The sequence below is a fragment of the Pseudomonas sp. NPDC088885 genome, from assembly GCF_044750025.1.
Classification (GTDB): domain Bacteria; phylum Pseudomonadota; class Gammaproteobacteria; order Pseudomonadales; family Pseudomonadaceae; genus Aquipseudomonas; species Aquipseudomonas rustica.
On the sequence record NZ_JBIVJB010000029.1, the window covers coordinates 1 to 56,650 of the forward strand.

52 protein-coding genes are annotated in these 56,650 nt (G+C 60.1%); 23 read left to right on the plus strand and 29 right to left on the minus strand.

Going from position 1 to position 56,650, the window contains the following annotated elements; genetic code table 11:
* Both ACIP1X_RS14205 and ACIP1X_RS14210 read left to right on the plus strand, forming a co-directional pair.
* Positions 1–750: Tim44 domain-containing protein (locus ACIP1X_RS14205; protein ID WP_400752924.1), on the plus strand; the 750-nt coding region annotated here is incomplete at its 5' end.
* A 139-nt stretch (positions 751–889) separates the two neighbouring features.
* Positions 890–1,297 carry an SMI1/KNR4 family protein gene (locus tag ACIP1X_RS14210; protein ID WP_008078852.1) on the plus strand — a complete coding sequence of 136 codons (408 nt, stop codon included), beginning with the start codon at positions 890–892 and terminating at the stop codon, positions 1,295–1,297.
* Positions 1,298–1,318: 21 nt separating this feature from the next.
* Here the strand turns inward: ACIP1X_RS14210 and ACIP1X_RS14215 are convergent, their stop codons facing one another.
* Positions 1,319–3,082, minus strand: a complete 1,764-nt coding sequence (locus tag ACIP1X_RS14215) for a cation:proton antiporter (RefSeq protein WP_053125192.1) — start codon at positions 3,080–3,082, stop codon at positions 1,319–1,321.
* A gap of 279 nt (positions 3,083–3,361) precedes the next feature.
* Here ACIP1X_RS14215 and ACIP1X_RS14220 point away from each other — a divergent pair, with 279 nt between their 5' ends.
* Positions 3,362–3,844, plus strand: coding sequence for an acyl-CoA thioesterase (locus ACIP1X_RS14220; RefSeq protein WP_003229693.1), 483 nt, complete (start codon positions 3,362–3,364; stop codon positions 3,842–3,844).
* 126 nt (positions 3,845–3,970) lie between these two features.
* On the opposite strand, the gene pdxY is transcribed toward ACIP1X_RS14220, so the two are convergent.
* Positions 3,971–4,843 carry a pyridoxal kinase PdxY gene (gene pdxY, locus ACIP1X_RS14225; protein ID WP_400752927.1) on the minus strand — a complete coding sequence of 291 codons (873 nt, stop codon included), beginning with the start codon at positions 4,841–4,843 and terminating at the stop codon, positions 3,971–3,973.
* A 117-nt stretch (positions 4,844–4,960) separates the two neighbouring features.
* On the opposite strand from pdxY, the gene ACIP1X_RS14230 reads away from it, so the two are divergent.
* Positions 4,961–5,374, plus strand: a complete 414-nt coding sequence (locus ACIP1X_RS14230) for a DUF3301 domain-containing protein (RefSeq protein ID WP_159813311.1) — start codon at positions 4,961–4,963, stop codon at positions 5,372–5,374.
* A gap of 86 nt (positions 5,375–5,460) precedes the next feature.
* Here ACIP1X_RS14230 and ACIP1X_RS14235 read toward each other — a convergent pair whose 3' ends face one another.
* A complete protein-coding gene (locus ACIP1X_RS14235) occupies positions 5,461–6,426 on the minus strand; it encodes a CobW family GTP-binding protein (protein WP_400752930.1) in 966 nt (321 codons plus the stop codon).
* A 29-nt stretch (positions 6,427–6,455) separates the two neighbouring features.
* On the opposite strand from ACIP1X_RS14235, the gene ACIP1X_RS14240 reads away from it, so the two are divergent.
* Entirely contained in the window at positions 6,456–6,812 is a 357-nt protein-coding gene (locus ACIP1X_RS14240) for an NADH:ubiquinone oxidoreductase (protein WP_400752933.1), read from the plus strand.
* Here the strand turns inward: ACIP1X_RS14240 and ACIP1X_RS14245 are convergent.
* Positions 6,809–7,453, minus strand: coding sequence for a DUF1826 domain-containing protein (locus ACIP1X_RS14245; RefSeq protein ID WP_400752936.1), 645 nt, complete (start codon positions 7,451–7,453; stop codon positions 6,809–6,811). The two genes, ACIP1X_RS14240 and ACIP1X_RS14245, sit on opposite strands and share 4 nt — an antisense overlap.
* Positions 7,453–8,658 carry a zinc metallochaperone GTPase ZigA gene (gene zigA / locus ACIP1X_RS14250; protein WP_400752939.1) on the minus strand — a complete coding sequence of 402 codons (1,206 nt, stop codon included), beginning with the start codon at positions 8,656–8,658 and terminating at the stop codon, positions 7,453–7,455. Before zigA ends, ACIP1X_RS14245 begins: the two co-directional genes overlap by 1 nt.
* A 222-nt stretch (positions 8,659–8,880) precedes the next feature.
* Between zigA and ACIP1X_RS14255 the strand changes: the two genes are divergently transcribed.
* Positions 8,881–9,258: a glutamine synthetase gene (locus tag ACIP1X_RS14255; protein WP_400752942.1), complete on the plus strand. Its 378-nt coding sequence runs from the start codon at positions 8,881–8,883 to the stop codon at positions 9,256–9,258.
* Here ACIP1X_RS14255 and ACIP1X_RS14260 read toward each other — a convergent pair.
* Positions 9,255–10,457: an N-acetylmuramoyl-L-alanine amidase gene (locus ACIP1X_RS14260; RefSeq protein WP_400752944.1), complete on the minus strand. Its 1,203-nt coding sequence runs from the start codon at positions 10,455–10,457 to the stop codon at positions 9,255–9,257. The two genes, ACIP1X_RS14255 and ACIP1X_RS14260, sit on opposite strands and share 4 nt — an antisense overlap.
* Positions 10,458–10,541: 84 nt before the next feature.
* Here ACIP1X_RS14260 and folE2 point away from each other — a divergent pair, with 84 nt between their 5' ends.
* From folE2 to ACIP1X_RS14290, 6 genes are read left to right on the plus strand one after another with little or no spacing between them, the layout of a single operon-like run.
* Positions 10,542–11,438, plus strand: coding sequence for a GTP cyclohydrolase FolE2 (folE2, locus tag ACIP1X_RS14265; RefSeq protein ID WP_159813213.1), 897 nt, complete (start codon positions 10,542–10,544; stop codon positions 11,436–11,438).
* Positions 11,435–12,103 carry a metal ABC transporter ATP-binding protein gene (locus ACIP1X_RS14270; protein ID WP_400752947.1) on the plus strand — a complete coding sequence of 223 codons (669 nt, stop codon included), beginning with the start codon at positions 11,435–11,437 and terminating at the stop codon, positions 12,101–12,103. Before folE2 ends, ACIP1X_RS14270 begins: the two co-directional genes overlap by 4 nt.
* The gene (locus ACIP1X_RS14275) at positions 12,103–12,969 is read left to right on the plus strand and encodes a metal ABC transporter permease (RefSeq protein ID WP_400752950.1); all 867 of its coding nucleotides are present in this window, start codon (positions 12,103–12,105) and stop codon (positions 12,967–12,969) included. Before ACIP1X_RS14270 ends, ACIP1X_RS14275 begins: the two co-directional genes overlap by 1 nt.
* Before the next feature lie 11 nt (positions 12,970–12,980).
* Positions 12,981–13,856 (plus strand): metal ABC transporter substrate-binding protein, encoded by an 876-nt coding sequence (locus ACIP1X_RS14280; RefSeq protein WP_400752953.1) that lies wholly within the window; start codon positions 12,981–12,983, stop codon positions 13,854–13,856.
* Positions 13,853–14,413 carry a carbonate dehydratase gene (locus ACIP1X_RS14285; RefSeq protein ID WP_400752956.1) on the plus strand — a complete coding sequence of 187 codons (561 nt, stop codon included), beginning with the start codon at positions 13,853–13,855 and terminating at the stop codon, positions 14,411–14,413. Before ACIP1X_RS14280 ends, ACIP1X_RS14285 begins: the two co-directional genes overlap by 4 nt.
* Before the next feature lie 4 nt (positions 14,414–14,417).
* A complete protein-coding gene (locus ACIP1X_RS14290) occupies positions 14,418–15,749 on the plus strand; it encodes a dihydroorotase (protein WP_400752958.1) in 1,332 nt (443 codons plus the stop codon).
* Between the two features lie 82 nt (positions 15,750–15,831).
* On the opposite strand, the gene ACIP1X_RS14295 is transcribed toward ACIP1X_RS14290, so the two are convergent.
* The gene (locus ACIP1X_RS14295) at positions 15,832–16,350 is read right to left on the minus strand and encodes a DUF3617 domain-containing protein (RefSeq protein WP_034152149.1); all 519 of its coding nucleotides are present in this window, start codon (positions 16,348–16,350) and stop codon (positions 15,832–15,834) included.
* 131 nt (positions 16,351–16,481) lie between these two features.
* Here ACIP1X_RS14295 and cls point away from each other — a divergent pair, with 131 nt between their 5' ends.
* The gene (cls, locus tag ACIP1X_RS14300) at positions 16,482–17,921 is read left to right on the plus strand and encodes a cardiolipin synthase (RefSeq protein WP_053125224.1); all 1,440 of its coding nucleotides are present in this window, start codon (positions 16,482–16,484) and stop codon (positions 17,919–17,921) included.
* A 30-nt stretch (positions 17,922–17,951) separates the two neighbouring features.
* On the opposite strand, the gene cfaB is transcribed toward cls, so the two are convergent.
* The 8 genes from cfaB to hflK (ACIP1X_RS14340) form a co-directional block, all read right to left on the minus strand.
* Positions 17,952–19,139, minus strand: coding sequence for a C17 cyclopropane fatty acid synthase CfaB (cfaB, locus tag ACIP1X_RS14305; protein WP_159813225.1), 1,188 nt, complete (start codon positions 19,137–19,139; stop codon positions 17,952–17,954).
* Positions 19,140–19,224: 85 nt separating this feature from the next.
* Entirely contained in the window at positions 19,225–20,010 is a 786-nt protein-coding gene (locus ACIP1X_RS14310) for a putative DNA-binding domain-containing protein (RefSeq protein ID WP_400752962.1), read from the minus strand.
* Entirely contained in the window at positions 20,001–20,846 is an 846-nt protein-coding gene (locus ACIP1X_RS14315; RefSeq protein WP_400752965.1) for a DUF692 domain-containing protein, read from the minus strand. The genes ACIP1X_RS14310 and ACIP1X_RS14315 overlap by 10 nt, the downstream gene beginning before the upstream one ends.
* A gap of 62 nt (positions 20,847–20,908) precedes the next feature.
* Positions 20,909–21,160, minus strand: a complete 252-nt coding sequence (locus ACIP1X_RS14320) for a hypothetical protein (RefSeq protein WP_397482488.1) — start codon at positions 21,158–21,160, stop codon at positions 20,909–20,911.
* A gap of 111 nt (positions 21,161–21,271) precedes the next feature.
* Complete coding sequence (locus ACIP1X_RS14325) at positions 21,272–23,179, minus strand: heavy metal translocating P-type ATPase (protein WP_400752968.1); 1,908 nt, start codon at positions 23,177–23,179, stop codon at positions 21,272–21,274.
* Entirely contained in the window at positions 23,176–24,225 is a 1,050-nt protein-coding gene (gene hflK / locus ACIP1X_RS14330; protein WP_400752971.1) for a protease modulator HflK, read from the minus strand. Before hflK (ACIP1X_RS14330) ends, ACIP1X_RS14325 begins: the two co-directional genes overlap by 4 nt.
* A complete protein-coding gene (gene hflC / locus ACIP1X_RS14335) occupies positions 24,222–25,262 on the minus strand; it encodes a protease modulator HflC (RefSeq protein ID WP_400752974.1) in 1,041 nt (346 codons plus the stop codon). Before hflC ends, hflK (ACIP1X_RS14330) begins: the two co-directional genes overlap by 4 nt.
* The gene (gene hflK, locus ACIP1X_RS14340; RefSeq protein ID WP_400752977.1) at positions 25,259–27,220 is read right to left on the minus strand and encodes a protease modulator HflK; all 1,962 of its coding nucleotides are present in this window, start codon (positions 27,218–27,220) and stop codon (positions 25,259–25,261) included. Before hflK (ACIP1X_RS14340) ends, hflC begins: the two co-directional genes overlap by 4 nt.
* Before the next feature lie 211 nt (positions 27,221–27,431).
* Here hflK (ACIP1X_RS14340) and lpdA point away from each other — a divergent pair, with 211 nt between their 5' ends.
* The gene (gene lpdA / locus ACIP1X_RS14345; protein WP_400752979.1) at positions 27,432–28,832 is read left to right on the plus strand and encodes a dihydrolipoyl dehydrogenase; all 1,401 of its coding nucleotides are present in this window, start codon (positions 27,432–27,434) and stop codon (positions 28,830–28,832) included.
* Positions 28,833–28,963: 131 nt separating this feature from the next.
* Here the strand turns inward: lpdA and ACIP1X_RS14350 are convergent, their stop codons facing one another.
* Positions 28,964–29,437, minus strand: a complete 474-nt coding sequence (locus ACIP1X_RS14350) for an Lrp/AsnC family transcriptional regulator (RefSeq protein ID WP_400752982.1) — start codon at positions 29,435–29,437, stop codon at positions 28,964–28,966.
* A 144-nt stretch (positions 29,438–29,581) separates the two neighbouring features.
* On the opposite strand from ACIP1X_RS14350, the gene ACIP1X_RS14355 reads away from it, so the two are divergent.
* On the plus strand, positions 29,582–30,211 hold the full coding sequence (locus tag ACIP1X_RS14355; protein WP_400752984.1) for a LysE family translocator: 630 nt from the start codon (positions 29,582–29,584) through the stop codon (positions 30,209–30,211).
* On the opposite strand, the gene ACIP1X_RS14360 is transcribed toward ACIP1X_RS14355, so the two are convergent.
* The 6 genes from ACIP1X_RS14360 to ACIP1X_RS14385 all read right to left on the minus strand — a co-directional run bounded on the left by ACIP1X_RS14360 (position 30,208) and on the right by ACIP1X_RS14385 (position 38,535).
* On the minus strand, positions 30,208–32,346 hold the full coding sequence (locus tag ACIP1X_RS14360; protein ID WP_400752987.1) for a hypothetical protein: 2,139 nt from the start codon (positions 32,344–32,346) through the stop codon (positions 30,208–30,210). The two genes, ACIP1X_RS14355 and ACIP1X_RS14360, sit on opposite strands and share 4 nt — an antisense overlap.
* The gene (locus tag ACIP1X_RS14365) at positions 32,333–33,517 is read right to left on the minus strand and encodes a DUF3142 domain-containing protein (protein WP_400752989.1); all 1,185 of its coding nucleotides are present in this window, start codon (positions 33,515–33,517) and stop codon (positions 32,333–32,335) included. Before ACIP1X_RS14365 ends, ACIP1X_RS14360 begins: the two co-directional genes overlap by 14 nt.
* 149 nt (positions 33,518–33,666) lie before the next feature.
* Positions 33,667–34,494 carry a class I SAM-dependent methyltransferase gene (locus ACIP1X_RS14370; protein ID WP_400752992.1) on the minus strand — a complete coding sequence of 276 codons (828 nt, stop codon included), beginning with the start codon at positions 34,492–34,494 and terminating at the stop codon, positions 33,667–33,669.
* Positions 34,488–35,642: an acyltransferase family protein gene (locus ACIP1X_RS14375; RefSeq protein WP_400752993.1), complete on the minus strand. Its 1,155-nt coding sequence runs from the start codon at positions 35,640–35,642 to the stop codon at positions 34,488–34,490. The genes ACIP1X_RS14370 and ACIP1X_RS14375 overlap by 7 nt, the downstream gene beginning before the upstream one ends.
* Positions 35,639–36,940, minus strand: a complete 1,302-nt coding sequence (locus tag ACIP1X_RS14380) for a glycosyltransferase (RefSeq protein ID WP_400752996.1) — start codon at positions 36,938–36,940, stop codon at positions 35,639–35,641. The genes ACIP1X_RS14375 and ACIP1X_RS14380 overlap by 4 nt, the downstream gene beginning before the upstream one ends.
* Complete coding sequence (locus ACIP1X_RS14385; protein WP_400752998.1) at positions 36,934–38,535, minus strand: glycosyltransferase; 1,602 nt, start codon at positions 38,533–38,535, stop codon at positions 36,934–36,936. The genes ACIP1X_RS14380 and ACIP1X_RS14385 overlap by 7 nt, the downstream gene beginning before the upstream one ends.
* A 402-nt stretch (positions 38,536–38,937) precedes the next feature.
* Between ACIP1X_RS14385 and ACIP1X_RS14390 the strand changes: the two genes are divergently transcribed.
* From ACIP1X_RS14390 to ACIP1X_RS14425, 8 genes are read left to right on the plus strand one after another with little or no spacing between them, the layout of a single operon-like run.
* A complete protein-coding gene (locus ACIP1X_RS14390; RefSeq protein ID WP_400753001.1) occupies positions 38,938–39,852 on the plus strand; it encodes a GDP-mannose 4,6-dehydratase in 915 nt (304 codons plus the stop codon).
* A complete protein-coding gene (gene gmd / locus ACIP1X_RS14395) occupies positions 39,849–40,820 on the plus strand; it encodes a GDP-mannose 4,6-dehydratase (protein WP_011336673.1) in 972 nt (323 codons plus the stop codon). Before ACIP1X_RS14390 ends, gmd begins: the two co-directional genes overlap by 4 nt.
* Before the next feature lie 3 nt (positions 40,821–40,823).
* On the plus strand, positions 40,824–42,266 hold the full coding sequence (locus tag ACIP1X_RS14400; protein ID WP_400753003.1) for a mannose-1-phosphate guanylyltransferase/mannose-6-phosphate isomerase: 1,443 nt from the start codon (positions 40,824–40,826) through the stop codon (positions 42,264–42,266).
* Positions 42,267–43,064 carry an ABC transporter permease gene (locus ACIP1X_RS14405; RefSeq protein ID WP_400753006.1) on the plus strand — a complete coding sequence of 266 codons (798 nt, stop codon included), beginning with the start codon at positions 42,267–42,269 and terminating at the stop codon, positions 43,062–43,064.
* Positions 43,064–44,317 (plus strand): ABC transporter ATP-binding protein, encoded by a 1,254-nt coding sequence (locus ACIP1X_RS14410; protein ID WP_400753009.1) that lies wholly within the window; start codon positions 43,064–43,066, stop codon positions 44,315–44,317. Before ACIP1X_RS14405 ends, ACIP1X_RS14410 begins: the two co-directional genes overlap by 1 nt.
* Positions 44,314–45,681, plus strand: a complete 1,368-nt coding sequence (locus tag ACIP1X_RS14415; protein ID WP_400753012.1) for a glycosyltransferase family 4 protein — start codon at positions 44,314–44,316, stop codon at positions 45,679–45,681. Before ACIP1X_RS14410 ends, ACIP1X_RS14415 begins: the two co-directional genes overlap by 4 nt.
* Positions 45,665–46,795 (plus strand): glycosyltransferase family 4 protein, encoded by a 1,131-nt coding sequence (locus tag ACIP1X_RS14420; RefSeq protein WP_400753015.1) that lies wholly within the window; start codon positions 45,665–45,667, stop codon positions 46,793–46,795. The genes ACIP1X_RS14415 and ACIP1X_RS14420 overlap by 17 nt, the downstream gene beginning before the upstream one ends.
* Before the next feature lies 1 nt (position 46,796).
* Positions 46,797–47,927 (plus strand): glycosyltransferase family 4 protein, encoded by a 1,131-nt coding sequence (locus tag ACIP1X_RS14425; RefSeq protein WP_400753018.1) that lies wholly within the window; start codon positions 46,797–46,799, stop codon positions 47,925–47,927.
* A gap of 137 nt (positions 47,928–48,064) precedes the next feature.
* Here ACIP1X_RS14425 and ACIP1X_RS14430 read toward each other — a convergent pair whose 3' ends face one another.
* The 7 genes from ACIP1X_RS14430 to atpC all read right to left on the minus strand — a co-directional run.
* Entirely contained in the window at positions 48,065–50,095 is a 2,031-nt protein-coding gene (locus tag ACIP1X_RS14430) for a pyridoxamine 5'-phosphate oxidase family protein (protein ID WP_400753021.1), read from the minus strand.
* A 45-nt stretch (positions 50,096–50,140) separates the two neighbouring features.
* On the minus strand, positions 50,141–50,767 hold the full coding sequence (locus tag ACIP1X_RS14435) for a glutathione S-transferase family protein (RefSeq protein ID WP_212550286.1): 627 nt from the start codon (positions 50,765–50,767) through the stop codon (positions 50,141–50,143).
* Between the two features lie 104 nt (positions 50,768–50,871).
* A complete protein-coding gene (locus ACIP1X_RS14440) occupies positions 50,872–51,798 on the minus strand; it encodes a LysR family transcriptional regulator (protein ID WP_400753024.1) in 927 nt (308 codons plus the stop codon).
* Between the two features lie 285 nt (positions 51,799–52,083).
* Complete coding sequence (gene glmS, locus ACIP1X_RS14445; protein WP_400753027.1) at positions 52,084–53,916, minus strand: glutamine--fructose-6-phosphate transaminase (isomerizing); 1,833 nt, start codon at positions 53,914–53,916, stop codon at positions 52,084–52,086.
* 2 nt (positions 53,917–53,918) lie between these two features.
* Positions 53,919–54,695 (minus strand): DeoR/GlpR family DNA-binding transcription regulator, encoded by a 777-nt coding sequence (locus tag ACIP1X_RS14450; protein ID WP_400753030.1) that lies wholly within the window; start codon positions 54,693–54,695, stop codon positions 53,919–53,921.
* A gap of 228 nt (positions 54,696–54,923) precedes the next feature.
* A complete protein-coding gene (gene glmU / locus ACIP1X_RS14455) occupies positions 54,924–56,291 on the minus strand; it encodes a bifunctional UDP-N-acetylglucosamine diphosphorylase/glucosamine-1-phosphate N-acetyltransferase GlmU (RefSeq protein ID WP_400753032.1) in 1,368 nt (455 codons plus the stop codon).
* A gap of 116 nt (positions 56,292–56,407) precedes the next feature.
* Positions 56,408–56,650 (minus strand): ATP synthase F1 subunit epsilon (atpC, locus tag ACIP1X_RS14460; protein ID WP_400753035.1); only part of this gene is annotated, 243 nt, incomplete at its 5' end.

Sequence of the window (56,650 nt, forward strand, 5' to 3'; positions counted from 1 at the left end):
ATGGCTCCTTCTTCTCCAGGCATGGGCGGCGCTGCGGCGACCGCTGGTGCTGCCGGTGCCGCAGGCGCTGCGGCCAAGGCCGGCGGTGCTTCGAAATGGCTCGGCCCACTGGCCGGTATCGCTGCCGGTGGTCTGCTCGCTTCCATGTTCATGGGCGGCGGCTTCCAGGGCATGCAGATCTTCGACATCCTGATCATGGCCGTGATCGCGTTCGTGATCTTCCGCTTCATCGCCGCACGTCGACGCAAGCAGCAGGAGCACCTGGCTCCGGCCGGCGCACCAATGCAGCGTGAAGTGTTCGAGCAGAAGCCTGCCGGCATGGGTTCGATCTTCGGTGGTTCGGCTGCACCTGCTGCCGCCCGTCCGGTGATCAACGCGCCAGCCTGGTTCAACGAGCAGAACTTCCTTGAAGCTGCACGCAGCCACTTCCAGTCGCTGCAGCAGCACTGGGACGCCAACGAAATGGACAAGATCGCCGAGTTCGTAACCCCGCAAATGCTTGAATTCCTCAAGCGTGAGCGTGCGGATCTGGGCGACGCGTTCCAGTCGACCTACATCGACAACCTCCAGGTTCAACTGGATGGCGTGGATGACCGTGCCGACAAGACCATCGCCACCCTGACCTTCAACGGTGTGTCGAAGTCCTCGCGATTCGATCAGGGCGAAGTGTTCAGCGAAAGCTGGAACATGGAACGTCCGCAGGGCGAGAACCAGCCTTGGCTGGTCGCCGGTATCCGCCAGAACGGCTGATCCCCTCGCGCGGTTCACTTGCTGTAATAAAAAACCCCAGCCTCGGCTGGGGTTTTCTATTTCGCGGTTGCATCTATAGCGAGCTACTGTATAAACCGGCCCATATAAACCGCGCCATTCAAGCAAGAGGATCCCGGACGTGGAAGAAATCATCGAACAACTGCGCGAAGCCAACGAACCCGTACCGGTTCCATTGGAGTTGCCTGACGAAGACCAACTGGTGGAAGTCGAAGAAGAACTCTTCATCAACATCCCGTTTGTTTTCAAAGAATTTTTGCTGACCGTCAGCGATGTGGTCTACGGCAGCCTGGAACCGGTAACCGTCACCGACCCGCAGTCGCACACCTATTTGCCGGATGTTGCGGCCAATGCGTGGGACATCGGCGTACCGCGTGACCTCATCCCGATCTGCCAGGACGGTGAGAACTACTACTGCGTCGAAGAAGACGGCACCGTGGTGCTGTGGTCGGGCGAAGAAGAGCTGATCACCGAAGAGTCCTGGGAATCGGTGTGGCACTGGGCGCGGGACGTCTGGCTGGAAAGCTGATCGGCCAGCCGCCCCGGCCGGTCAATGCCCCGACGACTCTTTGTGGTTGTCGAGGGTTTCCAGCAGCGCCACCTGCATCCGCGTGTGCACGCGGATGAACCAGCGCCAGAGCAGCGCCGCCACGGCGGCCGCGACCACGGCGATGAGCATCAGCAACTTGTTGGTCGGCAAAATACTGGCCGACAAGGCTGACAACAGCAGGAAAATCACCAGCAGCGAGAGAATCGGGATCACTTCGGCGATCACCCGGCGCACTCGCTGTGTGTGACGCCCGGCCATCTCGGGTTTCACGCCCATCTCCGCCAGCAGCATCGACAGCGCCTTGAGCTTGCGATACGCGGCGATCAAGAACGGCAACGACACCAGCAGCGCCCCACCCCAGATCAACGCCTTCTGCCAGCTCGGATCGGCGATCCAGTCCTGCAGCCAGGTTGAAAGACGTTCAGCGAAGAATGCGCCGGTAAAGAAAATCGCGATCACCAGCGCCAGATTGACCCCGACTTGCAGCAGGATCTTGCGAATGATCGACGCCAGCATCGCGCCCTCGCCTTGCGGCTGAATGCTGCGCAGCCATTCACCATACATCCCCAGTACGCGTCCAAGACGCTTGGGCATCGCGCTCGACAGCTTGATCGACAGCGGATCCGCCGCGCGAATCAGGTATGGCGTCAGCAGCGTGGTGATCACCGAAACGGCCACGGCCACTGGATAGAGGAAGTTGCTGGTGACCTGCAAGGTCATGCCCAGCGCGGCGATGATGAAGGAAAATTCGCCAATCTGTGAAAGACCCATGCCCACGCGCAGTGAGGTGCGTCCATCATTGCCAGCGATAAAAGCGCCGAGGCCGCAGGACAACATCTTGCCGAGCACCACGGCGACAGTGATCACCGCGATCGGCCACGCGTATTGCAGCAGAATCATCGGATCAAGCATCAGGCCGATGGCGACGAAGAAGATTGCGCTGAACAGGTCGCGAACCGGCTCGATCAACCGTTCGATTTTCAGCAATTGCCGCGATTCAGCCATGATCGCGCCGATCAAGAAGGCGCCGAGCACCATGCTGTATTCGAGTTTGACCACCAGCAGGCAGAAGCCGAAACACAGGCCGAGCACGGTGATCAGCAGCATTTCATTGCTTTCGAACTTGGCCACATAAGCCAACAGGCGCGGCACCAGCAGAATGCCGATGACCAGCGCGACGATCATGAACAGCGACAGTTTGCCGACCGTGGAGAACACTTCGCCGGAGCTGACTGTGCCGCTGACGGCGATGCTCGACAGCAGCGCGATGATGCCAATGCCGAGAATGTCTTCGACGATCAGCACGCCGAAGATCAACTGCGCAAAGCGCTCGTTCTTCATCTTCAGATCATTGAGCGCCTTGACGATGATGGTGGTCGACGAGATCGCCAGAATCGCGCCGAGGAACAGCGAGTCCATGGTGTTCCAGTCGAACCAGCGGCCGATTTCGTAACCGATCCAGATCATCAGGACAATTTCGAGGAACGCCGCAATAAACGCGGTGGCGCCGACCTTGAACAACTTGCGCAGGCTGAACTCCAGCCCGAGGCAGAACATCAGGAAAATCACCCCCAGCTCGGCGAGGGTCTTGATGGTTTCTTCGTCGTGGATCAGGCCGAACGGCGGCGTGTGCGGGCCGATGATGAAACCGGCGACGATATAGCCGAGCACCACCGGTTGCTTGAAGCGGTGGAACAACACGGTCACCACACCCGCGACCAACATGATCACTGCCAGATCCTGAATAAAACTGATGGCATGCATGGCGTGGGCTCCTTGAAGGACGAGGCTCGCAGTCAGACGTCAGAAAAGTCTGAGCGAGCGAAGTAAAAATCCGCTTTTCGTGTGGGAATTGCCCTTGAGAGGGGCTTTTGCAGGTTAACACCGCGACTTGCGGCTGGAAGGCGGTGCAATATATGGAAACAGATCGATCCCGGCGTGACGGCGGCCCGTCGCCCGGCGTCCCGATAACGGTGCTTTTGAAAAGCGACCAGGCACCCGCAGAGGTGCTTCCAGAATTCAGCCTTGATCCGTGAGAACGTTATGGAACCCGGAAACGCCCAGCTGTCGATGACGGTACTGATGACCCCCGACATGGCCAACTTCTCTGGCAATGTCCACGGCGGCACCCTGCTCAAATACCTCGACGAAGTGGCCTACGCCTGCGCGAGCCGTTATGCCGGCCGTTACGTGGTGACGCTGTCGGTGGATCAGGTGATTTTCCGCGAGCCGATCCATGTCGGCGAACTGGTGACCTTCCTCGCCTCGGTCAACTACACCGGCAATACCTCGATGGAAGTCGGCATCAAAGTGGTGACCGAAAACATCCGCGAACGCTCGGTGCGCCACACCAACAGCTGCTTTTTCACCATGGTCGCGGTCGATGACCAGCGCAAGCCGGCCGCCGTGCCGCCGCTGCAACCGCAGAACAGTGAAGACAAGCGTCGGTATATGCAGGCGCAGCAGCGTCGGCAGATTCGTCAGGAGCTGGAGAAGCGCTATCAGGAGATCAAGGGCGACGCTTGATCAGCCTTTGGATTGATGTTGTTGGGTCTGTCGCTTTCGCGAGCAAGCCCGCTCCCACATTGGTTTTGTGTACGCCACAGATCCAATGTGGGAGCGGGCTTGCTCGCGAATGGGGGCAACGCGGTCTTACAAACTGATCGCCGTCGCCTCGAATTTCACCCGCGGATGCGCGATCCGATCCTGCGCCCGCACCAGCTGCAGCTCGTAACTGGCACACGCCTGGGTCTCCAGCAACACTTCATGCACCGCCGCCGCCGTGAATTCAAACGCCGCCACCAGGCTACCACCCAACAGCACCCGCGCCAGAAACAGGCCGGACGTCAGATCGCCCACGCCCACCGGCTGACGCGGAAACGCCAGCAGCGGACGACGCAGATGCCAGCTGCCTTCAGCCGTCACCAGCAACATCTCGAAGCCATCCGCCGGTTTGCCCGGATAATCCAGATGTTTGACCAGCACGGCCTTCGGCCCACGCGCCAGCAGTGCCCGTGCCATGGCCAGGCAATCAAACAGCGACTGCGGTTTACGCCCGGAAAAGCTGTCCAGCTCCAACTGGTTCGGGCACATGATGTCGGCCACGGCCGCCGCTTCTTCCAACAGGAAGTCGCTGACCTCGGTCGGCACGCTGCAACCCTTCTCGGGATGGCCCATCACTGGATCACACAGATACAGAGCCTTCGGGTTGACCGACTTGATGCGCTCTACGCCGCTGAGAATCGCCCGGCCCTGCGCCGCGCTGCCGAGATAACCGGACAGCACCGCATCGCAGTTGCCCAACTCGCCAATCGCGGCAATGCCTTCGACCAGCTCGGGAATCTGCTGCGGCGCCAGCACTTCACCAGTCCACTGGCCATACTGAGTGTGGTTGGAAAACTGCACCGTGTTCAGCGGCCAGACGTTGACGCCGACCCGCTGCATCGGAAAAACCGCAGCGCTGTTGCCGGCGTGGCCGAACACCACGTGGGACTGAATGGCGAGCAGATGAGGCGTACGTTTCATTCGGGGCATTCCGTAAAACGATTGAAATTCAAGCCGCGCAGTATGCGACGAAACGCAGCCTGTACGACAGACCGGCGACGCAGTTAAGCTGACGCTATCTTTTGGAGTTTGATGTTGATGCTGACCCTCGAAAACATCTTCGTGCTGATGCTGTTCGCCGTGGCCGGCGCGTGGCTGTGGCACAACCACGGCTTGCGCGAGCGCGCGCTGGCGCGGGTCAAACAGCATTGCATCAACGTCGGCGTCGAGCTGCTGGACGGTAACGTCGCGCTGAAAAAGATCGGTTTGATCAAGGACGCCAACGGTCGCCGACGGCTGGCGCGGGTCTACAACTTCGAATTCACCGTGACTGGCGAATCCCGGCATAACGGCACGATTACCCAGTTTGGTGCGCACAGTGCGCAGATTGAGCTGGCGCCCTACCCGGCACCGTTCGACGATACGCCGCCGGTGGTTGAGGTACAGCGGCCGCGGGCGGAAGTTATCGAGCTGAGCCAGTGGAGGCAGGAACATACCAAGTGGAAGCCTTAAAGATCAAAAGATCGCAGCCTTCGGCAGCTCCTACATGGGATTTATGTACACCTTGTAGGAGCTGCCGAAGGCTGCGATCTTTTGATCTAACCCTCCCGACACCCCGATAACCCCCGCTGCAACGCCTCAACATCCAGCACCTCACCGAAGATCAGCTCGATCCGCGAATCCCTCCGCCACTCACTGACCTGCCAATTCAACTCGGCATTATCCAAAGCATTCGCAGACAACCAGCCCTCCGCGCTGTGGATAACCAGTTTCGCCCGCTGCCAATTGAGGCTGGCCAGCCAGTCAGCAATGCGCTGCTTGTTGAATATCTGCCCCGGATGCCAACGCCAGCCAATGCTCCAGCCGCCCTCCTGCGCCTGACTCAGGCAAATCGGCAGCGTCGGATCGCTCCAGACGGCCGGCATCTGCCCTAATCCCTTGGGTACGACCAAGTTATCCACACCCTTGACCGCTTGCGCGCCCATACCCGGCAATTCGCTGAGCGATAGCTGCGCTTGTTGCGTCCAGATCAGCTTGATCGGCGGCAACTGACTGGCGATTCGCGCCCTTGCCGCGTCATCCAGGTTTTCAGCCTTGTTCAACAGCAACAGGCCTGCGCTCTCCAACGCTTCCCGCTGCGCTGCCGGCAACGCTTTCCCCGCGTGGAGCGCCTGAGCATCCAGCACCAACACACAGGGCTGCACCGCCAACACACCCAGCCATGGCGCCTCATTTAACTGTTTGAGCAACTGCGCCGGGTGCCCCAGTCCAGACGGTTCGATAAACAATCGATCGGGTTTGGCCTTACGCAACAAACGCCCGAGGCCGATCTGAAACGGCGCGCCATTGACGCAACACAAGCAGCCCCCGGCCACTTCGCCCAGTGCGATACCATCGGTGTGGCTGGTCAGCAGCGCGGCGTCGAGGCCGATCTGGCCGAATTCATTGATCAGCACTGCCCAACGCTCGCCCTCTGGCCGCTGGGCCATGAGCTGGCGAATCAGGCTGGTCTTGCCGGCGCCCAAAGGGCCAGCAATGACATGGGTAGGAATGTTCTGCAACATGGCCGGGAGTTTTCTTGGGAGATTCGAAGATGCGTTGGATGGGATGGTCGTTGCTGTTGGCGCTGCTGTCGAGCGAAGCGTGGGCTCAGGCCTGCGTGGTGCACAGTCAGGGCGAGCGGCTCGACGTCAAAGTCTGTCAGCAGAACCGCAACATTCCGCAGAAACTGTTCAACGATGGCTTCTGCCAACCGACGCTGGCCGGGCAGAAAGTCGAGGTGCAGTACGTCGATCAGTGCCCGAGCGGTGCCTTCGGTGTGTGCAGCAACGCGCAAGTCACCAATATGCCTTATCACCAGGACATCCACTATTACGGCGTCGCCACCGATGCCGCATATTTAAAGCCGTATTGCGAAGGCCAGAGCCAAGGGTCGTGGCTCAAGCCTTAACCGAGCCAGTCGAGGGTCAGTATCAAACGACGCTCGCCGGCGGCCAATTGCGGCGAGCGATGAATCAGACCAAAACCTTCATTGCCGTGCCATTTCTCGCCTTTCAATAGCGCAACGTCGCCGCTGTTGAGTTGCTGGATTTGCGCTTGGGGTTCGGCGTTGGCCTGCCCCAGTTGCTGGCGATCCATCGTGCCTTCCTTCAGCCATTGGCTGCCGACGCCGGCGTAGGTGGTGATCAGCCGCACCGGCACGTGATCAACGTGGAATCGCGGGCACATGGCTTTATCGAGCACCCGCAGGCGCAGGCCGATGCGCTTGGCGCCCAGCAAACAGGCGAAGGCGCTGACCAGCCATTTCAGGTCAGCGATAAAGCCTTCGTAACCTTCCAGATCACGGAAGCCTGAGGCCAACCCGGTCAGGTCAGGCTCGGCATCCTCTTTCGCCAGCTCCAGGCATAACGATTCCGCCAAGGGTTCGTTGAGCGATAGCAGTAACTGAGCGAAATCGCTGATGTGCAACGGCAATTGCCGCTGCCACACGGCGAGGTTGGTGTCGTCCTGGAGGATTTTCGTCAGCGTTTCAGGTGTCGGCCCTTGGTGTTGATGGCGCGTACGGTTTTGCATGAGTTTGAGGGCGAGCATCAGGCAGCCTCTTCATGCCAAGGGCCGAACGGATCCGCCAGCAATCGCCAGCCTTCTACACCGAGGGCCATTTCTTCATCGGTGAGCAGGCAGTCGTCCAATTCGTCGGAGAGCTGTAGGAAATCGATGTTCTGACCGATGAACACCAATTCCTGGCGGCAATCTCCTACGCTCGGTATCCAGTTTTCCATGATCGCGGCGGTACTTTCCTGATCCTGCGGCCACTGGTTTTTCGGCACGAAACGCCACCAGCGCCCGGCAAAACCGTAGCGCATCAAGCCGCCGGCCTGCGACCAGCTACCGGCGTCTGTGGGTTTGCTCGCCAGCCAGAAGAAACCTTTGGAGCGCAGCAGTTTGCCGTTCAGCCATGGGCGATCGATGAAGCTGAAGAAGCGTTGCGGGTGAAAGGGTCTGCGCGCGCGATAGGCTGTGGAAGCGATGCCGTATTCATCGGTTTCCGGAACGTGCTCACCGCGTAATTCCTGCAGCCAGCCCGGTGCTTGCGCGGCTCTGTCGAAATCGAAGCGACCGGTGTTGAGGATCTTCTCCAACGGCACTTCGCCCATGACCATCGGAATGATTTCGGCTTGGGCGTTGAGGCGTTTGAGGATGGCGATCAATTCCTCACGCTCGGGCTGGCTGATCAAGTCGATCTTGCTGATCAACAGCACGTCGGCGAACTCGATCTGTTCGATCAACAGGTCGGTGATCGAGCGCTCGTCTTCCTCGCCGAGAATTTCGCCACGGGAGGCGAGGCTTTCCGCCGCCTGGTAGTCCGTCAGGAAATTCACACCGTCGACTACAGTGACCATGGTGTCGAGACGCGCGATGTCGGAGAGGCTTTGCCCGTGTTCATCGCGGAAGGTGAAGGTTTCAGCGACCGGTAACGGCTCGGAGATGCCGGTGGATTCAATCAGCAAATAGTCGAAGCGCCCTTCCCGGGCGAGTTTGCTGACTTCTTCGAGCAAGTCTTCGCGTAACGTACAGCAGATACAGCCGTTGCTCATTTCGACTATTTTTTCTTCTGCGCGGTTTAAGCTGACATCACGCTGGACTTCGCTGCCATCAATGTTGATCTCGCTCATATCATTGACGATGACTGCGACGCGAAGGCCCTTTCGATTACGTAGTACGTAATTCAAAAGTGTACTTTTTCCTGCGCCCAAGAATCCTGAAAGTACGGTGACGGGCAATTCGGCTGACATTGGATAATCCTCATAGGAAGGCAGCCGATTGACGCTTTTACTAGCGCTTGGCGTTTTGAAGCTTCATACGAGGGTTTCGTTGAAGCTAAACGCTTGAAATCGGCCTGCTCAGGCTCAGTTATTATTTATGTTATAGTATAACAACACAAATAAACCAGCCTTGCTCTTGTCCTGAGCGATAAACAGCAGGAAGGTGAGCCCATCCCACACCCGGAATTGGTAATGAAAACTGCGCTGAAATGCTCGTTGTTGAGCCTTGGATTGCTGATTGCTGGCAATGCGTCGGCGCAGTCGCCGACGCTGGCCAGCTGCACACGTAGCGCTAATCTGCTGGCGTGCATCGATGCCGAGGGCAATGCGTATAGCGTCAACACTGTCGGCAATACGCTTTACCTGCGTGGATTTGAAAAGATTGGGCAGCGTTATTGGGCGCAAACCAACAGTCGCTTTGGCCAACTGACATTCTTCACCGGTGTCGCCTCTGATGGCGAAGCGTGGGTTGGCTACACCCGCCGCGTCGGCTGGACGACCATTAATCGCTTCTCCAGCTCGGGCGGCAGCAGTGCGAAATTCACTTGCAGCCGAATCGTCGGCTGCTAAACCTGCGCTTTATGCTGCTCCTGTCGCCAGGCGAGATAGCTGTCGATCGGTGGATTTTTCTCAAAGTAGCGCTGTAATCCCTCAAACAAACCATCCGCCACGGCCTGTTGATGCCGCGCCGTGACCAGTCGCTGACTGTCGCGCACGTTGGAAATGAAGCCGGTTTCCACCAGAATCGACGGCACATCGGGCGACTTCAACACGGCAAATCCAGCCTGTTCCACGCGCTTCTGATGCAGCGTAGTGATACCGGCCAGACTGCCCAGCACGGTGTTGCCCAGTTGCAGACTGGCGGCGATCGTCGCGTTCATCGACATATCAAGAATCACCCCGGCGAGCATTGGATCTTTGTCCTTGAGATTGAGCAGGCTGGTAGCGCCAAGTAGATCCGCGCCGTTCTCCCGCTGCGCCATAAAGCGCGCCGTCGCCGATGTCGCACCACCTTCAGACAAGCAATACACAGAGGCGCCGGAGGCTGTCAGCCGTGGCGCCGCATCGGCATGCACCGAGATAAACATGTCGGCTTTATGCTGACGGGCAATCTCCACGCGCTTTCGTAAAGGCACGAAGAAGTCGTCATTGCGCACCAGTTTTACGTCGAATCCTTTTTCCTTTTTAAGGCGTTTGGCGAGTAGCTGAGCGATGGAAAGCACCACATCTTTCTCCCGCTCACCTTTCGCGCCGACCGCTCCGGGGTCCTTTCCGCCGTGTCCTGGATCGACGACTACGATGATGTCGCGCTTGGGATGAGCGCCGATCTTGGGTGTTTCACGTGGAACCATTGTGGTCACTGGCGACGTTTTCGCAGTGACTAAATCCAGAACCAACCGATGACTTTGGCCATCCTGCGGCGCCAAAAGGAAGCTGTTCAGCAGCACTGGATTGCTCAGATCGAGAACTATCCGCGTGTCTCCCTGACCAAAAGGCCCGGATCGAATCGACCGGATCACCGTGCCATTCAACGCCAACTCGCTGAAATCCCCGCTCAGATTTGCGCCGGACACATCGATGATTAGCCGTTCTGGAGCACTGAGCGTGAAGGTCTTGTAGCGCACAGGCCCGCTCAAATCGAAGACCAATCGCAGCTTTTCATCAGAACGCCACAGCCGCGCGTTGCGAATTTGCGCGGCCGAAACACTGAACGGAATGGCGAAGGCAGCGCTCGCAAGAATCAAATTGAGCAGATGGCGTCTGTGCATATGAAAACCTGTTCATGAAAAAGGCATCGTGGATTGCATTGTTATAATGTAACATCCAATTCATTCAACACGATGGTTCCGAACATGAATTCGCTGACACTTCCGGATATCGCCGCGCAGTCCGCTCGCCAAGCCTTGCCCCTCGAATGGGTGGGCATGCACGGCATCGCATTACCTGTTTTATTGGAAGGCCAACGCTTGAGTGCGAAGGCTGATGCGGGAGTGAGTCTGGATGACGGAGAGGCTCGCGGGATTCACATGTCACGCCTCTATCTGGCGCTGGAAGCGCTGGAACAGCAGAGCCTTTCCCCCGCTCTGCTACACCAGGTGCTCAAACGTTTTCTGGATAGCCACGAAGGTTTATCCAACTGCGCCTACTTGAATATCCACACCGATTTACTGCTGAAACGCCCTGCGTTGATTAGCCCATTAGCCGGATGGAAATCCTATCCAGCGACCATTTCAGCCAGTCTGAAAAACAAGATGTTCCACGTGGAACTCAAAATAGAAGTGCCCTACTCCTCAACCTGCCCGTGTTCAGCAGCCTTGGCTCGACAGTTAATCCAGCAACAATTCGTCGATGACTTCGCCAATAAAGCCCTTCAGCACGCAGACATTCTGGCCTGGCTCGGCTCGACCCAAGGCATCATCGCCACACCTCACAGCCAACGCAGCACCGCACAACTGCATGTGCACCTCGACGAATTCATCGACGAGTTACCGCTGAGCGCGATCATCAACGATGCCGAAGCCGCCCTAGGCACCGCCGTACAAACCGCCGTAAAACGCGCCGACGAGCAAGCCTTCGCCCTCGCCAACGGGCAGAACCTGATGTTCTGCGAAGACGCCGCCCGCCGATTGAATCTCGCCCTTCGCCGGACACCGGGCGTTAACCAATTCCATCTGCGAGTGATCCACGCAGAAAGTCTTCACGCCCACGACGCCGTCGCCGAAAGCCACTGGCAGCGTGAGCAAGCATGATCCGCTGCCAATCCCTGAGCTGGGGCGCACCCGGTCAACCGCTGACCACCCCCCTGAATCTAGAGCTGGAAAGCGGCACTCTCACAGCCATCATCGGTGCCAACGGCTGTGGCAAAAGCAGCCTTCTGAAAGTCATCGCCGGCCTGCAAAAACCTTTGGCAGGCAAAGTCAGCCTGAGTGTTCCACGTCAAAGCGGCTTGTCGTTCCTGCCCCAACAACAGCACCTTGACCGCCAATTCCCCATCAGCCTCGAGGAACTGATCGCCGCTGGTTTCTGGGGACGCCGACTCTCAACCCAACTGCGCGCACAACGCCTGAAAGACGCACTGGAAAACTGGCACCTCAGCGGACTCGAACAGCGTCCGCTCATGGCCCTCTCCGGCGGCGAATTACAACGCGCCCTGCTCGCTCGTTTGAGCCTGACCGATGCCCCGGTTCTGCTCCTCGACGAACCCCACGCCGCCCTCGATGAACTCGGCCAACAATTGCTCTGGCAACACATCCATGCCTGGCATAACCAAGGTCGAACCATCGTCGTGGTCTGCCACGACCTCGCCGCCGTACGCCAACACATTCCGCACACCTTGCTGATCAAAAACCGCGAATGCGTATTCGGCGCCAGCGTCGAACTGATCCAGCAAACCCCTCACACGCAGGTGGCCTGATGCTCGCCGTCGCCCACTTATGGCAACCCTTCAACGAGTTCGTGTTCATGCGCCGCGCCCTGCTCGGCGGCCTGGTCTTGGCGTGCAGCACGGCACCCCTCGGCGTGTTTTTGATCCTGCGACGAATGAGCCTGATCGGTGACGCCGTCGCCCACGGCATCCTCCCCGGCGCCGCGCTGGGATTCTGGTTCGCCGGCCTGAGCCTGCCCGCGCTCACACTCGGAGGTCTGGGCGCCGGTCTGAGCATGGCCGGACTCGCCGCATGGATCACCCGCCGCACCGGTCTGCGCGAAGACGCCAGCCTCGCCGCGATCTACCCGATCTCCCTCGCCAGCGGTGTGCTGATTCTCGGCATCGCCGGCAAACGCCTCGACCTGCTTCATCTGCTGTTCGGCTCAGCATTGGCCGTCGACGGCCCGACCCTCACCGGCATGTTGTGGGTCTCGGGATTCAGCCTGATCGCCATGGCGTTGATCTACAAACCGCTGCTGCTCGACACCCTCGACCCGCTGTTCCTGAGAACCGTCAGCCGCCTCGGCCCACTCGCCCACGGCGTGTTCCTGACGCTGGTGGTGCTCAATCTGGTGATCGGTTTCCAGGCCATCGGCGCGCTGATGGTCGTCGGACTGATGATGCTTCCCGCCGCTGCCTCGCGATTCTGGAGCCGCCGTTTACCGATCCTGATCGCCATCGCCGCCTTCATCGGTTGCCTCTCGGTGTGGTTCGGTTTGCTCCTGTCGTTCTACTACTCGCTGCCAAGCGGCCCGGCCATCGTGCTGGTCGCAGGCGTCGGCTATCTGCTGTCGGTGGTGTTCGGGCCGGTTCACGGTCTGCTGCGCCGCCCGCCCTTGCTCACATCCCAATGAGGTGTTTCCCGATGCGCGCTCTACTCGTGTTGTTCAGTCTGCTGCTGTCGATGTCATTGTCGGCGGCAGAAAAATTACCGGTGGTGACCAGCTTCAGCATTCTCGGCGACATGGTGCATCAGGTCGGCGGCGAGCATATCCAGATCACCAACATGGTCGGCCCGGACGCCGACGCGCACACTTACGAGCCGACGCCGGACGATGCCAAAGCGTTGCTCGGCGCCAAACTGATCATCAAGAACGGCCTCGGTTTCGAGCCGTGGCTGGATCGACTGGTCACCAGCACCGAGACCAAAGCCACGGTCATCAGTGCCAGCCATGGCGTGATTCCACGCTCGCTGGATGAGGACGGCGAAACCGTTCCCGACCCGCACGCCTGGCACAATCTGGCGAACACCGAGTTGTACATTGCCAACATCACCAAGGCGCTGATCGCTGCCGACCCGGCGAACAAGGCCGACTACCAACGCAACAGCCAAGCCTATCTGAAGCAGATCTACGCCCTGCTCGCCGAAGCCAAAAGCAAACTCGGTTCGCTGCCGCCGGGCAATCGCAAGATCGTCACCAGCCACGATGCCTTCGGTTATCTCGGTCAGGCCTATGGCATCGACTTTATGGCGCCACAGGGTTTGTCCACCGAGCGTGAACCCTCGGCCGCTGAAGTCGCTGCGCTGATCACCCAGATTCGTCAGGCCAAGGTCAAAGCGGTGTTCATGGAAAACATCAAGGACGCTCGCTTGCTCAAGCAGATCGCTGATGAAAGCGGCGCGCACATCGGCGGCACGTTGTACTCCGACGCCCTCGCCGCCAGCGGCCCGGCCAGCACCTTCACCGGCCTGTTCGAATACAACCTCAACACCCTTTACGACGCGCTGAGCAAACCATGATCCGCAAGAATCCTTCAGGTGATTTACCGCAAATCGCCGAGTCGGCTTACGTCGATAAAACCGCGATCATCTGCGGCAAAGTTGTGATTGGCGAGAACGTCTTCGTCGGCCCCTACGCGGTGATCCGCGCCGACGAAGTGGACGCCTCGGGCGAGATGGAGCCGATCACCATCGGCGCCAATTCGAACATTCAGGACGGCGTGGTGATTCACTCAAAATCCGGTGCGTCGGTGACCATCGGCGAGTTCAGTTCCATCGCCCACCGCTCGATCGTGCATGGCCCATGCGTGGTCGGCGACCGCGTGTTCATCGGTTTCAACAGCGTGCTGTTCAACTGCATCGTCGGCAACGGTTGCGTGGTACGGCACAACTCGGTGGTCGATGGTCGCGATTTGCCGGACGCGTTCTACGTGCCCTCCACCACCCGCATCGGCCCGAACACCGACCTCTCCTTATTCCCACCGGTGAGCGTCAGCGCTTCGGAGTTTTCCGAAGACGTGGCGCGCACCAATGTCGATCTGGTGCGCGGCTACAAAGCCTTGCAGAACGAGTTCTGAAACCATGAGCAGCGTGCTGATTCGCAACGCCAGGCTGGTCAACGAAGGACGCGAGTTTGACGGCGATCTGTTGGTCAGCAACGGGCGCATCGTCAAAATTGCGCGAAGCATTGAAGGTGAAAACGCCTCAGTGGAAATCGACGCCAATGGCCAATGGTTACTGCCGGGGATGATCGATGATCAGGTGCATTTCCGTGAACCGGGTGCGCCGGCCAAGGGCAGCATTCACACCGAGTCGCGCGCGGCGGTCGCCGGTGGCATCACCAGCTTCATGGACATGCCCAACACCAACCCGGCCACCCTCACCCTCGAAGCACTGGCGGATAAAAAGCGTCGGGCGGCGATCAACTCGGTGGCCAATTACGGATTTCACTTTGGCGTGAGCCGGGACAATCTCGATACGGTGGCTGCGCTCAATCCGTGTGAAGTGGCCGGGGTGAAAGTGTTCATGGGCGCGTCGACCGGCAACATGCTGGTGGATGATCCGCAGATCCTTGAGCGACTGTTCGCCGAAGTGCCGACCATCCTGCTGGCGCATTGCGAACACACGCCGAGCATCGACGCTAACGCGGCCAATCTGCGCGAGCTGTTCGGCGATCGTATTCCGCCTGCCGCTCACCCGCTCATTCGTAATGCCGAGGCGTGTCATCGATCCTCATCACTGGCGGTGGAGCTGGCGAAACGTCACGGCACACGCCTGCACGTTTTGCACCTGACCACCGCGCGAGAGTTGGCGTTGTTTGAGGACAAACCGTTGGCGCAGAAACGCATCACCGCTGAAGTGTGTCTGCATCATTTGTTGTTCGATGACCGCGACTATCCAAGGCTCGGCAACCTGATCAAGTGCAACCCGGCGATCAAAACCCAAGCGGATCGCGACGCACTGCGCGAAGCGTTGAACAGCAATCGGCTGGACGTTATTGGCAGCGATCATGCACCGCATACCTGGGAAGAAAAGCAGCGGCCTTACGCACAGGCGCCGTCGGGATTGCCACTGGTGCAGCATGCGTTGCCAGCGCTGATGGAGTTGGTGGCAGATGGGGTTTTGCCGGTCACGACGTTAGTGGCGAAGACCAGCCATCGCGTCGCGGATCTGTTTGCGATTCCGGATCGTGGCTATTTGCGTGAAGGGTATTGGGCGGATCTGGTGTTGGTTGAAGCGCAGAGGCTGGAGGTCGATCGGCAGCCGATTCTGTCGCAGTGCGGATGGACGCCGTTTGCCGGGCGCAGTTTTCGGCATCGGGTGAATGCGACGATTGTGTCGGGGCAGATTGCGTGGCGGGAGGGACGGGTGAATGAGGGGTGTCGCGGGCTAGCGCTGAGGTTTATGCGCTGACTGTTAGGACGCCTTCGCGAGCAAGCCCGCTCCCACACTTGGAATGCATTCCAATGTGGGAGTGGGCTTGCTCACGAAGCTTTTAAGCTCTTGGTTTCACAGCGCCGCAATCCTGGCCGAGCCAAACCGCACGGGTTTCCAGACTGCCCTTCTGGTTGATCCCGATCGCATTGAACGTGCCGTTCGCCACCGTGGTGAATTCACGATCACTGAGGAACGTCGCCACGCCGGTGCCCTGTGCTTTCGGGCAGCTGAAGCGGAATTTCCACTGGTTGCCGGTGCGATCGGTGATCTGCTGTTTGCAGCCCGACTGCGGGTCGGCCAATGGAATATCGTTGGTCGCCACCTGCTCTGGCGTCAGGCAGGCGCGGATGCCTTTGCCGCCGATATTGATGCCGTTTTTCTCCAGCGCCGCGCGCTGTTGCGGGGTCATCTGCCCTTGCAGTTGACCGAGGATCGATTGCACATCCATAGGCTGGTCATCGACCTTGACGTTGCTCGATGTCATTTCCCACAGACCCGGCTGCAGCATCTGCGCCTGAGCAACCACCGGCAAAGCCAAACCCAGACCCAGCGCCAAACCCAGCAGACGAACGTTCATCGAAAAACTCCTGATCAGTAGTGGCCGTTAGACGTCGGCCGATTGCTTCGGTTCATGCACCAATTAAATAGCGACAATCGCGACAGAACATGGTCTGTTAAGCATTGAATCTTCCGGAGCAAGGCTGCCCCATGGATTATTTTGGACCGCACATTTTCGGTTACCTGATCGCCCTGATACACACCCTCGGCTTGATCGCCGCCCTTCACGCGGTGCTCACCGTGCGCACGGCTCAAGGCTCGATCGCCTGGGCATTGTCGCTGATCTTTATTCCCTACCTCACGCTAATTCCGTACCTGGTGTTCGGCCGCAGCACGTTTGATGGTTACATCAAGGCACGGCGCCAGGCCAACGAACAAATGCGTCAGGCCATTTCCGAGCTGAACTGGCGCCCTTGGGTGGAAGAAGCCCTGACTGCGCGCGCCTCGAATGCCTACGCCTCACTGCGGGCGATGCCCAAGCTTGGGCGCATGCCGTGTCTGGCGAACAACGAAGTGCAGCTGCTGATCAACGGCACCGCGACGTTCGAGTCGATTTTCCACGCCATCGAGCAGGCGAAGGAAGCGGTGCTGATCCAGTTTTTCATCATCCACGATGACCGCCTCGGCCAGCGCCTGCGTGATCTGCTGCTGAAGAAGGCTGCCGATGGCGTGACCATTCACCTGCTCTACGACCGCATCGGCAGCCATGCCCTGCCCCACAGTTACGTGCAGGCGCTGCGTGATGGCGGTGTCGAGGTCAAAGCTTTCGCCACGCGCAGCGGCTGGCTCAACCGCTTTCAGGTCAACTTCCGTAACCACCGCAAGATCGTCGTGGTCGATGGCGTGGTCGGTTTCGTCGGTGGGCACAACGTCGGCGATGAATACATGGGCGAAAAACCACCGCTGGCACCGTGGCGCGATACCCACGTCAAAGTCCGCGGCCCGGTAGTGGCATGCATGCAGGAGTCGTTTGCCGAAGACTGGTTCTGGGCCGCACGCACCCTGCCGCCGCTGATCCTGCCGGATGAATACCCCGAAGACGGCGTGCTCTGCCAATTGCTCGCCAGCGGCCCGGCCGATGCGTACGAAACCTGCTCGCTGTTTTTCGTCGAAGCGATCCATGCGGCGACAGAACGGGTGTGGATCACCAGCCCGTATTTCATCCCCGATGAAGCGGTTTTCGCCGCGTTAAGACTGGCGGTGCTGCGCGGTGTCGATGTGCGTTTGCTGCTGCCTTCGCGCCCCGACCACCGCATCGTCTACGCCGCTTCCAGCCTTTATGCCTTCGAAGCGGTGCGCGCCGGCGTGCGGGTGTTCCGTTACCGTCCCGGGTTTCTGCATCAGAAAGTGGTGTTGATCGACAGCGAAATCAGCGCGATCGGCAGCGCCAATCTGGACAACCGTTCGTTCCGGCTGAATTTCGAAGTGATGTTGCTGACGGTCGACAGTGCGTTCGCCGCCGACGTGGAACAGATGCTCAACGACGACTTCGCGCAGTCTGATGAAGTCGCCAAAGAAGAAAGCCGGGAGATCCACCGCCTGCAACAACTCGGCATGCGGATCGCCCGGCTTATTTCACCGATCCTTTAAAAGTCCCTCTCCCTAAGGAGAGGGAAAGATTCAGGGGTTATAGATGTCGTCGCGTGTCCATGGCAGTTCGTGGCTGCCATCCGGATGTGCTTTCACCGCGAGGATCTGGTGCAGATTGATCCAGCCGCGCGCGAAGGCGTAAGCACAGCCGGCCAGGTACAAACGCCAGATGCGCAACGCCTGATCCGGCACCAGTTTGCCCGCAGCTTCGAGATTGTCCTCGAGCCGTTCGCTCCAGTGATCCAGTGTGCGCGCGTAGTGCAGGCGCAGGCTTTCGACGTCGACAATCTCCAGCCCCGCTTCGCTGATCTCCGCCGAGATCATCGACAGGTGCGGCAGCTCGCCGTTGGGGAATACGTATTTCTCGATAAAGTCGCCGGCGCCGCGTCCCACCGGACGGCCATCCGTGTGTTTGGCGGTGATGCCGTGGTTCATCACCAGACCGCCCTCCTTCACCGCGCCGAACAGGGTTTTGCAGTACTCGGCGAGATTGGCGTGGCCGACATGCTCGAACATGCCGACGCTGACCACCTTATCGAAACGGCCATCCTGCGGCAGGTCGCGATAGTCGAGCAGTTGCAGTTCGACCTGGTCTTCGAGGCCCTCGGCTTTTACTCGCTCGCGCGCCAGTTCCAGTTGTTCTTTGCTCAAGGTGATGCCGAAGACTTTCGCGCCGAATTCGCGTGCGGCAAAACGTGCCAGCCCACCCCAGCCGCAGCCGACATCCAGCAAGTATTCGCCCGGCTGCAAACGTAGCTTGCGGCATAAATGGCGGAATTTGGCTTGCTGCGCCTGCTCCAGAGTTTCGCTGCCCGTTTCGAAATACGCGCAGGAATACGCCATGTCGCTGTCCAGCCAGAGCTGGTAAAACGCGTTGGACAGGTCGTAGTGGTAGGAAATGGCTTTGGCGTCGGTTTCCTTGTCGTGCAAGGCCCGCACCGGCTGATTATCGTCATCGTCACCAAGCAATGCGTTGCTCAATTCGTCGCAAACCCGGATGACCTCGCTGATCGAGCCCTCCAGTTCGAGCTTGCCTTCAACGAATGCCGCTCCGAGCGCATCGAGGCTTGGATGAGTGAACTGGGTGACCATCTGCGGGTCCTTGACCACGATGGTGACGCTGGGCGCCGGCCCCAAATTGAACTCATGGCCGTCCCAGAGTCGCAAGCGAAGCGGTAGCTGCAGATTCTGTAAGGCCGGTGGAAGTTGCGCGAGCATGGAAAATCCCCCTTGTTTCAGACCGTCAGATCTGAGGGTAGACCATCCTTGAAAAATAGCAGGCTATCGATTTAATTAGCCAAAACTATCGTTGCAGACGCTCCAGCAAGCCATCCTGAACCCACTGTTTCAACCACGTAACAGCTTGCAGCGGCGCGCCCTCACCATAGATGACTGCTAACGCTTCGCACAGTTCGGAGAAACTCCAGCCTTCGTTCAACAACCCGTTCAATGCATTCGCTTCAGCGCTATCCAGACTGCGATAGTTGCAGACCAAGTCGTGACGCCAGATCACGCAGACCTGGGGTGTTTCGAGTGCAACGCTGTGCGGGAAATCCGCTTCATCCTTTACCGAGCGCCAAATCGCGACGCTATTGAATTCACACGCCAGCCATTGCAGCGAAGGCGTCGGTTTGAACCGCAAGGTCGGCCACTCTTCCGGCGCCAGTGTCGCCATCGCATTGATCGTCAGCGGCGCGCCGGCCGGGGAATCGAACGCCAGGGTGAACGCCCATTCGAGTGCGGCCAGTTCCGCCAGCGGCGCGCTTTGCTCGGGCACCAGATGCTCGCGGATAAACGCTTCAAAACCTTTACCCAGCCAACGCAGACTGTAATGCGCCGACGGATAGTGGCGAATGTACGCGGTGGCGAGCAGATCGAATTCTTCATCGCCCATCCAATAATGAATGGCCGGGAAATCGTGGGTCAGCACTTCCAGCAAACGCGCCGCGTAAGCGTTGTGATAAATCGCCAAACCAGTACCGACATCGAGCGTCGGCCCACCGATCAGGCTGTCGGCCAAGGCCTGATCGGCCGGCGCGGCATCCAGCAGAAACGCTTCGAACGCCAGTTGCCATTCCTTCAAGCGCATTGCTGTCTCCCGGCCAGAACCGTGTCACCCAACTCGCGGGCCTTGTGCAGCTCGGCGAGCAGCTCTTCGAACGGCGGGAAATGATCGTCGCGTTCCAGCAACGTCGCCACCGGGCCGATGTGTTCCAGCGTGCGTTGATACAGCGCCCAGACCGGATCGCTCACCGGATGGTCGTGGGTGTCGATGACGTAATCACCGTAATCGTTGTGCCCGGCCAGATGCAGTTGACGTACTTTTTCTGCCGGCAAACCTTGAATGAACGCCCAAGGATCGAAGCCGTGATTGCGCGAACTGACGTAGACATTATTAACGTCGAGCAATAACTCGCAGCCGCTCTCCCGGCTCAGGTTCGCGAGAAATTCCCATTCGCTGAACTCGTCCGACGCGGCGCGCACATAGCTGGAGACCTTCTCCAGCACCAGCGGCCGCTGCAAGACATCTTGCACCTGCGCCACACGGCCGGCGATGTATTCGAGGCTTTCTGCGGTATAGGGAAGCGGCAACAAGTCGTGCAACTGATGGGCGTTGCCACGACTCCAGCACAGGTGATCGGAGACCCATGCCGGTTTGACCCGGTCGGCCAGTTGCTTGAGTTGTTTCAGATAGTCCGGATCGAGGGCATGCGGCCCACCGATGGACAGGGACACGCCATGCATCACCAGCGGATAGCGCTCGGCGATGGCGTCCAGGTAGTACAGAGCCTTGCCGCCCTGCACCATGAAATTCTCGGAGACCACTTCAAACCAGTCGACGTCCGGCGACTGTTCGAGGATCTGCTGATAATAAGCGCTGCGTAAACCGAGGCCGTAACCCAGGAAAGGAAGCGAAGCGGACATGTCGGACTCCTGCTAAAAGTGGCCGCAGTGGCGTGAACCACTGCGGCGGCACTTACGGTCAGTTATTCGCCGACCTTGCCACCTGCTTTTTCGCAAGCCGCTTGAGTCATGGCCTTGAAGCCCATGCCTTTGCAGGTGCCCAGACCTTTGCAGGCGTGATCTTTGGTCTTGCAGTCGTTCTGGCCTTTGCAGGCATTGACGCCGTAGCAGTGAACGTTGGCGTCAGCAGCCGAAGCGGTAGTCGAAACACCGGCAAACATCGTAGCAGCGGCAAAAGCGAGAGCGGCACCAGCAGCAGCGGTCTTGATAGTCATTTTTGTTGTCCTCGGTCATCGTCAGGGATGTCGGCTGAACGGTTTGTTCAGTGCCGACATAGCACTAGAGAGAGCCACCCGGATGGCGTTACACGAGGGTCAAAAATAATTTCAATGATCGTCCTTGAGCTTTAGCAGTGGTTCCTGAAAGCGCAGCAGCCGCCCGGCATTGCCCAACACCAGCAGCGTACTGAGGTTATGCAACAGCGCCGCGATCATCGCTCCGGCGGCACCCAACCAACCGAATGCGGCGAACACAACGATGGCCAGCGTCCAGCCCAGTCCGATAATCACGTTGACTTGCAAGGTTCGGCGACACTGTCGACTGAGGCGTACACAGGTTCCGAGCCGGCGCAAATCGCTGCCGATCAGCACGATGTCAGCCGAGGCCAACGCGATGTCCGCACCGCCCGCGCCCATCGCCACACCGACCACACCGGCCTTGAGTGCCAACGAATCGTTGATGCCGTCACCCACCACCATCGGCCGGAAACCGTTGTCGATTTCCTTGAGCACACGATTGAGTTTGTCCTCAGGTAAGGCCTGGGCTTGAACCTCTTGCAAACCAACATCACGCGCCAAAGTCTGAGCGACACTCTGCCGATCACCGGTCAGCAACAGTTGCCGACCCAAACCCAATTCACGCAACTCGCTGAGGGCAAAACGCGCCTCCGGTTTGACGCTGTCCGCCAGCAACAACCACGCGAGGAATTCACCGTTCAAGGACAACCCGGCAATCGGGCCATCGTGCTCGGGAACGGTCGTGGTATTAATGCCCAATTGCGCGAACAACTCCGGCCGCCCCAGCGCCGCTTCGCCCTGCTCCGTCATGGCAACCACACCAAGACCCTGACGCTCGTGTATCTCACTCAGGGCCACCGACTGTTCCTGACTGACCAACCCCGCCAACGCTCGACTCACCGGATGACTGCTCGCCGCTCCGAGGCTGGCAGCCAGTGCGGTAATCGCGGAGGTGTCTGTGTGAGAACTGTCGATCGACTGCAAACGCAAGGTGCCGTAAGTCAGCGTGCCGGTCTTGTCGACGACCAGCGAGGTCAGGTCAGCCAGTTCTTCAAGAAACGCTGAACTGCGGATCAGAATCCCGTGACGCGCCGCTACTGCGACACCGGCAATCGCCGTCGCCGGCGCAGACAATACCAACGCGCACGGACACGCCGCGACCAACACCGCGAGCATCGCCTGCGCATCGTTGGTGACGAACCAGGTCACCGCCGCCAGCAACAACACCAGCACCATGTAGCTGCCGGCATAACGCTCGAGCAAACGAGTGATCGGTGGCTTCGAACGCTCGGCGTTTTGCATCAGGGCGATGACTTTGCCGAGGGTCGATTCATCGCCGGTGCGAGTCACTTCAATACGCAGCAGCCCATCAAGGTTGATCGCCCCGCCGAACACCGTCATGCCGACAGCCGCCTCGACCGGCACTGACTCGCCGGTAATCGAAGCGGTATCGAGACTGGCCTGACCGGACAAAACCCGACCATCCGCCGGCACCCGATCACCGGCGCGCACCTCAACGGTGTCGCCCGATTTCAGCGTGCCGTTGTCCACTTCGAGGATCGAACCATCAGCCTGAACCTTGCGCGCGTGACTGCGCGTCAGTTGGCCAAGCGCATGGATCGCTTCCTGCGAACCGATGACACTGCGCTCTTCCAGCACGTGGCCGAAAATCATGATGATCGGCAACAGCGCCGCCGTCAGCAGATCACCAGTCGCCCACGCGCCGAGCATGGCCAAGGCAATCAGTTGATCGGTGATGCCGTGCAGGCTTGGATAACGCAGGCTGTACCACGCCGAACGCATCACCGGCACGGCGACTAATAAAGAAGCAAAACCGAGCAGCAACTGACTGACACCGGTTTGCTCCGGCACCAGCCAACGCCAGATCAAACCGAGACCGAGCAAGCCCAACGCAAGCATGGCGAGGGTCAGTTGCCGAGCGGCGCGGCGTTGTTCGGCCGAGGACAACAGGCTCGGGGCGGCGGTCGTCGCAGTCATTTACTGGCTCCCTGAATGATCAGGCGGGAATCGTCTTTCGGATCGACCGTGGTCACCGATCCGGCCTGGCCGAGAATCTTCGGCATGCGCTCGCGGTACAGGCGCAAGAGCATTTGCGGGTCGGTGCTGCTCGCCAGACTCGACACCGTGGCGGTGTCGGCCGAGGCCTTGGCCAAGCGCTCACCCGCCTGTGCGTGAGCCACTTGCAGCGTGCGGTCGGCTTGTTCGTTGGCGGTCTGGGTGAGTTTCTCGGCGTCGGTGCGCGCATTCGCCACGGCTTTATCGGCTTGCTGACTGGCAGTCAGCACGGCGTTGAACGCACTTACGGCAGGGTCAGGCAGACTCGATTGCACATCAACCCGCGCCACTTCGATACCGATGCCCTGCCCGCTCGCCTTCAACTCGGCGAGGCGTTTGTTGATGCCTTGCACCAGATCACCGCGCAGCCTTTCACGGCGCTCGGCGGCTTGATTATCTGCGCCGATCAACTCTGGGCGCGCGACAAGAATAGTGTCGAGATCGCGCGCGGCCGTCAGTGCAACGGCGCTGCGGGTGACCAATCGATCCAGCGCCGGCAGCACATGATCGGCCTGCAAGACGAAGTCGTAAGGGTCGGTGACTTTGTAAAACACCCGCACATCCAGTTGCACCACGCCGGCATCACCGGTCAATAAATAACCAGACCCGGCCAGCGCATCGCTCAGCGGTGTTGCGAACGAAGCAACACGATCAGCCTTCAACGCCTCATCGCTGCGCAACAGATTTTCCACTCGGCGTTCGATGACTCGATCCGCTGCGGGCAGCAAAATCACCTGTTCGAATGGCTGCGGCCAAGCCAATAACAGACCAGCGTTTTGCACACGATCCAGAGCGCCAAAGTGCAAAACCACGGCACGATTCTGCGGGTCGATCTGCCGCACGTTGGAGAATACCCACGCGAGCGCGGCCAACACCGTTACCGCATACAGGGCAAAAAATGCCAAACGACCGGCCTGAATCCACGGGCTGTTTAGCGAATGTGTTCCACGTGGAACTTCTTCACTCATGGCTGCGATCCGGATTTGCTGTCGAGTGTTGGCGGGCCGTCAACCAGTACGCGGAATGGCGCGGCGTCGGTGCGCAGAATCAGTTTGGTGTCCGGCGTGACAATGCTGCCGAGGGTGTCCAGCGAGCGCAGCAAGTTGTACAGCTGCGGAGAACTGGCGTAGGCACGGCCGTAAATCTGCGCGGCTTCGACGCGAGATTGCGCTTCGATTTCTGCGGCTTTCACGGTGGCGTCAGCCTGGACAATTCGGGCATCGCGTTCGGCAGCGGAACGGATTTGCGCCGCTTCGCGTTTGCCGATCGCCGTGCGTTCGGTGGCAATGGTTTCACGCTCGGCGCGCATGCGATCGACCGTGGCGGTGAGCGTTACCGACGGCAAGGTCAAACGCTCGATGCCGACTTGCACAACACGCACGCCATAGGTCGCGAGCAATTGCTGATCAATCTGCTGACGCAACTGCGCTTCGAAGTCAGCGATGTGCACTTGGTTGGCATCGGTGTTGACCAGATTCGCCAGATCGAAACTGCTCGCGGTGGTTTCCAGCGCGGAGCCAACAAAAGTACGAATCTGCCGCGCCGCTTCGTCGGGCTGGTTTTGCACTGCGCGCATGAAACGCTGCACGTTGCTTGGATCGCCCTGCACCTGCCACGCCACGTAGGCCTGAACGATGATGCGCAAACCATCGCGGGTGCCGACATCCTGCAAGCCGCTGGAGGTAGTGCGCAGACGTAGGTCCACCGGAATCGCCGCTTCGAATGGCGCCGGCCAGCGCCAGCTCAAACCCGGTTCAAGCAATACCCGCGATGGATTACCGAAGCGAGTAATGACCGTGGCTTCACCGGAGCGCACTTGCACCAGGCTCGCCGCGGCAATTGCGAACGCCACCAGCAAGACTGCCCAGCCCATGCGCCGCCACGGGAAAGGCCCCGCCTCTTCCGGCGCACCGTGGTGATGATGCCCATGATGATGGTGGTGTCCGCCGTGGCCGTGATCGTGGCCGCTGTGATCATGCGGTTCGTGCGTGTGCGACTGGCTCAATGGGCGACTCCTGGTTGAGCTGTGGTGCGCGCGGGCGTCGGGTCAGCCGGCAGCGTGAAAGTACGCAGGTCGATGGTCGGCGCATTGCTGCTGCCACCGAGGCGATGATCGAGTACCAGCAATTTGGCTTTGCTCAGGCCTTGGCTGAGCTGCGCGAGGTATTGCTCCAGCACAAAGGCCTGGCCGGCACTGGCGTAGGCTTTTTGTTCGGCGCTGAATTTCAGATCCGCCGCTTGCGCCGTGGCACTGGTTTCGCGGGCGTTGGCGCTGGCCTGATCGCGAGCGAGGCTGGCCTGCAATTGCGCCTGATTACTCGCTTCGGCCGCCGCGCCACGCTCACGGGAGATCAATGCCTGCGCGCCGATTTGCGCTGCTTGCACCGCGTGATAAGCATTGGCGGCACCGGCCGGCGGGTGAATGGCTTCAACCACCGTGGCGAGAATCTCCACACCACTGTTGAGTTGTTGCAGATCGCTTTGCACCGCGCGACCGATCTCCTCGCCGAGCCCTACCCGGTCTTCACCGAGCAAACCGTCGAGTGTGCGCGAGGCAAAGTCGTGCACCAGAATCCGGCTGGCGGTGCTGCGGATCAGTGTGGGTACATCGGCACTGTTGTACGTCGCGGCCAGCGCCGCCTGATCAGTCAGGCCGATGCGATAGACGAAGCGCACGTCCATGTTGACGATTTGAAAGCTCTGCTGATCGCCGCGGCTGCTGGCGATCACTTGCGACTTGTCGTTGACGTGACTGGCGTCCCACAAGCGGTTGGCCGTCATCGGTGCCGGGCCTTCAGCGGGATCGGCTTGCAGTGGCGCCAGGTTTTCGCCGACGCTGGTAGCGAGTTCATGCACCACGCCGTTTTCGACGATCAACACGCGACCCAACGGCCACGGCAAACCTGTGTGCAAACCGGGGCCAAAGACCTGCACCGGTTTGCCGAAACGCTCATAAATGCCTCGGCCCTGCAGCGGGATTTCATGGATGCCAGTAAGCAACCAACCCACCGCTGCGACCAGCGCCAGCACCGGCAGAAACGCTCGGCGCATGTAACTGAACGCCCAGATCTGACGTAGATCGATGCCAAAACGGTTGTGTAATTCATGCTGCAACGCGAGCAACGGCTGCGGCGGCCAGCGCAGCATGTCGGCGACGAAACTGCGCGCCAACAGCGTCGGTTCGAGCTGTTCGCGGCGTGGGCTGAAGACCGAGAGTACCGCGCGCAATAGCAGCTCGATCGCGACCAATCCCGGCAAGATGCCGATGAGTACCGCCACGCGAACCGGCCAAACCGCGTTCTCGCCAGCGAACAATAAACACAGCGCGCCGAGCACCAGACTGATGATCGCCACGCGCGTCAGTTGCGCCAGTGCTCCCGCTTCTGGCCATTGCGCTGGATTTTCCTGAGCGAGTTGCCGCTCCAGCACCAGCAAGCCAAACGCCAGCAGCAACGCCAACGCCGCACCGACGGAGGCGGACACTCCAACGGTTGCGGCGGGCAGCGTCAGGTTCCACACCTGTTCGATGCTCAGCGCCACCAGCAACGCCCAACCGCCCAACCACAGCGTCGCTGCACCGATCTGGCCAAGCACATACAAACCGCGCTGACTGAGGCGATCCAGCAGGCGCTCGTACCAACCTTCTGGCGCAATCGCTTCATCGTCGGCAGTCGGCGTCAGCACAACAGGATTGATCACCCGCGCGCGCCATTGCGTCACCCACCACGCCGATTGCAGCCCGGCGACCAGCACCAGCAACGCCGCGCTCTGATTGACCAGCAGCGGCAGCCACAATGACTGCGGCGCAAACAACCCGACGAAAAACGCCGACACCCAGCCTGCCCCGGCCAATCCGCCAAGGCCCAACGCCCAACGCCGCAGTCGCCTGCCCTGCATGGTCGCCTGCTGAAAACGCGGCAGTCCGGTCACCTGCGTGCCATCCACCTCCAGATCAACTTGCATATCACCCCAAAATCATCGGCTCGCGGTTCATATCGTTACGATATAACGAAAAGCGTGAAATATTCGTACACAATTACCCGTATTCAAAGACGCCCAACCTGTCGCTTGCCTGAAGCCTTGACCGAAATGTCTGGAAACGCACATATTACGTTCGTAATTTTTATCGACAGCTACTTTTAGCGATCCGCATCCATTCATCAGGAGCAAGCGCATGAGCAACTATGACGTAGTGATTCTGGGCGGCGGCCCCGGTGGTTATAACGCGGCGATCCGCGCCGGCCAGTTGGGCCTCAAGGCCGCTTGCGTCGAAGGTCGGGCGACCCTCGGCGGCACCTGCCTGAACGTCGGTTGCATGCCGTCCAAAGCCCTGTTGCACGCCTCGGAGCTGTACGACGCGGCGATGGGTGCGGAATTCGCCAACCTCGGCATCGAAGTCAAACCGACGCTGAACCTCGCGCAAATGATGAAACAGAAAGACGAAAGCGTGACCGCCCTGACCAAAGGCATCGAGTTTCTCTTTCGCAAGAACAAGGTCGACTGGATCAAGGGCTGGGGCCACATCGACGGGCCGGGCAAGGTTACGGTGACTGACGATCAGGGCAATAAGGTCGAGCTGACTGCCAAAGACATCATCATCGCCACCGGCTCCGAGCCCACTCCCCTGCCCGGTGTCGAGATCGACAACAAGCGCATCCTCGATTCAACGGGCGCGCTGTCGCTGAGCGAAGTGCCCAAGCATCTGGTGGTCATCGGTGCCGGCGTGATCGGTCTGGAATTGGGTTCGGTGTGGCGGCGACTCGGCGCGCAGGTGACCGTGGTCGAATACCTCGACCGCATCTGTCCCGGTGTTGATGGCGAGGCCGGCAAAACCCTGCAGCGCTCGCTGAGCAAACAGGGCATCGCCTTCAAGTTGAGTTCGAAAGTCACCAGCGCGACGACGTCGGAAAACGGCGTGCAGCTCAGCGTTGAGCCGGCGGCGGGCGGCACGGCGGAACTGCTCGAAGCCGATTACGTGCTGGTGGCGATTGGTCGTCGCCCTTACACCCAAGGCCTGGGCCTGGAAAACGTCGGCCTTAGCACCGACAAGCGCGGCATGCTCGCCAATAAACAGCATCGCACCGAAGCCGCTGGCGTCTGGGTGATTGGCGACGTCACGTCCGGGCCGATGCTCGCGCACAAGGCTGAGGATGAAGCGATGGCCTGCGTTGAGCAGATCCACGGCAAGGCTGGCGAAGTCAATTACGACCTGATACCCAACGTCATCTACACCAAACCGGAACTGGCCAGCGTCGGCAAGACTGAAGAGCAGCTCAAGGCTGAGGGTCGCGCCTACAAGGTCGGCAAGTTTCCGTTCACCGCCAACAGCCGGGCGAAGATCAACCATGAGACTGAGGGTTTTGCCAAAGTCCTCGCCGATGAACGCACGGATGAAGTGCTCGGCGTGCATCTTGTGGGGCCGAGCGTGAGCGAGATGATCGGTGAATATTGTGTGGCGATGGAGTTCAGTGCCTCGGCGGAGGACATTGCCTTGACCTGTCATCCGCATCCGACACGCTCGGAAGCGTTGCGCCAGGCGGCGATGAATGTTGAGGGGATGGCGACGCAGATGTAGGGATCTGAAATTTTTATTGGCTGGACTGCCGCTTTCGCGAGCAAGCCCGCTCCCACAGTTGATCGCGCTCTTTCAGGAGGAATGCGGTCGAATGTGGGAGCGGGCTTGCTCGCGAAAGGCGCGCCTCGGTTTCAAGTCGGAAGATGTCCCAGAGGCAACGCCCCCGGTGTCTTCACCGTGTGAATCGCGAAGTTGCTGCGGATGTCACTCACCCCCGGCAACTTCAACAGGCAGGCACTGAGAAAGCGGTCATACGCGCGCAGATCCGGCACCACCACTTGCAGCAGAAAATCCGATTCCCCCGACACCAGAAACGCCGATATCACCTCCGGCAACGCCGTCACCGCTGCATAGAACGCCTCGGCCTGTTCGTCGTTGTGGCGCTCGACCTTGACCCCGACAAACACCGTCAGCCCCAACCCGACTTCGTCGCGATCAAGATTGGCCTGATAGCCGCGAATCACCCCCGCCTCTTCCAGCATGCGCACCCGGCGCAAACACGGTGAAGCCGACAAGCCGATTTCATCCGCCAGCTCGACGTTGCTCAGGCGCCCGTCCCGTTGCAGGGCGGCGAGGATTTTGCGGTCGAAGGCATCCAGTTTCATGTTTGGCAGATCCCGATAGTTATTGCGTGCAAAGCTAGCAGGTTATGCCAAATGCAGAAGCTTTTGAAGCCGACTACGCAAGCACATGCCCCGCCCTTCAGTCCTAGACTGGCGCTACCGAATCGACAACGAAAGGACTGAACCGTGGCGAGTCTCTGGCTGTTTTTCCTGGCATTGGCGGTGGTTTTTCTGCTGCCCGGCCCAGACATGATCCTGCTCCTGCAAACCGGCGCGCGTCAGGGACGCAGCGCCGCATTGGCCACGGCGATAGGTCTGGCGATTGCCCGGGGTTGTCATGTGGCGTTAGCGGCGTTGGGATTGGCGGCGTTGTTCAAAGCAGCGCCGTGGACGTTCGAAGTGGTGCGGCTGGCCGGTGCGGCGTATCTGCTGTGGATCGGTATTCAATGCCTGCGCAGCACACTGCTGCCGAACCTGACGACAGGTGAAACTGCCGATAGCCACGGCCAATGGCGCGAAGCGATCCGTCGCGGCCTGCTGACCAACCTGCTCAACCCCAAAGCCCTGTTGTTCTGCTCGGTGCTGTTGCCGCAATTCATCGTCGCCGACGGCGCGCCAGTGCTGAGCCAGTTCGCCCTGCTCGGTGCGCTGCTGGTCGGCGTCGGTCTGCTGTTCGACAGTGCCTATGCGCTGACCGGCGCCGCGCTGGGCCGTTGGCTGCAACACAGTCCAACGGCGCAACGGCTGCAGCAATGGTTGTTCGGCAGCCTGTTGATCGGCTTCGCCGTGCGCCTGACCTTCGTCCAGCAGGCTTAGCCTTTGCGGGCCTTGCGCTGACGACGGCTGATCAACAGCAACGCGGCGGCCGTGACCAAGACAATCGCGCCAACCTGCACCGGCCACTTGTATGGTCGCAACGTCGTGCGTACGGAGTCCGTGACCTGGGTGACGTAACGCTTGTCGGCGTTTTCGAAATCCGGGTACGGGCACTGATTGCCGAAATCCACCGCCCACAACACGTACGGGCCTTCCTTGATGTAACGCTGATACAGCGCGCTCTGCTCTTCGAGGCTGCTGTTCCATCCGGCCGCGTTGCACAGCACGGCAGCAAACGCCTGGCTGGTGTGCGGCAGGTTGTCGGCGGCGCGGCTGGCCAATTCGGTGGCGACGAAACGGTAGTGATAGCGCTGATCCGGTTTTGCTTCGCTGGCCTTCTGGCGCTGCACCTCGGCTTCGCTGACCAGCGGGCCGACTGTCAGCTCGGTGGTTTCCAGGCTGAAGTTACCGCCGAACGTGGCGTAATCCGGGGCCATCTCGTAACCGAGGATGTCCATGCCCCACTCGCGCGCCGTCCATGCGGCGTTGTACAGCGCACTCGCGCGTTTAGTCGGCCACCATGCGGAATCGGCTTTCAAGCGTTGCTCACCGTAGAGCCGCGCCTTGTTTTGCAGGTCGGGATTGTCGAAATAAGCGACCGCCTCGGCGTAATGCCCTTCGCGCAGCAAACGTCGACCGAGCAGATTGCGCAGGCTGGCGGCGACCGGCAGCGGCACGTAGTTGTCGCGCTCCTGCTGGGTCAGTGCGGGCGGTGCCGGGACGTTATCGTCGACGTATTTTTTCAGCTCTTCGACCGTCAGCACGCGTTCGGCCACGGTCGCCGCATCGAACCAATAGGCGCTGTTGCTGCGATACAACTGCACGAACGCTTGCAGGTATTCGCCGCGCTGCAAGGCGAGAATCGCGCTTTCGCCTTCGACCCGGCATTTCGGCTGCAGGCTTTCGTACGCCCAGTCCGGCGTGCGGCGATAACCCCAATCTTCTTTCTGCGGGAAGGCCTGCGCGGCTTTCGAATAGGCTGCGGCGGCGGCATTTTTGTCGCCGTCACGCACCGCCAGTTTCGCGCGCAGCCACCACGCGAGTCCGCCGTCGCCGGCATTTTCGAGAAAAGCTTTGGCACCGGCGTAATCGCCCTGTTGATAACTCATCGCTGCCAGACGATCAGCATTTTCCAGGCTGCCACGGGTGCTGTTTTGCAGCAGTTTCACCAGTTTCTTTTCGTTCGGCGGTTCGTCGCCAAACGACCAGCCCTGACGGCTGACCAAGGACGCCGTGACCAGTTGCTGCACCGATGTGTGCTGAAGCAACTCGGCCAGTTCGGCCTCGGGCAATTCCGCCAACTCATTCATCAATTGCTTGAGCGAGGTGTAACCCACGGCGGAACCGTGCAGGTTCTGCGCTTCATACAATTCGATGGCGGCGTTCCAGTCGCCCGCCGCGCGCACCACCCGCGCCTCTTCGCCGAGGCTGGCGACACCCAGCTCCAGCGGATCGCTGAAACCGTCGATGCTCAGTTGCCGAGCCTGACGGAACGCATCACGCGATCGCTCCAGCGCGACGACCTTATCCCCGGCTTCGCTGCTCATGGCGAACAACGTGCGCCCGAGAGAATACGCAGCCCAAGTGCTACGCAACGGACGCTGATCCGCCGGCAGCGCCAGCAGCTTGTTGAAATATTCGACGGCGAGTTGATGATCGCCCGTGGCAAACGCGACTGCGCCGGCCACGTACAAACGGATCTCCGCCGGCAGGCTGGCGCCCTGCACCTCGACCTGATGCGCATCGGTCAGGCCACGCAGTTGCTTGACCAGCGTTTGCTGCTCGGCGCTCAACCCTAGCTGTTCAGCCTTATCGCGCGCCTCGGCGGCTGCGTTTTCTTCGCCGTACAGGTCGTCGGGATTGTGCGTCGCCGCCGTGACGTTCTTCAGCCCGGCGATGGCTTTGCCGAGGCGGCTGAGTTCGAAGTTGAAATTGCCCTCCGGCAGATCCGCCAGGGTTTGCCCGCGATTGTCGAGCAGGCGCATCGGGAAGTCCGGGCCGCAGGCCAGCGCCGAGCCCAATGGCAAGCAGAGGCTCAGGCAGAGCAGATGGCGGGGCCAGTTACGGGTCAACATGCGAACCTCCTTGATCAATATGTGCGCAACGCGCCCAACCGATGGCGCGTTGTCCGCCCGCCGGCAATCGGCCGTCGCGCAGGCGGGTGAAGGTAAGCAGATCCTGGCCTTGTTGCAATGCATAACCGGCGAGCGCATCGGCACCTTCACAGCTTTGCGCCTTCAAGGTGATTTGCGCGGGCCAGGCACTGTCGAGGTTGCCGGGGTTGTCGAGTTTGATGTCGTAAAGACCATCGTTTTCGCTGAACGTCACGCCGAGCTGGCTGACGAGTTGATCGCCACGGGCAACCGCGCGCAAGGTGGTCAGGCTCCAGGCGCGGCGATCATTGGCCAGCGGCAAACGAAACCAGATCAACCCTACCAGGTGCGTCGGCGGGTCTTCGCGCAGGGTCTTGCCGAGTTGGCTCAATTGCAGCGGATCGGCGAGCAGTTCCTGCCGCTCGCCACCGCGCTCGAGTTGCACCTCGCTTTCCACCAGCGGCGCCCCACCGTCGTCCGGCAACAGCGCGACACCGTAGGCCGGCAGCGCGAGATAAAACGGTTTATCGGTGATTCGCGACCAAGCCTTCGCCCACTTCAATGCCTGATCGGAATCAAACAAACCTCGACGCGGATCGCTGACCGCGTGGACTTGCAGCACGCTGCTGTCGACGGCTTGCAGGAGTGTCGGCAATTGCGCGCTGTCGAGCCAGGCTGGCAGTGCGGTGATGCTCAGCGGGATCTCTTTCGGCAATGCCGAGCGCAGCTGTTTGAGGAATTCAGCGTAGGCCAGTAAACGCGCATTACCGGCGTCGTGATCGATCTCGACGCCGCTCAACGTCAAGCCTTGCGCCTGCCAATCGGCGAGCACTTGGAGAATCTGTGCAGTGACTTGATCTTGATCCAGCGACTTGAGCTGGCCATCGAGACGAATCACCGCGATCAACGCACGGCCATCGGCTTTCAATAACCGCGCATCGATTCGCGCGCGGCTCCATCCGGCATTGGGGAAGGCCTGCAGGGCGAGGACGCGCAGCGTTGAGAAATCATTGTGGCTGTCGCGCAACGCCGACTCATGGGCCGGCGTCCATTGGCGTTGCCAGATGTAGAGTTGTTGGTCGAGGGGTGGCGCGTCTTGCTGCTTGCAACCCACAAGCAAGATGCCCAAGAACAGACCGACAATGAACCGCATACCTTCCAACCTCCGAACACCACAAGGCTGCAAGGTTACACAAAACCTTGTGGGAGCGGGCTTGCTCGCGAAGGGGCCGTGTCAGTCAACATATAGGTTGGATGACAAACCGCCTTCGCGAGCAAGCCCGCTCCCACAGGGGAAAGTGTTCAGGGTTTACGGGCGATGATCACCTGGCTTTTCGCGACGACAGCATCCAGCGCCTGTTTGATCTGCGCGCCGCGCGGCGAGTCGAGCACGGCTTGCCAGGTATCAGCCCAGTGATTGAGCAGCGGATGATCCGGGTTGCTGAAATCGACCTTGGCTTCCCAGAACAGCAGCATCCACATCGACCAGTAAAACCCGTACTGGCTGTGGCTGATGATCTCCAGCCCGGCCTCGCTGACCATCGCCTTGAACTGTTCTTCGCTGATGATGCGAATGTGGTTGGGCTTCTGGAAATACTCGGCCGCAGCGATATCTTTCTGCAGGTCTTCGGAGCTTGGGTGCGGCACGCTCAGCAGGTACAAGGCGCCCGGTTTGCCGACGCGCACCAGTTCCGCGAGAAATTGCGCCGGGTCGTCGACGTGCTCGATGACTTCAGTGGAGACCACACGCGTGGCCGTGGCATCGGCAATCGGCAGCGGATTGCAATCGGAGACGTGGCATTCGATGTCGCGCGCCGGGGTATCGCTCAGGCGCTGACGGGTCGCTTCAACCTTGGCCGCATCGATGTCGGCAATGATGATCTTCGCCCCGCGCATGCCGCAGAAATGCACGTTGCCGCCGTCGCCACAGCCGACGTCGAGCAGCGTGTCATCGGCAGTCACCGGGAAGCCTGTGAACAGCTCGCCGGTTTGCTGATTGAACCAGCCACTGAGCATCGCATCGTGCAGGCCGAGCATGTACGGATCGGTCTTTTCCACGGTCGCCGCGACAGGCTGCGCGGGGGCCGGTGCAGGCGTGCCCGCCGTGAGTTTCTTCAAAAGGCTCAGCATGAGGTGGCTCCAGAGGATGGGACGGCGGTTCGGGACGTGCCGAGGCGTTTGACCAGCGCAGCGCCACGGTTGCGCATCGGCATTTCGATAAAGCGGTAATTCAGTTCGCTGAGCAGCACGATCAGACCGAACGCCAGCAACAGCGTGACGATCGGGTGCCCGGCCGGGCTCGGCAAACCGGCATTCTGCAAACGGAAAATCAGTTCACGCACCAGTTGATAGGCCGGAATGTGGATCAGATATATCCCGTAGGAACGACTGCCGACCCACGCCAGCAAGCGCTGCACAGTTCCGGCCGGCATCAGGTAATCGCGGTTGTACGAGGCGATCCACACCAGTACGGCGCTGAGCACGGCGATCGAACCGATGCGGTAACTGGCAAACGTGAAACGGTCGGTGGCCATAAAGCTCAGCAGCAAACCGATGGCGATCAGCGCTGAAATGCCGGCCCACGGACGACGCAAGAACGTCGGCTGCCAACGCTGATAACTCGGCTGCACGCTCCACATCGCCAACAGCACGCCGAGGGCCAGCGCATCGGTGCGCACCACCATCAGCAACGGCGTGCGCACGGTCAGAATCTGCACCGCGACCAGCGCCAGCAACGCCCAGACCAGATTTCGGCGAAACAGCAGAATCAGCAGCGGGAACAGCAGATAAAACTGCTCCTCCAGCGCCAGACTCCAGTAAACAAAACTGCTGCCATATTCGTAGTGAAAGAAACTGTCGGCAAAGCGGAAGTTGGCGTACTGCAACACCCCGGCCAGCGTCGCTTGCAGGTTGGCAGCCAGCGTGCCGAACGCTCCGGAGCGATTGAGAAACACGCAGGCCAGCAACATCAGCGCCAGCCATAACCACGCCGAAGGCAACAGCCGAAACGCCCGGCGCAGCCAGAAATTGCGCGTCTCCTGCCAATATTCCTGACGCGTCGTACAGCCTTGCAGCGTCGGGATCAGGCTGCGGGCGATGACAAACCCGGAGATCGCGAAAAACAGATCGACGCCCCACCACGGCTGCGCCCAGCCATGAATCTGCTCCAGCAACGGCACCGGATCGGTGAACAGGCTGCCCTGCAAGTGATGGAACAACACGCCCAGCACGGCAATCGCGCGCAGGACTTCAATGTCCATGATCCGTTTACTGGTCATGCTTCGGGCGCTTCCATCGCCACAGCGCGTTGCTCGAATAACTGCGCGAGGAACACCTGCAACCGTTGCTCGGCCACGGCCTGACTGCAGAAACCTTGCAGGCTGCTGACCGCTTGCGCCGACATCTCTGCATAACGCGCCGGCTGGTTTTTCGCCACGTCGTAACTGGCTTTATAGGCCTCGCACAACGACGCCCAATTGGTCACGTAACGCAACGTGCGGAAAGCTCGACGCGGGTCGTGCGGCCAGGCGGTGAGTTCGTCGGTGGACTCGATCAGGAACGCGTTGTCGGCGCTCAGGTAATCGATCATCGCCGTGGTGCGCGGCGCCACCGCCGGTTTGCCGCAGGACATGAATTCCATCAGCGGCAAGCACTGACCTTCGCCGTACGAGGTGTTGACCACGTAACGCGTGGCCTGCACCAGACGCTCGTAATCCGGATCGGCGAGGTAGCCGTAGATCAGCACGATGCGGCAGCGATAGGACTGGTTTTTGTACAGGTGATGGAGGATGTCGCCGAGCGCTTCTTCGGCATCGTGATGGGTCAGTTTGAGCACCAGCGTCGCGTCTTCGACGTCGCGAAAACTCACGCAAAACGCGCTGAGCATGTCTTCCCAATTCTTGCGCCCGTCGCCGGGATTGAACACCGAGGTGTACACCACGCCCTCGAGCAACAGCTCTTGCTCGGTGACCGGCGCAGTAAAATCGATGCCTTCGCCGCTACGCAGATGCGCCGGGCCGAAGGCATTCAGATCAAGCTTGCGACTGTCCGCCACCAAGCCTTTGATGGTCAGGCGCAGCGGCCCTGTCGAAGGTTGCCCCTGCAACTGCGCGCCGCGTGCGGCAAAGCGATCCCACACCGGTGCCGGCACCGCGACGATCGGGTAATCCTCGCTCATCGCCTCGCGCACGGCGTTGACCGTGTAATTGGAATGGGTGATTGCCGCGCCACAAGCGGCCAGCACGGTGCGCCAGTCGTTGCGCGGCTCACCGGCAAACGGCTCGTTGGGGATGGTGCTGAATTCCCACGCGAACACCGGCAGCGTCGGACACGCCAGGTGCACCGGGGTGCGATGTGGCGGCGAGAACGACAGAAATACACAAGGCTCGCCGCGGCTCAGGCATTCGCGATACAGCGCATCGACTTCGGCCTGCGGATCGAGCACTTCCACCACTCGCCCGATTCGTTCGAGCACCGGGCGATATTCCTTGAGCACGAAGTAATAGCTGTACTCCGAACGCCCGAGATTCTGCGCGATGGTGTGCTGGTTGGTTTCCGAATGAATGATGATCAGCATGAGGCGTTATCCGTCACAGGCGCCACATCGACAGCCTTGGGTGTCAGCGCGAAAAAGTCCGCCATGCGTTTTTGCACCGGCGCGAACGCGCAGTAATCGTGCATGCGCGCGACGGCGGCCGCCGACATCCGCTGATAATCCTGCGGCTGGGTCTTGGCCATCCGATAGCTGTTTTCGTAAGCGGTTTTCAGCGAGCCCCAGTCCGGGCGGTAACGCAACGTGCGGTAGATGATGCGCGTGTCTTGCGGCCAGATCGTCAGCTCTTCGCTGGACTTGACCACGAACGCCACCGACTCATCGATGTAATCTTCCATCGCCGTGTGATCGGGGGCGATCACCGGTTTGCCGCCGGACATGAACTCCATCAGCGGCAGGCACAACCCTTCGCAGCGCGAGGCGTTCACATAGAAGCTCGCAGCCTGATACAGCCGGGCGTACTGCGCGTCGTCGAGGTAACCGTGCATCACCACCACCCGACAAGCGAACGGCGTGAGCTGCGCGAGCAAGGTCATTAATTCACTGTAATAGGACGCCAGATCGTTCTGGGTAATCTTCAGCACCAGCGTCGCGTCAGATGTTTCACGGAACGCCCAGCAGAACGCGGTGATCAGTTGATGCCAGTTCTTGCGGCCATCCTTGGGGTTGAACACGCTGACGTAGACCACGCCATCGACTGTGGTCTCGACCACCGAGGTGGTGTCCGGCAAATCCAGTGGCACCGGCTCAATCACAGGTACCGGCTGCGCGCCACACACTGCCGGCAGACGTTGTTCGAGCCAGCCATGCAGCGTGTCCGGCACCAGGTCGCGAAGGCCCTCCCAATACCAGTTGTAGAGAAACTTCACGCGCGGCACCGGCTCGGTCTGCTCGTGACCGAGATTCAGCGCCCACAAACGCAGGTAATGCCGGGCGATGACGAAGCGGCGTTTGAGGGTCAGCGGTGGCGGGCGCGCGGCTTCGATGGCGGCGGCCAGCGCGGCCTCTTCTTCAGGGGTGATCGGCACCGGGATTAGCGCATCGGCTGTGAGGCCAAGGGTGCGCGTGTCGAAAATGCAGCCCTTGATCGCCAGCGTGGTACCCGGATTCACAGGTGTACTCAGCGTTTGCTGACGAATCGTGGCGAAGTTTTCCCACAGCGGCGTCGGCAACACCAGCACCGGAAAGTCTTCACCCATGGCGCGACGAATCGCCCGGGCGGTGTGGCTCGACAGCGTGATCACGCGGCCCTGCCGGGCGAGCATCTGCGTCCAGTCCTGGCGCGGGTCGTTGTCCCACTGCTCGTCAGGTATCGAATCGAACTCCCACGCCACCACGCACATCGTCGGGCATTCGAGGTCGACCGGGGTTTTCTGCGGCGGGGTGAACGACAGGAACAGGCTTTCTTCGCCGGCGGCGAGCAATTGTCGATACAGCGGATCGACGTCGGCGGTGGACGCGACCACGTGCACACGCCCAAGGCTTTCCAGCACCGGGCGATAGGCCTTGAGCACGAAGTAATAACTGTATTCGGGACGCCCGAGGCTCTGGCGGATGGAGCTGTCGTTGACGTCCGAGTAGAGAATGAAATTCATGGCATCCCACGATGAAGCTGCCATCCCGGCACCTTCATGCTATGACGGCCGAGCGTCGGATCGGGTCGGCAGGGCCGGCACTCGTCCTTCGTCATCAAACACGTCTTCGTTCTTGTTTTAGTGGTCGGTTTCACCCTGCGTCGCGGTTCCCGAATCAAACCCCGGGATTTGGCGACGAGGGGCATTCTAAACACATCCGTTGAGGATTCGTGAACCGCCCGGCGAGAATAAATCCGCTACGCTGACGAGAACTGACCAGTCACGGTATGGCCAGTTGAAATTGCTCGGCAATTGGCACAGATTGACAGCAAATAACTACAACAACGTTTTCGCCTGTCGTCTTAGCGGTTTTTTCCACCGATCTGACAGACCCTTCTCTAAAGCCTGTAGGAAGTGCTGCGAAAACCAAGACCAAGGGGTCGCTGTTTGAAAAAGCGTCTGTTCGTCACGGGTCTCAGTGGATTCGTTGGACAACATATTCAGTCACGTTTGGCCTCGTCTGATTCTGCGTGGGAACTGCTGCCTGCAGCTTCACGTTTTGATCTGACGGATCCCGACAGCCTTGTCGACCTCTGGCCGCACATGCCCGACGCGGTCATTCATCTGGCTGGCCAGACATTCGTCCCCGAAGCCTTCCGCGACCCGGCCCGCACCTTCGACATCAATTTGCTCGGCACCCTCAATCTGTTGCAAGCCCTCAAGGCCCGTGGCTTTCAGGGCACCTTTCTGTACGTCAGCTCTGGCGACGTTTACGGTCAGGTCAGCGAGAACGATCTGCCAATCACCGAACAACAAGCGCCCTGCCCGCGCAACCCGTACGCGGTGAGCAAACTCTCGGCCGAGTTTCTCAGCCTGCAATGGGGTTTGAGCGAGGGCTGGCCGGTGCTCGTCGCGCGGCCGTTCAACCACATTGGCCCCGGGCAGAAAGACAGCTTTGTCATCGCCAGCGCGGCGCGGCAGATCATTCGCATCAAGCAAGGCCTGCAAGCACCACAACTGGAAGTCGGCGATATTGACGTCAGCCGTGATTTTCTCGATGTTGGCGACGTGGTTTCGGCGTATTTCGCGCTGCTGGAAAAGGGCCAGGCAGGACAGGTTTACAACATCTGCTCGGGGCAGGAGCAGAGCATCCGCAGTCTGATTGAACAACTGGCCGATCTGGCCGAAGTAACCATGCAACTGGTTCAGGATCCGGCGCGTATGCGACGCGCCGATCAGCGTCGCGTTTGCGGCAGCCATGAACGGCTGACCAAAACCACAGGATGGACGCCTGACATCACCACACAACAATCCCTGCGGGCGATCCTGTCCGACTGGGAGAAGCGAGTAAAACAAGAATGACTAAAAGTGCACTGATCACAGGGATCACCGGCCAGGACGGCGCTTATCTGGCGAAACTGTTGCTCGACAAGGGCTACAAGGTTCATGGCCTGGTGGCACGACGCAGCAGCGATTCGCGCTGGCGCCTGCGCGAGATGGGTGTCGAAGCCGACATCGTTTATCTCGACGGCGACATGGCCGATGCCTGCTCGGTGCAGCGCGCGGTCATCAAATCGGCGCCGGACGAAGTCTATAACCTCGCCGCGCAAAGTTTTGTCGCCGCCTCCTGGGATCAACCGGTGACCACCGGCATCGTTGATGGTCTGGGTGTCACGCACTTGCTTGAAGCGATCCGTCAATTCAGCCCGCACACGCGCTTCTATCAGGCCTCGACCAGCGAAATGTTCGGTCTGATCCAGGCCGAGCAGCAGGACGAGAACACGCCGTTCTACCCGCGCAGCCCGTACGGCGTGGCCAAGTTGTACGGTCACTGGATCACCGTCAACTATCGCGAAAGCTTCAACCTGCACGCCAGCAGCGGCATCCTCTTCAACCATGAATCGCCCCTGCGCGGCATCGAGTTCGTCACCCGCAAGGTCACCGACGCTGCCGCTCGCATCAAGCAAGGCAAACAGCAGGAGCTGGCCTTGGGCAACATTGATGCGAAACGCGACTGGGGTTTTGCCGGCGATTACGTCGAAGCCATGTGGCTGATGCTGCAACAGGACAAGCCTGACGATTTCGTGGTCGCCACCGGCGTCACCACCACGGTGCGCGAGATGTGCCGCATCGCCTTCGATCACGTCGGCCTCAACTACCGCGATTACGTGAAGATCGACCCGGCGTTTTTCCGTCCGGCCGAAGTTGAAGTGCTGCTCGGCAATCCGGCCAAGGCTCAGCGCGTGCTGGGCTGGAAGCCGAAAACCGACCTGGATACCTTGATCCGCATGATGATGGATGCGGACATGAAACGCGTCGCCAAGGAGTAGGCCATGCTGATCCCCGTGATTTTGTCCGGCGGTGCCGGCACTCGTTTGTGGCCGGTGTCCCGCGAGGGCCATCCGAAACCGTTCATGAATTTGCCCGACGGCCAGTCGCTGCTCGGCAAGACCTACCAGCGCGCGGCAGCTTTGCTCGACGGCTGGGGCGACATCGTCACGGTGACCAATCGCGAGTACTACTTCCAGAGCAAGGATCACTATTGCGCCGCCCACGTCTCGCGCCATCGCGGACACTTCCTGCTGGAGCCGACCGGGCGCAATACTGCGCCGGCTATCGCTGCCGCAGCCTTGTCGCTGCAAGCGCTGCACGGTGATGACGCGATCATGGTGGTGATGCCGGCCGACCATTTGATCGTCAATCAGGACGCACTGAAAACCGCCGTCGAGCACGCGGTGAATCTGGCCAAGGACGGTTATCTGGTGACTTTCGGTGTGATCCCGACCGCGCCGGAAACCGGCTTCGGCTACATCGAAACCGGCGCGCCGCTGGACGCCAAAGGTGCGGCGAAAGTGCAGCGCTTCGTCGAGAAACCCGACCTGCAAACCGCGACGCATTATCTGGAGAGCGGCAACTTCCTGTGGAACTCGGGGATGTTCTGCTTCACCACTGCCACCGTGATTGCCGAGCTGCAATTGCATGCGCCTGAACTGCTGGAACAGACCCGCGCCTGCATGGCCGCCAGCGCACCGATCGAAACCGTCGGTTGCCTGCAACAAGAGCTGTCACCGGCGCTGTTCGCGGAAATCACCGACATCTCCATCGACTACGCATTGATGGAGCGCTCGGAAAAAGTCGTGGTGGTGCCGGCCGGTTTTGACTGGAGCGACATCGGTTCGTGGGGCGCCGTCGCGGCACTGGTGCCGGCCGATGCCGACAACAACCGCGCCAGCGGCGAAGCGATCTTCATTGATAGCCACAATAATTTCGTGCAGAGCGAAGGCCGCTTGGTGGCGACGGTGGGTGTGGATAACCTGATCATCGTCGACACCGCCGACGCGGTGCTGGTGGCCCACGCCGACCGTGCGCAGGACGTGCGTCGGGTGGCCAAGCAACTCAAGGACAAATCCCACGAAGCCTATCGGTTGCATCGTACAGTCAGCCGCCCGTGGGGTACTTACACTGTTCTCGAAGAAGGGCCGCGCTTCAAGATCAAGCGCATCGTGGTCAAACCCGGTGGCAAGCTGTCCCTGCAAATGCACCATCACCGCAATGAACACTGGGTGGTCGTCGAAGGCATGGCCAAGGTCACCAACAACGGCAGCGGCACCACGCTGGTGGCGAAAAATGAATCGACCTTTATTGCCGCCGGCCACAAACATCGCCTGGAAAACCCCGGGGTGATCGATCTGGTGATCATCGAAGTGCAAAGCGGCGAATACCTGGGAGAGGACGACATCGTCCGCTTCGAAGACCAATACGGCAGGACGGTTTAAATGCTGCTTTCCCTGTACCGCTCGTTGCATGGCTACCGAGGTTTCATCCTCGGCAGCGTGCAGCGAGAGTTTCAAGCGCGTTACCGCAATTCGTTGTTCGGCGCCCTGTGGCCGATCTTCAACCCGCTATCGATGATCGTCGTTTACACGGTGATCTTTTCCCACATCATGCGCGCCCGTTTACCGGGCGTGGATGACAGCATGGCCTACAGCGTTTACCTCTGCGCCGGGCTGCTGGCGTGGGGGCTGTTTTCCGAAATCACCTTGCGCAGCCAGAACATGTTTCTGGAAAACGCCAACCTGCTGAAGAAAATCAGCTTCCCGCGCATCTGCCTGCCGGTGATTGTGCTGTGCAATGCCGGGATCAACTTCGCGATCATCATCAGCCTGTTTCTCGGCTTTCTGCTGATCACCGGGCGTTGGCCGGGCATGGCGCTGCTGGCGCTGATTCCGCTGATCGCCCTGCAAATGATGTTCTGCGCTGGGCTGGGCATGGTGCTCGGCGTACTCAACGTGTTCTTCCGCGATGTCGGCCAGTTGTTCGGCATCTGCCTGCAATTCTGGTTCTGGCTGACGCCGATCGTTTACCCGATCACGATCCTCCCGGAATGGGTGCAGCGCCTGCTGCAACTCAACCCGCTGACCAATCTGTTCAGCAGTTATCAAAACCTGTTTCTCTATGGTCAGTGGCCGGTCTGGAGCTCGCTGCTGCCGATCTTCGTCACGGGCGTGGTGTTTTGTCTGATCGGTCTGCGGCTGTTTCGCCAGCGCGTCGGCGAAATGGTGGATGAACTCTGATGGGGCATATTCGCGTCACCGGCCTGAGCAAGGCCTACAAACAATACCCCAACCGCTGGAGCCGACTGGCCGAGTGGCTGATCCCGTTTTCGCCGATCCGCCACCGCCAGCACTGGGTGCTGCAAGACGTCGAATTCGAAATCGCCCCCGGTGAAGCGGTGGGCATCGTCGGTGCCAACGGTGCCGGCAAAAGCACCTTGCTGAAGATGATCACCGGCACCACCCAACCCACCAGCGGCAAGATCGAACTGCAAGGTCGCGTCGCTGCGCTGCTGGAGTTGGGCATGGGTTTCCACCCGGATTTCACCGGTCGCCAGAACGCAATCATGGCCGGCCAGTTGCTGGGCATGCAGCTCGAAGAAATCGAAGCGCTGATGCCCGACATCGAGCATTTCGCCGAGATCGGCGACGCCATCGACCACCCGGTGCGCACCTATTCCAGCGGTATGCAAATGCGCCTGGCGTTCAGCGTCGCCACGGCACGGCGTCCGGATATTCTTATCGTCGACGAAGCGCTGTCGGTGGGCGACGCCTACTTCCAGCACAAAAGCTTTGAGCGCATCCGCAGTTTCCGTAAATCCGGCACCACGTTGCTGATCGTGTCCCATGACCGTTCGGCAATTCAGTCGATCTGCGACTCGGCGATCCTGCTCAAGGATGGCCGCATGGCCATGTACGGCAAACCGGAACCGGTGCTCGATTACTACAACGCGCTGATGGCCGAACGCGAAGGCCAGATCGTCCGTCAGGAAATGCTCGCCGGCGGCGAAGTGCAAACCGTCTCCGGTACCGGCGAAGCGGCGATTCTTGGCGTGCGCCTGCTCGATGAAAATGATCGCAGCATCGACGCCGCCGAAGTCGGCCAAGCGGTGGTGCTCGAAGTCCAGGTCGAGGTGCGCAAGGACATCGAACGGCTGGTGCTGGGCTTTATTCTCAAGGATCGTCTGGGCCAGATGATGTACGGCATCAATACCCATCGCCTCGACAAGGCCTTGACCGACCTGCACGCCGGCGAACGTTTCACCTATCGCTTCGCTTTCATCATGGGTCTGGGCAAGGGCAATTATTCGGTGTCGCTGAGCCTGTCACGTCTGGACTCGCACCTCGACCGCAATTTCGAATGGCGTGACTACGGGCTGGTGTTCCACGTGATCAACAACCGTCAGGAAGACTTTGTCGGTTGCTCGTGGCTCGGCGCCAAAACCACCATCACTCGCGACACCGAGGCCCTGCACGTCGAGCGCGCACCATGACGCGCCTGCTGGTGGAATGCACCCACGTGTTCAAACACCCGACGGTCAACTCGGGGATTCAACGCGTGGTGCGCAACGTCATCAATCAACTGCCGGCCAGCGCCGACGGCGTCGAGTGCATGCCGGTGGTGGTGCTCAATGGCGAACTCTATCGGGTGCTGCAACTGGCGCCGCTGAATACGCCGTTTTACAACGCCCTGGAAACCTTCGGTGGGCGCCTTGAGCGTCTGGCCCATCGCTTCTGGCAATGGCATCAAAAGCGCGACGCACAGTGCACCTCGAAACTGGCGCGACGGATTTTGTATGTCGGTTATCGGCTGACGGTGTTCGCTGCGTTCGGCGTGCCGATTCGCCTGATTCGGCGGATCAACCGTACGCAATTGCTCAAACGTTGTTCACCGTTGCAACACCAGCCGGGCGATCAATTGGTGCTGCTGGATTCGTCGTGGCACTCGGATTTATTTGCCCACGTCGAACAGCTCAAACGCGACGGCGTCGGCGTGATCGCGGTGATCTACGACTTGATTCCGCTGACTCATCCCCAGTTTTACGACACGCGTCTGGTCGAGGTTTTCAGCGAGTGGTTCGCCTGGATCACCCGCACAGCCGATGGCTACATGGCGATTTCGGCGACGGTACGCGATCAGGTGCGGGAAGAATTGCAGCGGCGAATCGGTGGCGAGCAGACCGACAAGCGCTGGTTCGATTTCTTTCACTTGGGTTCTGAACTGGATCTGCACACCACCGAGGCAACGGTTGAGCCGCGCCTGAAACAGCTGTTCACCACGCCCGAGCCGGTGTTTTTGATGGTCAGCACCATCGAACCGCGCAAGAACCACGCGTACCTGCTCGACGCCTTTGAACGCGCCTGGGTTGCGGGCTCAACCGCGCGGCTGTGCATCGCCGGGCGAGTCGGCTGGAAGTGCGAAGCCCTGCTCACCCGGGTGCGCAATCATCCCGAGCTGAACACGCGCCTGTTCATGTTTAACGACCTCAGCGACACCAGCCTCGAACACGCGTACGCCCACGCGAGCGCGTTGGTGTTCCCGTCGTTCGTCGAAGGCTTTGGCCTGCCGCTGGTGGAAGCCATGCAGCGCGGCTTGCCGGCGATGGGCAGCGATATCGCGGTGTTTCGCGAAATTGGCGGCGAGTTCATGGCCTACTTCGATCTGCAGAATTCGCAAAGCCTTGCCGACCTGATCATTGGTTTCCAGCGCAGCGGCCAGTTTCCCGCTGCGCGCGATGTCGCCGACTGGCAGTGGATTGGCTGGCGCGAAGCCAGTCAGCAACTGGCTGAACGCAGTGTGCGTAATGTTCTGGAAGCGCCGATGGCGCCAGCGAGGCAGCATGCGCATTGCCCTTAACGCACGCATTCTGCAGGCGCCGCGCACCGGCATCGGCCATTACGTCGCTGAACTGGTCAATGCCTTGCGCAGCGAACCTGATGTCGAAGTCACGCTGTTCCACGGCTGGGGCTGGAGTTCGGCGCTGCCGGAAGCGGCCATGCCCGGTTACTCGCGACTGACGCCGCTGCTGCGGCAAATCCCCGGGGCCTATCAGGCGCGGCGCTGGCTGGAGCAGAAGCGTTTCGATCAAGGTCGCGCGCAAGGCATCGATCTGTATCACGAGCCGAGCCTGTGGCCGCTGGCCTTCGACGGCCCGACGGTGATTACTTTGCACGACCTCACGCACCTGCATTTCCCCGACACACAGCCCGCCGCGCGGCTCAAGGAAATCGAGCGGCGACTGGCGATCGGCGTTGCGCAGGCGCAGCTGATTCTCACTGACTCGCAAGCCATCGCCGATGAGGCTCAGAATTATTTCGGCTTGCCTGCCGAGCGTTTTGTGGTCGCCCCGTTGGGCGTCGCGGCACGCTTTCATCCGCGTGAGCCATTGGCGATCGACGCGGTGCTCAAAACGCACGCGGTAACGGCGCGCGAATATTTCCTCTGTGTCGGCACGTTGGAGCCGCGCAAAAACCTGACGCTCGCCCTGCGCGCCCACGCCTTGTTGCCAGAAGCCGTGCGCGAGCGCTTTCCGCTGCTGATCGTCGGCATGGCCGGCTGGCAGCGCGATCAATTCAGTGACGAATTGCGTCAGGCCCTGGCCAGCGGTCATGTGTGCCTGCTCGGTTACTTGCCCGATGAACACGTGGCGCAATTGCTCGCCGGCGCGCGGGCACTGATTTTTCCTTCGCTGTACGAAGGTTTCGGTCTGCCGGTGCTGGAGGCAATGGCCAGTGGCACGCCGGTGGTGGTCACCGGTTCTTCGGCGATGCCGGAAGTGGCGGGCCCGGCCGGCAACTATATTGAAGCTGACGATGCACAAGGCTTGCGCGATGCGATGAGCCTTCTGATCGACGATCAAGCACATTGGCAGGCATGCCGAGAAGCCGGATTGCAGCAGGCACGGCTTTTTTCCTGGAAGCGTTGTGCACAGGCCACGGCCGGTGCCTACCGCCAGGCCATGGGAGGTTGATATGCGCGTACTTCACTTTTTCAAAACGTACCTGCCGGACTCGGTCGGCGGCATCGAACAAGTGATCTTCCAGCTCTGCGAAAGCGGCGCCCAGCACGGCATCGATGGCCAGGTGCTGACACTCAGCAGCGACCCGACACCGCCCGTGGTCAAACTCGGTCACCATGAAGTGCACCGCGCCAAACTCGACATTCAGTTCGCCTCCACCGGTTTTTCCTGGAGCGTGTTCAAACAGTTTCGCGAAATGGCCGCCGAGGCCGACGTTGTCAACTATCACTTCCCGTGGCCGTTCATGGATCTGGTGCATTTCGCCAGCGCCACGCACAAACCCAGCGTCGTGACCTACCACTCGGACATCATTCGCCAGAAGCACCTGCTGAAACTTTACCGGCCGCTGATGAACCGCTTCCTCGCCAGCGCCGACCGCATCGTCGCGGCGTCGCCGAACTACCTGCACACCAGCGATGTGCTGCAGCAGTTTCAGGACAAGACTCGAGTCATCCCCTACGGTTTGAACAAGGCCGGTTATCCACAGGCCGATACTGAGCGCCTGAACCGCTGGCGCCAGCAGCTTGGGGATAAGTTTTTCCTGTTCGTCGGGGTCATGCGTTATTACAAAGGCCTGCACATCCTGCTCGATGCGCTGAAAGACGTGGACTACCCGGTGGTGATCGTCGGCGCCGGCCCGCTCGAGCAGGAGCTGCATGCGCAAGCTGCAGCGTTGGGGCTGCGCAACATTCATTTCCTCGGCCGCCTGGGCGATGAAGACAAAGTCGCGTTGCTGCAATTGAGCTACGCGATCGTCTTCCCGTCGCACCTGCGTTCGGAAGCGTTCGGTATTTCGCTGCTGGAAGGCGCGATGTACGGCAAACCGATGATCTCCAGCGAGATCGGCACGGGTACCAGTTACATCAACATTCACAACGAGACCGGATTGGTGGTGCCGCCGAGTCATCCACAGGCATTTCGCGAGGCGATGCGTACGCTCTGGGATGATCCGGTACGTGCGGCGGCGATGGGGGTGAAAGCGGAGGCGCGGTATCGGCAGTTATTCACAGCCGACGAAATGGGCCGCAAGTGGACGGAGCTGTATCAGGAATTGCTCGAAGAAAAATCCCTGTCCTACGCCTGACTTCGGCCTGAAACACATTCCCCATTGTGGGAGCGGGCTTGCTCGCGAAAGCGTCGGGTCAGTCGACATCATCGTTGCTGACAACCCGCCTTCGCGAGCAAGCCCGCTCCCACAGGGGTTTTGCGGTGGGTTCGGGATTACAGGTCGAGCACCAAGGGTTGGCTGCTCTGCGCCGGCACCGCACAACAAATCAGCACATGCCCCGCCTCCGGCATATCCGCCGGCACCTGTGGATAATTCACCGCGCCGCTGACCAGCCGCGTCTTGCAGGTTCCACATGAACCACCTCGGCAACTGAACTCCGGACGCAATCCACGGCTCTCCGCCAGTTCCAGCAAACTGCCACCATCCGGCTGCCAACGCGCCTCTTTCGCCGAACGCTCGAACACCACCGGAACCGAAGTGGTCGCTACGGGCGGTTGCTCAATCACGATTGCATCCGGATCGGCCTGACGTTTCAGCGTCGACGGGCCAAAGGTTTCCGCATAAATCTGCGCGTCGCGTACATCCAGTTCGCGCAGGGTGTCGTACAGCCCTTGGGTAAAACCACCGGGGCCACACAGGACAAAATCGATCTGGTCGAAATCATCGACCTCCAGCACATTCCTCAACACCTCGCCGTCAATCCGCCCCGGCAAATCGAAGTCCGCACCTTCCTGCACATCGGCTTCCGGCTGGCTGAGCAAACGCAACACCCGCACCGCATCGCCAGACGTTTCCAGCAAGCGATCCAGTTCCTTGCGAAAGGGTTGATCGGCCAGGCTGCGTGAACTCTGCAACAACAGCGTCGGACGAATCCTCCGCGTCCGTAAGCCTTGGTACACCACCTCGCGCAGCATCGACAGCAACGGCGTAATTCCCACACCGGCCGCCAACAACACCAACGGTCGCTGCTCCAGCGGTACGACGGTGAAATGCCCCTGTGGCGCACGCGCTTCGAGAACATCGCCGACATTAATCTGCTCATGCAGATGCGACGAAATCAGGCCCTCACGCTTGACGCTGATCCGGTAGAAACCATCCGATGGCGCACTCGAAAGGCTATAAGTACGAATGTGTACCTCGCCATCCACGATGAAACGCAGCGGCAAATGCTGACCGGCAAGAAACACCGGCAAACCGGCGCCATCGGCGGGCTCCAGATAGATCGAGCGAATGTGCTGACTCTCCGCTTCAATCTTCGTCACCCGCAGAGGCCGCCATTGATTGCCGAGTGCCTGCGCCTGCAAACGTGCGTCCGCCTCGGCCCAGTTACCGGTCAACAGACTGGTCGGCGACATGCCGTCGAAGCGCCAGCGCAACGCCAATGCCGCCGGGCGCCGCACCAGTTTTTCCACATCAAATGTCCACAGGCGTTCCGCGCCTTGAAACGCCTCGATTTGCGGGCCTTCGAGAATGATCTCGGTGCGCCCGCTGAGTTGCAGTACATCGCCTGTGGAAAAGTCGATGAACAGCAGGCCGGCCTTGGGGTTGAGCAATAAATTGCCGAGGGTATTGAAATGCAGATTGCCGGCAAAGTCGGGGATGGTCAGACGATTCCCTTCCACCCGTACGAAACCTGGCTGGCCGCCTCGGTGGGAAACATCCACCGCACGCTGACCATCAACATCGACATAACTGGCGACGAAGAACGTGTCGGCGCCTTCGATCAACGCCGTGGCCGTCTCATCGAGAGCGTCCAGATGCTGAGCCGGGCGGGTTTGCGGATCCGTCAGTGGCACGCGCTGAAACTGGCGCAACTGAATGTATTGCGGGCAGTTGCCGAAAGCCTGATCCACGCTGACGTCGAAACCCTGCGCGGTCAGATTATCGACATGGCCGTTGAGGCGATTGCGCCGGCGGGTGTGCAGTTCGATGCCGAGCAAACCGATCGGCTCGCCATTGCGCAGTTGCGCCGGGTCATCGCCCGAGGTTTGGCTGGCGAAATGCAGGTGCTCGGGATCCGGCGAATGAGCAAAGCCCGGCGCACCTTCAAGCACACTGGCCCACGGCCGGCCCTGCGCATCGACGGCGCCGTACAACATGAAGGGCAATTGCTGATAGAACTCACGGTGCTGATCCGGCATCCACGTGCGAATCACCTTACGCCCGAACGCCTCCATGCGTTCGGCAACCCCGACTTTCGCCTGCAACTGTTGCTCGCCAGCGTGCCACGGTGAACGTTCCATCACGACCTCTCCCCTGCACCGTCGGCACAGTGTGGATTGCGGGAATCAGACTGCGGTTTGCAGACCGGCGACGGTGCGCGGCATGCCGACAAAACCGGGCAAGGCTTCGACCCGGGCCAGCCAGGCGCGAACGTTGCCGTACTCATCCAGCGACACATTGCCTTCCGGCGCATGAGCGATGTAACTGTAGGCCGAGACGTCGGCGATGGTCGGTTCTTCGCCGGCCAGATACGGAGTTTTGCCCAGTTCGACGTCCATCACTTTCAGCAGGTTGTGCGCACGGGTGATGGCTTCATCAGCATTCAGTTGCGCGCCGAATACCGTGACCAAGCGTGCAGCAGCAGGGCCGAAAGCAATCGGCCCGGCGGCTGCCGACAACCAACGCTGCACATGCGCGGCACCGACCGGATCCGCAGGCAGCCAACGTCCGTTGCCATACTTCTGCGCCAGATAGACCAGAATAGCGTTGGAATCGGCGAGCACCACACCGCCGTCATCAATCGCCGGGACTTGGCCGAAGCTGTTGATGGCCAGATACGCGGGCTGCTTGTGCTCACCCTTGGCCAGATCGACGAAAATCAGCTCGGTCGGCAATTGCAGCAGGGACAGCATCAACTCGACGCGATGAGCGTGGCCAGAACGCGGGAAGTTGTAGAGTTTGATCGCTTGCATGGTCGACTCCGCTGAACAGGGGCGTCGCTGCGGGGATGAGCGCGCCGAGGGGGCCATCTTCCCCTGATCGCGAAAACAACAGAATCACCAGTAACTGCAAACGATTATTTCAGCTCGTGCAATAACGCTGCATTTTTCAACGCGGGATGTTCGCGCAAAGCCTGTACCGCGAAATCGACAAAACTGCGGATCCGCGCCGGCGCCTTGCGCCCGCCCTGATAGACCACATGGATCGGTAATGCGGGTAGTTCGAATTCGGCGAGGACGATTTCCAGTTCACCGGCGGCCACCTTGCTCGCCACCTGATAAGACAAGACTCGGGTCATCCCCAAGCCCATGGCCGCTGCCGTAATTGCAGCCTGATTGGCGGTCACGATCAGACGCGGCTCAGGTCGCACGTTGAATGGTTCGCCGCCGTCGAGAAACGGCCAGGTGCGTTGCTGGCCAATTGCTGAAGTCGCCACGACGGGCACGCCCGCCAACGCGTGTGGATGAACCGGCCGACCGTGCTGCGCGAAATAGGCCGGCGAACCACAAATCACCCGACGCACCTCACCGACCCTAATCGCATGCTGGCTGCTGTCGGGCAGATCACCGATGCGCACCGCCACATCGATACCCTCTTCGACCATGTTGACGATCCGGTCGACCAGCACCGCGTTGATCGTGACTTCCGGATACTGCGCGAGATAACCCGCCATCACCGGCGTCACAAACAGATCGCCGAACAACACCGGTGCCGTCACCGTCAATTGCCCACGCGGCTGCGCATGACTGCCCGCCGCCGAATCCTCGGCTTCCTGCACCTCCGCAAGAATTCTCCGACAATCCTCCAGATAACGCTGCCCCGCCTCGCTCAAATGCACACTGCGCGTGGTACGAATCAACAACTGCGTACCAATGCGCAACTCCAGCGCCGCCACCGCCCGCGTCACACTGGCCGCGGAAAGGCCCAAACGCCGCGCGGCCGAGGAGAAGCCCTGCTCTTGGGCGACGGTGGTGAAGATGTGCATTTCCTGGAAGCGATCCATCCAATACCTCTCAGCGGGGCGATAGGTTCTTTGGAAACGATTTCACCAGCGAATCAGATCGATTGGTATTTAGAAAGGGATCGACCGCTAAAAAGAATATGGCAATCGCGGATTTTTACTAAGCAATAAAATTCACTCAAATGCCCGTCTTATCTAGCTGCCGTGGTTTTTGCTCAGCAAGAATACGCGGATAATTTTGCGGGTTTTCGAAGAGGAAATTGGCAGACTCATAAAGCGGGGAAACAACGCAGGAGCAAGAAAATTCTCGCCCCCGCGTAAGACCAATTACTCCACCGTCACCGACTTCGCCAAATTACGCGGTTGATCCACGTCCGTGCCCTTCAGCACCGCAACGTAGTACGACAGCAACTGCAGCGGGATCGTATAGAGGATCGGCGAGAGGATGTCGTGGATGTGCGGCATCTGCACCACGTGGGTGCCTTCGCCGTTGGTCATCCCGGCTTTTTCGTCGGCGAACACGATCAGTTCGCCGCCACGGGCGCGGACTTCCTGCAGGTTGGATTTGAGCTTTTCCAGCAGTTCGTTGTTGGGCGCAACGGTGACCACTGGCATGTCGTTATCCACCAGCGCCAGCGGGCCGTGTTTGAGTTCGCCAGCCGGGTAGGCTTCAGCGTGGATGTAGGAGATTTCCTTGAGCTTCAAGGCACCTTCCATCGCTACCGGGAATTGCGCGCCACGGCCGAGGAACAGAGTGTGGTTCTTCTCGGCGAACAATTCGGCGATTTTTTCCACGGTGCTGTCCATCGCCAGCGCTTCGCCGAGGCGGGTTGGCAGGCGGCGCAGTTCTTCGACCAAATTGGCTTCAACGCCTTTGGCCAACGTGCCGCGAACCTGACCCAGCGACAGGGTCAGCAGCAGCAGGCCGACCAGTTGTGTGGTGAAGGCTTTAGTCGACGCGACGCCGATTTCGCGGCCGGCCTGGGTCAGCAGGGTCAGGTCGGATTCACGCACCAGCGAACTGATGCTGACGTTGCAGATCGCCAGGCTGGCGAGGAAACCCAGCTCTTTGGCATTGCGCAGGGCGGCCAGGGTGTCGGCGGTTTCGCCAGATTGCGAGATGGTCACGAACAAGGTGTCCGGCTGTACCACGACTTTGCGGTAGCGGAATTCGCTGGCCACTTCGACCTGGCACGGGATGCCGGCCAGTTCTTCCAGCCAATAACGCGCGACCATACCGGCGTGGTAGCTGGTGCCGCAGGCGACGATCTGCACGTTGCGCACTTTGGCGAACAGCTCGGCGGCTTGCGGACCGAAAGCTTGCACCAGCACTTGATCATTGCTCAGTCGACCTTCGAGAGTGCGCTGGACAACGGCCGGTTGCTCGTGGATTTCCTTGAGCATGTAGTGGCGGAATTCGCCTTTGTCGGCAGCTTCGGCACCGTCGGTGTACTGCACGGTCTGGCGCTCGACAGCGTTGCCGCTCACGTCCCAGATCTGCACATTATCGCGGCGAATTTCGGCGATATCGCCTTCTTCCAGGTACATGAAGCGGTCAGTGACCTGACGCAGCGCCAGTTGGTCGGAAGCGAGGAAGTTCTCACCCAGACCCAAACCAATCACCAACGGGCTGCCACTGCGCGCGGCCACCAGACGATCCGGCTGCTTGGCGTTGATCACCGCCAGACCATAAGCGCCGTGCAGTTCTTTGACGGTGGCTTTGAGTGCGACGGTCAGATCAGGCTGATCCTTGAGTTTATGGTTGAGCAGGTGAGCGATGACTTCGGTGTCGGTGTCCGAGGTGAACACGTAACCCAGTGCTTTCAGTTGTTCACGCAAAGCTTCGTGGTTTTCGATGATGCCGTTGTGCACCACCGCGATGTCGCCGGAGAAATGCGGGTGAGCGTTACGCTCGCACGGCGCACCGTGCGTGGCCCACCGTGTGTGGGCGATACCCAGACGGCCCACCAGCGGATGCTCGGCCAACGCGGCTTCGAGTTCGCTGACTTTGCCCGGGCGACGCATGCGCTCGAGGGTTTCGTCATTGGTGTACACCGCCACACCGGCGCTGTCGTAACCACGGTATTCGAGGCGCTTGAGGCCTTCGAGCAGGATGGCGGTGATGTTGCGTTCAGCGACTGCGCCGACAATTCCACACATGCTTATTTCTCCTGACTGACAGCCGCGCAAATCACGTTGATACCGCGGGCCTGGATCTGATCGCGTGCATCGATGGGCAGGCGATCATCGGTAATTAGGGTATGGATGCTGCTCCATGGCAGCTCCAGATTGGGAATCTTGCGGCCGATCTTGTCGGCCTCGACCATGACGATAACTTCCCGCGCCACGTCCGCCATGACCCGGCTCAAACCGAGCAGTTCATTGAAGGTCGTGGTGCCGCGCACCAGGTCGATACCGTCGGCGCCGATGAACAACTGGTCGAAGTCGTAAGAGCGTAGTACCTGCTCGGCAACCTGGCCCTGGAAGGATTCCGAATGCGGATCCCAGGTGCCACCGGTCATCAACAGCACCGGCTCGTGTTCGAGTTCGCTCAGTGCGTTGGCAACATGCAGGGAATTGGTCATCACCACCAGACCCGGCTGCTGGCCGAGTTCAGGGATCATCGCGGCGGTGGTGCTGCCGCTGTCGATGATGATGCGCGCGTGCTCGCGGATGCGTTTCACCGCCGCGCGGGCAATCGCCTGTTTGTATTTGGAAACGCTCTGCGCGGTTTCCGCGACCAGCTCCTGCGGCATGGTGATCGCCCCGCCGTAACGGCGCAGCAACAAGCCATGACTTTCAAGCGCGGCGAGATCCTTGCGAATCGTAACTTCAGAGGTTTCGAAGCGCTTAGCTAGCTCATCCACACTGACTTCGCCCTGCTCATTGAGCAAGGCGAGAATGTTATGGCGGCGTTGGGGTGTATTGCGTTTCGACATGGCGGCTTAAGTTTCGATTCGAAAGATAGCGGAAGCAATCAAAACCTATTGGCCATAAATCGTCAAGCGCGATGCAGAGTTTTTTCAGAACGACACAAACAAAAATGTGGGAGCGGGCTTGCTCGCGAAGGCGTCGTGTCAGGCACTGAATGTGTGACTGATAGACCGCTTTCGCGAGCAAGCCCGCTCCCACATTGGATTTGCGTGGTTAATCAGGCTGTGGATAACTCAGTCCTTTTTGATTTTCACCGGACGCTTCCAGCCATCAATGTTCTTCTGCCGCGCGCGACCAACTGCCAACTGCGCGTTATCCACATTCTGCGTAATCGTCGAGCCGGCCGCCGTGGTCGCACCGTCAGAGATATCCACAGGCGCGACCAAAGAATTGTTGGAGCCGATGAACACATCTGCACCCAACACGGTTTTCCACTTGTTGGCGCCGTCATAGTTGCAGGTGATGGTGCCCGCACCCACGTTGGTGCGCGCACCGATTTCGGCATCGCCCAAATAGGTCAAGTGACCGGCCTTCGCGCCCTCGCCCATGTGCGCATTCTTCAGTTCAACAAAGTTACCCACATGCGCGCGCGCTTCAAGCACGGTGCCCGGACGCAGACGCGCGAACGGACCGGCATCGCTGCCCTCGCCCATTACGGCACCTTCGATATGACTGTTGGCCTTGATCACCACGCCTTTGCGCAGGGTGCTGTCCTTGATCACACAGTTCGGGCCGATCACCACGTCGTCTTCGATAACAACGTTGCCTTCGAGGATCACGTTGATGTCGATCAGCACATCGCGACCAACGGTCACTTCACCGCGCACATCAAAACGCGCCGGGTCACGCAGGGTTACACCTTGCGCCATCAAACGACGGCCAGCGCGCAACTGATAATGACGCTCCAGCTCGGCCAGTTGTTTGCGATCATTGGCGCCCTGCACTTCCATCGGGTCGTGCGGTTGTTCGGTGGCCACTACCAGCCCATCGTTGACCGCCATTTCAATCACGTCAGTCAGGTAGTACTCGCCCTGAGCGTTATTGTTCGACAGGCGGCTCATCCAATCGGCCAGACGATCGGCCGGGACGGCGAGAATGCCGGTGTTGCCTTCGGTGATTGCGCGCTGCGCTTCGCTGGCGTCTTTGTGCTCAACGATGGCCGCGACCTTGCCCTCGGCATCGCGCACGATACGGCCGTAACCGGTCGGGTCGTCGAGTTCGACGGTGAGCAAACCCATCTGCCCCGGCACCACATGCTTGAGCAGACGTTGCAGGGTTTCGACTTCGATCAGCGGCACGTCACCGTAAAGGATCAGCACGGTGTCCGCGGAAATGAACGGTACGGCCTGAGCGGTGGCGTGGCCGGTGCCCAGTTGCTTGTCCTGCAGCACGAAATTCAGATCATCAGCCGCCAGGCGTTCACGCACCACATCGGCGCCATGGCCAATCACTACATGGATGCGTTGTGGATCGAGTTGGCGGGCGCTGTGGATAACATGGCCCAGCATGGAATTGCCGGCAATCGGGTGCAAAACCTTCGGCAGGGCCGAACGCATACGAGTGCCTTGACCGGCCGCGAGGATAACGATTTCAAGAGACATGACTGGCTACCAATCCTGGGTGGTCAGCAACTGCGACCGGGTTTGAATTCGGAAAAAGAAAAAAGGGTAGCCGAGGCTACCCTTTTTTATCAATCGCACAACAAGCGGCTGACGGATTAACCGCCAAACTTCTTGCGGATCTGCTGGACGGTGCGCAGCTGAGCTGCAGCCTCGGCCAGACGAGCTGACGCAGCGCTGTAGTCGAAATCAGCGCCCTTTTCATGCAGAGCATGCTCGGCAGCCTTGAGAGCTGCTTGAGCCTGAGCTTCATCCAGGTCGGCAGCACGTTGCACGGTATCGGCAAGCACTTTGACCATGTTCGGCTGAACCTCGAGGAAACCACCGGAGATGTAGAACAC

Coding starts and splice junctions, on each gene's coding strand:
- gmd (WP_011336673.1), top strand. CDS start 39,849: ATGACTAAAAGTGCACTGATCACAGGGATCACCGGCCAGGACGGCGCT.
- cls (WP_053125224.1), top strand. CDS start 16,482: ATGGATTATTTTGGACCGCACATTTTCGGTTACCTGATCGCCCTGATA.
- ACIP1X_RS14435 (WP_212550286.1), bottom strand. CDS start 50,767: ATGCAAGCGATCAAACTCTACAACTTCCCGCGTTCTGGCCACGCTCAT.
- ACIP1X_RS14440 (WP_400753024.1), bottom strand. CDS start 51,798: ATGGATCGCTTCCAGGAAATGCACATCTTCACCACCGTCGCCCAAGAG.
- folE2 (WP_159813213.1), top strand. CDS start 10,542: ATGAATTCGCTGACACTTCCGGATATCGCCGCGCAGTCCGCTCGCCAA.
- ACIP1X_RS14350 (WP_400752982.1), bottom strand. CDS start 29,437: ATGAAACTGGATGCCTTCGACCGCAAAATCCTCGCCGCCCTGCAACGG.
- ACIP1X_RS14255 (WP_400752942.1), top strand. CDS start 8,881: ATGAAAACTGCGCTGAAATGCTCGTTGTTGAGCCTTGGATTGCTGATT.
- glmU (WP_400753032.1), bottom strand. CDS start 56,291: ATGTCTCTTGAAATCGTTATCCTCGCGGCCGGTCAAGGCACTCGTATG.
- pdxY (WP_400752927.1), bottom strand. CDS start 4,843: ATGAAACGTACGCCTCATCTGCTCGCCATTCAGTCCCACGTGGTGTTC.
- ACIP1X_RS14385 (WP_400752998.1), bottom strand. CDS start 38,535: ATGGCAGCTTCATCGTGGGATGCCATGAATTTCATTCTCTACTCGGAC.
- ACIP1X_RS14235 (WP_400752930.1), bottom strand. CDS start 6,426: ATGTTGCAGAACATTCCTACCCATGTCATTGCTGGCCCTTTGGGCGCC.
- ACIP1X_RS14270 (WP_400752947.1), top strand. CDS start 11,435: ATGATCCGCTGCCAATCCCTGAGCTGGGGCGCACCCGGTCAACCGCTG.
- ACIP1X_RS14325 (WP_400752968.1), bottom strand. CDS start 23,179: ATGACTGCGACGACCGCCGCCCCGAGCCTGTTGTCCTCGGCCGAACAA.
- ACIP1X_RS14405 (WP_400753006.1), top strand. CDS start 42,267: ATGCTGCTTTCCCTGTACCGCTCGTTGCATGGCTACCGAGGTTTCATC.
- ACIP1X_RS14230 (WP_159813311.1), top strand. CDS start 4,961: ATGCTGACCCTCGAAAACATCTTCGTGCTGATGCTGTTCGCCGTGGCC.
- ACIP1X_RS14420 (WP_400753015.1), top strand. CDS start 45,665: ATGCGCATTGCCCTTAACGCACGCATTCTGCAGGCGCCGCGCACCGGC.
- ACIP1X_RS14295 (WP_034152149.1), bottom strand. CDS start 16,350: ATGAACGTTCGTCTGCTGGGTTTGGCGCTGGGTCTGGGTTTGGCTTTG.
- ACIP1X_RS14310 (WP_400752962.1), bottom strand. CDS start 20,010: ATGCGCTTGAAGGAATGGCAACTGGCGTTCGAAGCGTTTCTGCTGGAT.
- ACIP1X_RS14240 (WP_400752933.1), top strand. CDS start 6,456: ATGCGTTGGATGGGATGGTCGTTGCTGTTGGCGCTGCTGTCGAGCGAA.
- ACIP1X_RS14260 (WP_400752944.1), bottom strand. CDS start 10,457: ATGCACAGACGCCATCTGCTCAATTTGATTCTTGCGAGCGCTGCCTTC.
- ACIP1X_RS14365 (WP_400752989.1), bottom strand. CDS start 33,517: ATGCGGTTCATTGTCGGTCTGTTCTTGGGCATCTTGCTTGTGGGTTGC.
- ACIP1X_RS14220 (WP_003229693.1), top strand. CDS start 3,362: ATGGAACCCGGAAACGCCCAGCTGTCGATGACGGTACTGATGACCCCC.
- ACIP1X_RS14380 (WP_400752996.1), bottom strand. CDS start 36,940: ATGCTGATCATCATTCATTCGGAAACCAACCAGCACACCATCGCGCAG.
- glmS (WP_400753027.1), bottom strand. CDS start 53,916: ATGTGTGGAATTGTCGGCGCAGTCGCTGAACGCAACATCACCGCCATC.
- ACIP1X_RS14400 (WP_400753003.1), top strand. CDS start 40,824: ATGCTGATCCCCGTGATTTTGTCCGGCGGTGCCGGCACTCGTTTGTGG.
- lpdA (WP_400752979.1), top strand. CDS start 27,432: ATGAGCAACTATGACGTAGTGATTCTGGGCGGCGGCCCCGGTGGTTAT.
- ACIP1X_RS14320 (WP_397482488.1), bottom strand. CDS start 21,160: ATGACTATCAAGACCGCTGCTGCTGGTGCCGCTCTCGCTTTTGCCGCT.
- ACIP1X_RS14280 (WP_400752953.1), top strand. CDS start 12,981: ATGCGCGCTCTACTCGTGTTGTTCAGTCTGCTGCTGTCGATGTCATTG.
- ACIP1X_RS14450 (WP_400753030.1), bottom strand. CDS start 54,695: ATGTCGAAACGCAATACACCCCAACGCCGCCATAACATTCTCGCCTTG.
- ACIP1X_RS14285 (WP_400752956.1), top strand. CDS start 13,853: ATGATCCGCAAGAATCCTTCAGGTGATTTACCGCAAATCGCCGAGTCG.
- ACIP1X_RS14375 (WP_400752993.1), bottom strand. CDS start 35,642: ATGACCAGTAAACGGATCATGGACATTGAAGTCCTGCGCGCGATTGCC.
- ACIP1X_RS14415 (WP_400753012.1), top strand. CDS start 44,314: ATGACGCGCCTGCTGGTGGAATGCACCCACGTGTTCAAACACCCGACG.
- ACIP1X_RS14315 (WP_400752965.1), bottom strand. CDS start 20,846: ATGTCCGCTTCGCTTCCTTTCCTGGGTTACGGCCTCGGTTTACGCAGC.
- zigA (WP_400752939.1), bottom strand. CDS start 8,658: ATGTCAGCCGAATTGCCCGTCACCGTACTTTCAGGATTCTTGGGCGCA.
- ACIP1X_RS14275 (WP_400752950.1), top strand. CDS start 12,103: ATGCTCGCCGTCGCCCACTTATGGCAACCCTTCAACGAGTTCGTGTTC.
- hflK (WP_400752971.1), bottom strand. CDS start 24,225: ATGAGTGAAGAAGTTCCACGTGGAACACATTCGCTAAACAGCCCGTGG.
- ACIP1X_RS14430 (WP_400753021.1), bottom strand. CDS start 50,095: ATGGAACGTTCACCGTGGCACGCTGGCGAGCAACAGTTGCAGGCGAAA.
- ACIP1X_RS14290 (WP_400752958.1), top strand. CDS start 14,418: ATGAGCAGCGTGCTGATTCGCAACGCCAGGCTGGTCAACGAAGGACGC.
- ACIP1X_RS14215 (WP_053125192.1), bottom strand. CDS start 3,082: ATGCATGCCATCAGTTTTATTCAGGATCTGGCAGTGATCATGTTGGTC.
- cfaB (WP_159813225.1), bottom strand. CDS start 19,139: ATGCTCGCGCAACTTCCACCGGCCTTACAGAATCTGCAGCTACCGCTT.
- ACIP1X_RS14410 (WP_400753009.1), top strand. CDS start 43,064: ATGGGGCATATTCGCGTCACCGGCCTGAGCAAGGCCTACAAACAATAC.
- ACIP1X_RS14360 (WP_400752987.1), bottom strand. CDS start 32,346: ATGTTGACCCGTAACTGGCCCCGCCATCTGCTCTGCCTGAGCCTCTGC.
- ACIP1X_RS14370 (WP_400752992.1), bottom strand. CDS start 34,494: ATGCTGAGCCTTTTGAAGAAACTCACGGCGGGCACGCCTGCACCGGCC.
- ACIP1X_RS14245 (WP_400752936.1), bottom strand. CDS start 7,453: ATGCTCGCCCTCAAACTCATGCAAAACCGTACGCGCCATCAACACCAA.
- hflK (WP_400752977.1), bottom strand. CDS start 27,220: ATGCAAGTTGATCTGGAGGTGGATGGCACGCAGGTGACCGGACTGCCG.
- ACIP1X_RS14425 (WP_400753018.1), top strand. CDS start 46,797: ATGCGCGTACTTCACTTTTTCAAAACGTACCTGCCGGACTCGGTCGGC.